51 protein-coding genes (2 of these 51 cut by a window edge) are annotated in these 57,056 nt (G+C 64.5%); 37 read left to right on the forward strand and 14 right to left on the reverse strand.

From position 1 onward, the window contains the following. The 3 genes from LJX93_RS04930 to gap all read right to left on the reverse strand — a co-directional run. On the reverse strand, window positions 1–614 hold the 5' portion of the coding sequence (locus tag LJX93_RS04930) for a FecR family protein (RefSeq protein ID WP_033701038.1). Its footprint begins 349 nt before the window's first position; 614 of the gene's 963 nt are visible here — the first part of the coding sequence; the start codon lies at window positions 612–614; its stop codon lies off the left edge, out of view. A 91-nt stretch (window positions 615–705) separates the two neighbouring features. Next, complete coding sequence (locus LJX93_RS04935) at window positions 706–1,218, reverse strand: RNA polymerase sigma factor (protein WP_033701037.1); 513 nt, start codon at window positions 1,216–1,218, stop codon at window positions 706–708. A gap of 501 nt (window positions 1,219–1,719) precedes the next feature. Continuing rightward, window positions 1,720–2,721, reverse strand: coding sequence for a type I glyceraldehyde-3-phosphate dehydrogenase (gene gap, locus LJX93_RS04940; RefSeq protein ID WP_227696797.1), 1,002 nt, complete (start codon window positions 2,719–2,721; stop codon window positions 1,720–1,722). A gap of 263 nt (window positions 2,722–2,984) precedes the next feature. Here gap and edd point away from each other — a divergent pair, with 263 nt between their 5' ends. The 11 genes from edd (at window position 2,985) to LJX93_RS04995 (ending at window position 16,046) form a co-directional block, all read left to right on the forward strand. Beyond that, window positions 2,985–4,811, forward strand: a complete 1,827-nt coding sequence (gene edd / locus LJX93_RS04945) for a phosphogluconate dehydratase (protein ID WP_033701034.1) — start codon at window positions 2,985–2,987, stop codon at window positions 4,809–4,811. After that, window positions 4,808–5,767 (forward strand): glucokinase, encoded by a 960-nt coding sequence (locus LJX93_RS04950; RefSeq protein WP_033701032.1) that lies wholly within the window; start codon window positions 4,808–4,810, stop codon window positions 5,765–5,767. The genes edd and LJX93_RS04950 overlap by 4 nt, the downstream gene beginning before the upstream one ends. Window positions 5,768–5,831: 64 nt before the next feature. Further along, on the forward strand, window positions 5,832–6,557 hold the full coding sequence (gltR, locus tag LJX93_RS04955; protein WP_033701031.1) for a two-component system response regulator GltR: 726 nt from the start codon (window positions 5,832–5,834) through the stop codon (window positions 6,555–6,557). Beyond that, the gene (locus LJX93_RS04960) at window positions 6,538–7,992 is read left to right on the forward strand and encodes an ATP-binding protein (RefSeq protein ID WP_033701030.1); all 1,455 of its coding nucleotides are present in this window, start codon (window positions 6,538–6,540) and stop codon (window positions 7,990–7,992) included. The genes gltR and LJX93_RS04960 overlap by 20 nt, the downstream gene beginning before the upstream one ends. A gap of 103 nt (window positions 7,993–8,095) precedes the next feature. Continuing rightward, window positions 8,096–9,322 carry an AGE family epimerase/isomerase gene (locus LJX93_RS04965; protein ID WP_047581459.1) on the forward strand — a complete coding sequence of 409 codons (1,227 nt, stop codon included), beginning with the start codon at window positions 8,096–8,098 and terminating at the stop codon, window positions 9,320–9,322. Window positions 9,323–9,426: 104 nt separating this feature from the next. Further along, window positions 9,427–10,713 carry an ABC transporter substrate-binding protein gene (locus tag LJX93_RS04970; RefSeq protein ID WP_227696798.1) on the forward strand — a complete coding sequence of 429 codons (1,287 nt, stop codon included), beginning with the start codon at window positions 9,427–9,429 and terminating at the stop codon, window positions 10,711–10,713. A 71-nt stretch (window positions 10,714–10,784) separates the two neighbouring features. Further along, entirely contained in the window at window positions 10,785–11,693 is a 909-nt protein-coding gene (locus tag LJX93_RS04975; protein WP_033701027.1) for a carbohydrate ABC transporter permease, read from the forward strand. Then, window positions 11,686–12,531 (forward strand): carbohydrate ABC transporter permease, encoded by an 846-nt coding sequence (locus LJX93_RS04980; RefSeq protein WP_033701025.1) that lies wholly within the window; start codon window positions 11,686–11,688, stop codon window positions 12,529–12,531. Before LJX93_RS04975 ends, LJX93_RS04980 begins: the two co-directional genes overlap by 8 nt. Before the next feature lie 3 nt (window positions 12,532–12,534). Continuing rightward, window positions 12,535–13,689, forward strand: a complete 1,155-nt coding sequence (locus LJX93_RS04985) for an ABC transporter ATP-binding protein (RefSeq protein WP_033701023.1) — start codon at window positions 12,535–12,537, stop codon at window positions 13,687–13,689. Window positions 13,690–13,781: 92 nt separating this feature from the next. After that, window positions 13,782–15,074: a carbohydrate porin gene (locus tag LJX93_RS04990; protein ID WP_227697292.1), complete on the forward strand. Its 1,293-nt coding sequence runs from the start codon at window positions 13,782–13,784 to the stop codon at window positions 15,072–15,074. Between the two features lie 117 nt (window positions 15,075–15,191). Further along, on the forward strand, window positions 15,192–16,046 hold the full coding sequence (locus LJX93_RS04995) for a D-hexose-6-phosphate mutarotase (protein WP_047581462.1): 855 nt from the start codon (window positions 15,192–15,194) through the stop codon (window positions 16,044–16,046). On the opposite strand, the gene hexR is transcribed toward LJX93_RS04995, so the two are convergent. Continuing rightward, complete coding sequence (hexR, locus tag LJX93_RS05000; protein ID WP_172960401.1) at window positions 16,039–16,902, reverse strand: DNA-binding transcriptional regulator HexR; 864 nt, start codon at window positions 16,900–16,902, stop codon at window positions 16,039–16,041. The two genes, LJX93_RS04995 and hexR, sit on opposite strands and share 8 nt — an antisense overlap. Before the next feature lie 211 nt (window positions 16,903–17,113). Between hexR and zwf the strand changes: the two genes are divergently transcribed. Genes zwf through LJX93_RS05015 form a run of 3 tightly spaced genes read left to right on the forward strand, consistent with a single transcriptional unit; the run spans window position 17,114 to window position 19,975 of the window. Then, on the forward strand, window positions 17,114–18,583 hold the full coding sequence (zwf, locus tag LJX93_RS05005; protein ID WP_033701019.1) for a glucose-6-phosphate dehydrogenase: 1,470 nt from the start codon (window positions 17,114–17,116) through the stop codon (window positions 18,581–18,583). Next, complete coding sequence (gene pgl / locus LJX93_RS05010) at window positions 18,570–19,283, forward strand: 6-phosphogluconolactonase (RefSeq protein ID WP_227696799.1); 714 nt, start codon at window positions 18,570–18,572, stop codon at window positions 19,281–19,283. The genes zwf and pgl overlap by 14 nt, the downstream gene beginning before the upstream one ends. A 17-nt stretch (window positions 19,284–19,300) precedes the next feature. Next, window positions 19,301–19,975 (forward strand): bifunctional 4-hydroxy-2-oxoglutarate aldolase/2-dehydro-3-deoxy-phosphogluconate aldolase, encoded by a 675-nt coding sequence (locus LJX93_RS05015; protein WP_033701015.1) that lies wholly within the window; start codon window positions 19,301–19,303, stop codon window positions 19,973–19,975. 252 nt (window positions 19,976–20,227) lie between these two features. Here the strand turns inward: LJX93_RS05015 and leuA are convergent, their stop codons facing one another. The 4 genes from leuA to LJX93_RS05035 all read right to left on the reverse strand — a co-directional run bounded on the left by leuA (window position 20,228) and on the right by LJX93_RS05035 (window position 25,547). Beyond that, window positions 20,228–21,901, reverse strand: coding sequence for a 2-isopropylmalate synthase (gene leuA, locus LJX93_RS05020; protein ID WP_033701014.1), 1,674 nt, complete (start codon window positions 21,899–21,901; stop codon window positions 20,228–20,230). Between the two features lie 366 nt (window positions 21,902–22,267). Then, window positions 22,268–23,095: a M23 family metallopeptidase gene (locus LJX93_RS05025; RefSeq protein WP_033701012.1), complete on the reverse strand. Its 828-nt coding sequence runs from the start codon at window positions 23,093–23,095 to the stop codon at window positions 22,268–22,270. A gap of 3 nt (window positions 23,096–23,098) precedes the next feature. After that, complete coding sequence (xseA, locus tag LJX93_RS05030) at window positions 23,099–24,478, reverse strand: exodeoxyribonuclease VII large subunit (protein ID WP_033701011.1); 1,380 nt, start codon at window positions 24,476–24,478, stop codon at window positions 23,099–23,101. 187 nt (window positions 24,479–24,665) lie between these two features. Further along, entirely contained in the window at window positions 24,666–25,547 is an 882-nt protein-coding gene (locus LJX93_RS05035) for a LysR family transcriptional regulator (protein ID WP_227696800.1), read from the reverse strand. A gap of 97 nt (window positions 25,548–25,644) precedes the next feature. Between LJX93_RS05035 and LJX93_RS05040 the strand changes: the two genes are divergently transcribed. From LJX93_RS05040 to tadA, 8 genes are all read left to right on the forward strand, one after another. Next, window positions 25,645–26,400: a sulfite exporter TauE/SafE family protein gene (locus LJX93_RS05040; protein WP_186654247.1), complete on the forward strand. Its 756-nt coding sequence runs from the start codon at window positions 25,645–25,647 to the stop codon at window positions 26,398–26,400. 46 nt (window positions 26,401–26,446) lie between these two features. After that, window positions 26,447–27,004 carry a hypothetical protein gene (locus LJX93_RS05045; RefSeq protein ID WP_033701006.1) on the forward strand — a complete coding sequence of 186 codons (558 nt, stop codon included), beginning with the start codon at window positions 26,447–26,449 and terminating at the stop codon, window positions 27,002–27,004. Between the two features lie 86 nt (window positions 27,005–27,090). After that, complete coding sequence (gene guaB, locus LJX93_RS05050; protein WP_027595680.1) at window positions 27,091–28,560, forward strand: IMP dehydrogenase; 1,470 nt, start codon at window positions 27,091–27,093, stop codon at window positions 28,558–28,560. 119 nt (window positions 28,561–28,679) lie between these two features. Beyond that, window positions 28,680–30,257: a glutamine-hydrolyzing GMP synthase gene (gene guaA / locus LJX93_RS05055; RefSeq protein ID WP_027595681.1), complete on the forward strand. Its 1,578-nt coding sequence runs from the start codon at window positions 28,680–28,682 to the stop codon at window positions 30,255–30,257. 138 nt (window positions 30,258–30,395) lie between these two features. Then, complete coding sequence (locus LJX93_RS05060) at window positions 30,396–30,983, forward strand: TetR/AcrR family transcriptional regulator (protein WP_033701004.1); 588 nt, start codon at window positions 30,396–30,398, stop codon at window positions 30,981–30,983. A gap of 85 nt (window positions 30,984–31,068) precedes the next feature. Beyond that, window positions 31,069–32,130 carry an NAD(P)/FAD-dependent oxidoreductase gene (locus LJX93_RS05065; RefSeq protein WP_156310620.1) on the forward strand — a complete coding sequence of 354 codons (1,062 nt, stop codon included), beginning with the start codon at window positions 31,069–31,071 and terminating at the stop codon, window positions 32,128–32,130. 117 nt (window positions 32,131–32,247) lie between these two features. Beyond that, window positions 32,248–33,630, forward strand: coding sequence for a multicopper oxidase family protein (locus LJX93_RS05070; protein WP_033701003.1), 1,383 nt, complete (start codon window positions 32,248–32,250; stop codon window positions 33,628–33,630). Beyond that, entirely contained in the window at window positions 33,630–34,109 is a 480-nt protein-coding gene (gene tadA, locus LJX93_RS05075; protein WP_033701001.1) for a tRNA adenosine(34) deaminase TadA, read from the forward strand. Before LJX93_RS05070 ends, tadA begins: the two co-directional genes overlap by 1 nt. 139 nt (window positions 34,110–34,248) lie before the next feature. Here tadA and mltF read toward each other — a convergent pair whose 3' ends face one another. Further along, window positions 34,249–35,706 (reverse strand): membrane-bound lytic murein transglycosylase MltF, encoded by a 1,458-nt coding sequence (gene mltF / locus LJX93_RS05080; protein WP_227696801.1) that lies wholly within the window; start codon window positions 35,704–35,706, stop codon window positions 34,249–34,251. A 255-nt stretch (window positions 35,707–35,961) separates the two neighbouring features. Between mltF and purL the strand changes: the two genes are divergently transcribed. Both purL and LJX93_RS05090 read left to right on the forward strand, forming a co-directional pair. After that, complete coding sequence (gene purL, locus LJX93_RS05085; RefSeq protein WP_033700999.1) at window positions 35,962–39,861, forward strand: phosphoribosylformylglycinamidine synthase; 3,900 nt, start codon at window positions 35,962–35,964, stop codon at window positions 39,859–39,861. A gap of 3 nt (window positions 39,862–39,864) precedes the next feature. Continuing rightward, complete coding sequence (locus LJX93_RS05090; protein ID WP_033700996.1) at window positions 39,865–40,176, forward strand: NGG1p interacting factor 3 protein, NIF3; 312 nt, start codon at window positions 39,865–39,867, stop codon at window positions 40,174–40,176. A gap of 74 nt (window positions 40,177–40,250) precedes the next feature. Here LJX93_RS05090 and LJX93_RS05095 read toward each other — a convergent pair whose 3' ends face one another. The 4 genes from LJX93_RS05095 to tatA all read right to left on the reverse strand — a co-directional run bounded on the left by LJX93_RS05095 (window position 40,251) and on the right by tatA (window position 43,671). Next, entirely contained in the window at window positions 40,251–42,308 is a 2,058-nt protein-coding gene (locus LJX93_RS05095) for an HET-C-related protein (protein WP_227696803.1), read from the reverse strand. A 99-nt stretch (window positions 42,309–42,407) separates the two neighbouring features. Then, window positions 42,408–43,151 carry a twin-arginine translocase subunit TatC gene (tatC, locus tag LJX93_RS05100; RefSeq protein WP_227696805.1) on the reverse strand — a complete coding sequence of 248 codons (744 nt, stop codon included), beginning with the start codon at window positions 43,149–43,151 and terminating at the stop codon, window positions 42,408–42,410. Beyond that, on the reverse strand, window positions 43,148–43,438 hold the full coding sequence (gene tatB / locus LJX93_RS05105) for a Sec-independent protein translocase protein TatB (RefSeq protein WP_033700994.1): 291 nt from the start codon (window positions 43,436–43,438) through the stop codon (window positions 43,148–43,150). Before tatB ends, tatC begins: the two co-directional genes overlap by 4 nt. Continuing rightward, window positions 43,438–43,671 carry a twin-arginine translocase TatA/TatE family subunit gene (tatA, locus tag LJX93_RS05110; RefSeq protein ID WP_033700993.1) on the reverse strand — a complete coding sequence of 78 codons (234 nt, stop codon included), beginning with the start codon at window positions 43,669–43,671 and terminating at the stop codon, window positions 43,438–43,440. The genes tatB and tatA overlap by 1 nt, the downstream gene beginning before the upstream one ends. Window positions 43,672–43,818: 147 nt before the next feature. Between tatA and gspK the strand changes: the two genes are divergently transcribed. Beyond that, window positions 43,819–44,784 (forward strand): type II secretion system minor pseudopilin GspK, encoded by a 966-nt coding sequence (gene gspK, locus LJX93_RS05115; RefSeq protein ID WP_227696806.1) that lies wholly within the window; start codon window positions 43,819–43,821, stop codon window positions 44,782–44,784. A 78-nt stretch (window positions 44,785–44,862) separates the two neighbouring features. Here gspK and LJX93_RS05120 read toward each other — a convergent pair whose 3' ends face one another. Then, window positions 44,863–46,938 carry a PhoX family protein gene (locus LJX93_RS05120; protein WP_033700991.1) on the reverse strand — a complete coding sequence of 692 codons (2,076 nt, stop codon included), beginning with the start codon at window positions 46,936–46,938 and terminating at the stop codon, window positions 44,863–44,865. A gap of 224 nt (window positions 46,939–47,162) precedes the next feature. Between LJX93_RS05120 and LJX93_RS05125 the strand changes: the two genes are divergently transcribed. The 12 genes in view from LJX93_RS05125 to LJX93_RS05180 are tightly spaced (at most 21 nt apart) and all read left to right on the forward strand, a layout consistent with a single transcriptional unit that may run on beyond the window. After that, the gene (locus LJX93_RS05125) at window positions 47,163–48,803 is read left to right on the forward strand and encodes a lipoprotein UxpA (protein WP_033700990.1); all 1,641 of its coding nucleotides are present in this window, start codon (window positions 47,163–47,165) and stop codon (window positions 48,801–48,803) included. Then, window positions 48,800–49,225 carry a pilus assembly protein PilZ gene (locus tag LJX93_RS05130; protein ID WP_227696807.1) on the forward strand — a complete coding sequence of 142 codons (426 nt, stop codon included), beginning with the start codon at window positions 48,800–48,802 and terminating at the stop codon, window positions 49,223–49,225. The genes LJX93_RS05125 and LJX93_RS05130 overlap by 4 nt, the downstream gene beginning before the upstream one ends. Window positions 49,226–49,246: 21 nt before the next feature. After that, window positions 49,247–51,004: a type II secretion system secretin GspD gene (gspD, locus tag LJX93_RS05135; RefSeq protein ID WP_033700988.1), complete on the forward strand. Its 1,758-nt coding sequence runs from the start codon at window positions 49,247–49,249 to the stop codon at window positions 51,002–51,004. Continuing rightward, window positions 51,004–52,452 carry a GspE/PulE family protein gene (locus tag LJX93_RS05140; protein WP_033700986.1) on the forward strand — a complete coding sequence of 483 codons (1,449 nt, stop codon included), beginning with the start codon at window positions 51,004–51,006 and terminating at the stop codon, window positions 52,450–52,452. The genes gspD and LJX93_RS05140 overlap by 1 nt, the downstream gene beginning before the upstream one ends. 3 nt (window positions 52,453–52,455) lie before the next feature. After that, window positions 52,456–53,658, forward strand: coding sequence for a type II secretion system inner membrane protein GspF (gene gspF, locus LJX93_RS05145; protein WP_227696808.1), 1,203 nt, complete (start codon window positions 52,456–52,458; stop codon window positions 53,656–53,658). A 17-nt stretch (window positions 53,659–53,675) separates the two neighbouring features. Next, window positions 53,676–54,110, forward strand: coding sequence for a type II secretion system major pseudopilin GspG (gspG, locus tag LJX93_RS05150; protein ID WP_033700983.1), 435 nt, complete (start codon window positions 53,676–53,678; stop codon window positions 54,108–54,110). Window positions 54,111–54,112: 2 nt separating this feature from the next. Continuing rightward, the gene (gene gspH / locus LJX93_RS05155; protein WP_033700982.1) at window positions 54,113–54,550 is read left to right on the forward strand and encodes a type II secretion system minor pseudopilin GspH; all 438 of its coding nucleotides are present in this window, start codon (window positions 54,113–54,115) and stop codon (window positions 54,548–54,550) included. Next, entirely contained in the window at window positions 54,547–54,915 is a 369-nt protein-coding gene (locus LJX93_RS05160) for a type II secretion system protein GspI (protein WP_033700981.1), read from the forward strand. The genes gspH and LJX93_RS05160 overlap by 4 nt, the downstream gene beginning before the upstream one ends. After that, complete coding sequence (locus LJX93_RS05165; RefSeq protein WP_033700980.1) at window positions 54,912–55,502, forward strand: type II secretion system protein; 591 nt, start codon at window positions 54,912–54,914, stop codon at window positions 55,500–55,502. Before LJX93_RS05160 ends, LJX93_RS05165 begins: the two co-directional genes overlap by 4 nt. Continuing rightward, on the forward strand, window positions 55,499–56,584 hold the full coding sequence (locus tag LJX93_RS05170) for a GspL/Epsl periplasmic domain-containing protein (protein WP_227696809.1): 1,086 nt from the start codon (window positions 55,499–55,501) through the stop codon (window positions 56,582–56,584). Before LJX93_RS05165 ends, LJX93_RS05170 begins: the two co-directional genes overlap by 4 nt. Beyond that, window positions 56,581–56,967 (forward strand): type II secretion system protein GspM, encoded by a 387-nt coding sequence (gspM, locus tag LJX93_RS05175; protein ID WP_095064071.1) that lies wholly within the window; start codon window positions 56,581–56,583, stop codon window positions 56,965–56,967. The genes LJX93_RS05170 and gspM overlap by 4 nt, the downstream gene beginning before the upstream one ends. Continuing rightward, a protein-coding gene (locus tag LJX93_RS05180) for a type II secretion system protein N (RefSeq protein WP_227696810.1) crosses the window boundary here: on the forward strand, window positions 56,964–57,056 show its 5' portion. It continues 567 nt past the right edge of the window; 93 of the gene's 660 nt are visible here — the first part of the coding sequence; it begins with the start codon at window positions 56,964–56,966; its stop codon lies off the right edge, out of view. Before gspM ends, LJX93_RS05180 begins: the two co-directional genes overlap by 4 nt.

Here is a 57,056-nt window from a genome sequence, read left to right on the forward strand (position 1 = left end):
CGCTGCACCCGCACCTGGGCTTCGCCGTCGAGGTAACGCACGGCGAAGTCGGTGTCACGCACCTGGGCCCGTAGCGGGCCGGCCTGGACTTCGAGCGGCCCTTGCGCGCCCTCGGGCACCTGGAAGTAGGCCTCGCCCTGCAGCAGGCGCGCGACCTGGCGCCCTTCTCGCAGGTCACTGGCGAACGCCGAGTTGGTGTTGAGCAACACTTTGGCGCCGTCGTCCAGTTGCAGGCGCTGCCGTTCGCCCACCACGGTCAGGTGATCGGCCTGCAGGCGCATGGGCAGGTTGCCGAGGGTGAACAGGCCGATCAACAACACCGCGGCGGTGGCCAAGGGCTTCCAGTGGCTGCGCAGGCGCCCGCGCAGGGATCGACGTTGGCCCTGATGCAGCTGCGCGGCCGCCTGGTGCAATGGCGTGCCATTCCACAGCGCTTCTGCTTCAACATAGGCTTCGGCGTTTTCCGGTGCGGCGCTGAGCCAGGCTTCGAAGGCCTGGGCGTCGTGCGCATCGGCGCATTGCAGGCGTACCAGCCAGTCCAGTGCCTCGTCCATGGCACGGGCACGGGCGTTGGGCCCGGCAGGTGTCGGGCGAGGGACAGGGCGGTCGGTCACGGTGAATCCTTGCAAGGGTTGTTCACGAATCATCAAGGCTAAGGTCGGGTGTGGCAAGTGCTTTGCGTTGCCCGGCTGGCCGACGGTCGCATCACTTGAGGCGGTCGGCGACGCCCATGCAGATGGCCATGATCAGTTTCAACTCCTTCTGCACCGTGCTGGCCGAGACGTTCAGTTGCTCGGCAATTTCCAGGTAGGTGGCGCCATGTAGGCGGCTGAGGATGAAGATGCGCTGCTGGCGCTCGCTCAGTTGATTGAGGCTGACGCTCAGGTGCTTGAGCAACTGCTCGGCGTGGGCGGCGTCCTCGCTGCTGCTGGCGGGCGCAGCGACACTGTGCAGCACCTCGTCGGGCACGTCGTCGACCAGCATGCGGGACTGCACCCGGCGTGCGCGCAAATGGTCGAGGGCCAGGTTGCGCGCGGTCTGGAACACGAACGGTTCGATATGTTCGATGGGCCGTTCGCTCAGCGCACGGGAAACCCGCAGGTAGGTTTCCTGCAGCAGGTCCTCGGCCGTGCTGGGGTTGCCCACCATGCGTTGCAGGGTACGCAGCAGGCTGAGGCGCTGGACGAGGAAAACGGAGTTGAACCGGGACTGACTCACAGGGGGACCTGGCCGACGAAAGGTTAATGATAATGCTTATCATCCGTGCCGTTGGTCAAGTGTGGAAATGTTAGAAAAAGGTAAAGATTGTGAGTGGAGTGTGTATGGCGGTGGACATCCTGTGCTTTTGAGATCGAGCGCCGCCCGCGCGGCGCTTCGCGGGGCAAGCCCGCTCCCACATTTGTTTCGGGCCAGTCATGCCTGTGTAATCGGCGCGCGTCCCCCTTGGTGCACGACGCGATATCGAAGGGGACAAACAAGGGACCGCGCGCGAATGGATCAGGATTGATTGGCCCGAAACAGTTTCGGGCCAGTCATGCCTGTGTAATCGGCGCGCGTCCCCCTTGGTGCACGACGCGATATCGAAGGGGACAAACAAGGGACCGCGCGCGAATGGATCAGGATTGATTGGCCCGAAACAAATGTGGGAGCGGGCTTGCCCCGCGAAGCGCCGCGCGGGCGGCGCTCGATCTCACAGGCGCTGCAAATCCCGTGGCATGCTCAACGGGCCTGGCACAACGCCAGGCAGTTATCCAGCATGCGGTTGCTGAACCCCCATTCGTTGTCATACCAGGCCAGCACCTTCAGCATGCGCCCGTTGGCCCGGGTATGGTTGGCATCGAAGATCGCCGACAGCGGGTTGTGGTTGAAATCGCACGAAACCAATGGCAAGGCGTTGTAGCCCAATACCTTGGAGTGCCGGCTGGCCTCCTGGAACAGCTGGTTGACCTCGTCGGCGCTGGCGTCACGCTTGAGGTTGACGGTGAGGTCCACCAGCGACACGTTGATCACCGGCACCCTTACCGCCATGCCGGTCAGCTTGCCGGCCAGTTCCGGCAGCACCAGGCCCACGGCTTCGGCGGCGCCGGTCTTGCTCGGGATCATCGACTGGGTGGCCGAGCGCGCACGGTAGGGGTCGCTGTGGTAGACGTCGGTCAGCACCTGGTCGTTGGTGTAGGCATGGATGGTGGTCATCAGGCCTTGTTCGATGCCGAACTCGCGGTGCAGTACCTGGGCGATCGGCGCCAGGCAGTTGGTGGTACAGGAGGCATTGGAAATGATCTGGTGCGACGCGCGCAGCACGTCATGGTTGACCCCGTACACCACGGTGGCGTCAGCCCCCTTGGCCGGTGCCGAGACGATCACCTTGCCAGCCCCTGCAGCCAGGTGCGCGGCAGCCTTGGCCCGGTCGGTGAACAGCCCGGTGCATTCGAATACCACGTCGATCGCTTCGGCCTTCCAGGGCAGCTCGGCCGGGTTGCGGATGGCACTGACCGCGATACGGTCACCATTGACCGTGAGGCTTTCATGATCGGCTTCTACGCTGGCGTCGAAGGCGCCGTGCACGCTGTCGTACTTGAGCAGGTGGGCGTTCATGGCGCTGTCACCCAGGTCGTTGATGGCGACGACCTGCAGGTCCTGGCGGTAGCCTTGGGTATACAGTGCGCGAAGGACATTGCGCCCTATGCGGCCGAATCCATTGATGGCGATGCGAAGGGTCATGGCGTTACCTCTGGCGGTCCGAGTGAGGCCTGTGGCACAAAGGGGCTTCACTGAAACGGTTTTGTTGTTGGAATTACAAGATTATTCACTATCAGATAGAAAACAAGCCTTTTTAGTGGCAGTATTTTGTTTAAACATACAACGAGTGGTCGGGCAGGCCTCTCAGCGATGCCTCAAAGGCCCTGTTCTAGAGCCTAGGTCGCAATCGTTTGGAGGGGAAATGCCCGGTAAGCCGCCCATACAGTTAGCCTGGAGTCCAGTACATGCACCCGCGCATCCTTGAGGTCACCCAACGGCTGGTCGAACGCAGCCGTGCCACCCGTGAACGCTACCTGCAGCTGATTCGCGGCGCGGCCAGTGACGGACCCATGCGTGCCAGCCTGCAGTGCGCCAACTTCGCCCACGGCGTGGCCGGTTGCGGCGCCCAGGACAAGCAGAGCCTGCGGCTGATGAATGCGGCCAACGTCGCCATCGTCTCGGCCTACAACGACATGCTCTCGGCGCACCAGCCGTACCAGCACTTCCCAGAGCAGATCAAACAGGCCCTGCGTGAAGTCGGCTCGGTCGGCCAGTTCGCCGGCGGCGTGCCGGCCATGTGCGATGGCGTGACCCAGGGCGAGCCGGGCATGGAGCTGGCCATCGCCAGCCGTGAAGTGATCGCCATGTCCACCGCCGTGGCCCTGTCGCACAACATGTTCGACGCCGCGCTGATGCTCGGCATCTGCGACAAGATCGTCCCCGGCCTGATGATGGGCGCGCTGCGTTTCGGGCACTTGCCGACCATTTTCGTGCCAGGTGGCCCGATGCTCTCGGGCATCTCCAACAAGCAGAAGGCCGACGTGCGCCAGCGCTATGCCGAGGGCAAGGCCAGCCGCGAGGAGCTGCTGGAGTCGGAGATGAACTCCTACCACAGCCCCGGCACCTGCACCTTCTACGGCACCGCCAACACCAACCAGCTGGTGATGGAAGTGATGGGGTTGCACCTGCCAGGCGCCTCGTTCGTGAACCCCTATACGCCGTTGCGCGATGCGCTCACTGCCGAGGCCGCGCAGCAGGTCACGCGCCTGACCAAGGCCAGCGGCAGCTTCATGCCACTGGGCGAGGTCGTCGACGAGAAGTCGCTGGTCAACTCGATCGTCGCCCTGCATGCCACCGGCGGCTCGACCAACCACACCCTGCACATGCCGGCGATCGCCCAGGCGGCGGGCATTCAGCTCACCTGGCAGGACATGGCCGACCTGTCCGAGGTGGTGCCGACGCTGTCCCATGTCTACCCCAATGGCAAAGCCGACATCAACCACTTCCAGGCCGCTGGCGGCATGGCCTTCCTGATCCGCGAGCTGCTCGATGCCGGGTTGCTGCACGAAGACGTCAACACTGTCGCGGGCCACGGCTTGCGCCGCTACACCCAGGAGCCGTTCCTCGACAACGGCAAGCTGGTCTGGCGCGAAGGCCCGCTGCACAGCCTGGACGAGACCATCCTGCGCCCGGTGGCGCGGCCATTCTCGGCCGAAGGCGGCCTGCGGGTGATGGAAGGCAACCTTGGGCGTGGGGTGATGAAGGTTTCCGCAGTCGCCCGCGAGCATCAGGTGGTTGAAGCCCCGGCGCGGGTATTCCACGACCAGCAGTCGCTGGCCGACGCCTTCAAGGCCGGCGAGCTGGAGCGCGATTTCGTAGCCGTGGTGCGCTTCCAGGGGCCGCGTTGCAATGGCATGCCGGAGCTGCACAAGCTGACGCCGTTCCTCGGTGTGCTGCAAGACCGCGGCTACAAGGTTGCGCTGGTCACCGATGGGCGCATGTCGGGCGCGTCGGGCAAGATCCCGGCTGCCATCCACGTTTGCCCCGAAGCCTTTGACGGTGGGCCGCTGGCACGGGTACGCGATGGTGATATCGTGCGGGTCGATGGTGTCGAAGGCACGCTGCAGCTCAGGGTTTCGGCCCAGGAACTGGCCAGCCGCGACCTGCCGCCAGCACCTCAGGGCAACGACCTGGGCTGCGGGCGCGAGCTGTTCGGCTTCATGCGCATGGCGTTCAGCTCGGCCGAGCAAGGCGCCAGCGCCTTTACCTCGGCCCTGGAGAACCTCAAATGAAGGACCTGCTGGTTGGCGACATCGGTGGCACCAATGCCCGCTTTGCGTTGTGGCGTGACAACCAGCTGTACCAGGTGCAGGTTTTCGCCACCGCTGACTACACAAGCCCCGAGCAGGCGATTGAAGCCTACCTGCACGATCAGGGCATTGTCCGTGGCGGCCTTTCGGCGGTGTGCCTGGCCGTCGCCGGGCCGGTCGATGGCGATGAGTTTCGCTTCACCAACAACCATTGGCGGCTCAGCCGGCGTGCGTTCTGCAAGACGCTGCAGGTCGAGCAGCTGTTGCTGATCAACGATTTCACGGCCATGGCCTTGGGCATGACGCGCCTGCAAGCGGGCGAATTCCGCGAAGTCTGCCCTGGCCAGGCGGACCCGCTGCGGCCTGCTTTGGTGATCGGGCCGGGTACCGGCCTTGGTGTCGGCAGCCTGCTGCGCCTGGGTGAACAGCATTGGCAGGCATTGCCGGGTGAGGGTGGGCATGTCGACCTGCCGGTGGGCAATGCCCGTGAGGCGGCGATCCACCAGCAGATTCATGGCCAGATTGGCCATGTCAGTGCCGAGACGGTGCTCAGTGGCGGTGGCCTGGTGCGCTTGTATCAAGCCATCTGCGCGCTGGACGGCGACATACCGCGACACAAGACTCCAGCCGATATTACCGATGCCGCCCTGGGTGGCGAACCGCGGGCGTTGGCGGTGGTCGAGCAGTTCTGCCGCTTCCTGGGGCGGGTGGTGGGCAACAATGTTCTGACCCTGGGCGCCCGGGGTGGGGTTTACATTGTCGGCGGTGTGATCCCGCGGTTTGCCGAGCTGTTTTTGCGTAGCGGGTTTGCCGCGAGCTTTGCCGACAAGGGCTGCATGAGCGGGTATTTTGCCGGGGTGCCAGTGTGGCTGGTGACGGCGGAGTTTTCCGGGTTGCTGGGGGCGGGGGTGGCTTTGCAGCAGGTGCTGGATCAATAGAGCGAAGCAGCCCAATATCGAAACAGCAGGCGAAAGACCTGTGACAACAAGAGGGCGGGACACCTTGAGCACTGCCGGTAAATCCATCCTGATGGTCGACGACGATCAGGAAATCCGTGAGCTGTTGCAAACCTACCTGAGCCGTTCCGGCTTCCAGGTTCACGCCGAGGCCGACGGGCAGGGCTTTCGTCAGGCCCTGGAAAGCACCGCCTGCGACCTGGTCATCCTCGATGTGATGCTGCCCGATGAAGACGGCTTCAGCCTGTGCCGCTGGGTGCGCCAGCACCCGCGCCAGGCGCGGGTGCCCATCATCATGCTCACCGCCAGCTCCGACGAAGCCGACCGGGTCATCGGCCTGGAACTGGGCGCCGACGACTACCTGGGTAAACCCTTCAGCCCGCGTGAGCTGCAGGCACGGATCAAGGCCTTGTTGCGCCGTGCCGAGTTCGGCCAGGCGGCGCCGAACAGTGCCGTGCTGGCCTTCGACGACTGGCGCCTGGACACGGTCAGCCACCGCCTGTTCCACCGCGATGGCGAAGAGGTGATCTTGTCTGGCGCCGACTTCGCTTTGCTCAAGCTTTTTCTCGATCACCCCCAGCAGATCCTCGACCGTGACACCATCGGCAATGCCACCCGTGGCCGTGAGCCGATGCCGCTGGACCGTATCGTCGACATGGCGGTCAGCCGCCTACGCCAGCGCTTGCGCGACACCGACAAGCCGCCGCGGCTGATCCGCACTGTGCGTGGCAGTGGTTACCTGCTGGCTGCCCATGTCTGCTGTGCTTGCTGAGCGGCGTTGGCGCCTGCTGCCACGCTCGCTGCTGGGGCGCATGCTGCTGCTGACCTTGCTGGTGGTACTGCTGGCGCAGGGCTTGTCCAGCGTCATCTGGGTCGCCCAGCTACGTGCCAGCCAGTTGCAAGGCTTGCGCGCCAGTGCCGGCAGCCTGGCCCATTCGATGAGTGCCAGCGTCAGTTATTTCCGTTCTTTGCCAGTGGCCTATCGGCCGATGGTGCTGGACCAGTTGCGCAGCATGGGCGGTACGCGTTTTTTCGTGTCGCTCAACGACAAGCCGCTGGACATGCCGGTATTGCCCATAACACCGCGCAAGCAGGCGGTCATCGATGTGTTCCAGCAGGTGCTGCACGAGCGGCTGGGCGCGCAGATGGAGATTTCCGTGGAGTTCGTCGCCCCCGATGACCTGCGCATCTTCAACAGCGGCCTTAAGCTCGATGAGCTACCGCGCTCCTGGGCCCATTATTCGCTGACCCTGGAGCCACTCAACCCCCCGGTGCTGGTCACGCAGATTCGCCTCGGCGAAGGCGAGTGGCTGTACATCGCCTCGCTGCTGCCCGAGCCGTATACCAGCCTCGAAGCCGAACGCCTGCCGCGTCAGCAAATCGGCTTCATCGTTATGACGACGGCCTTGCTGCTGCTGTTCATCGGCCTGCTGGTGCACTGGCAAAGCTGGCCGCTCAAGCGCTTGGCGCGCGCCGCGCGGGACCTGTCGCTGGGTGCCGATGTGGCGCCAGTGCCCGAGGGCGGTGGTAGCGAGGTGGTCGAGGTGGGGCGGGCGTTCAACAGCATGCGTGAGCGCATCAGCCGCTACCTGACCGAGCGCAGCCAGTTGTTCAGCGCCATTTCCCACGACCTGCGCACGCCGATCACCCGCCTGCGGCTGCGTGTCGAACTGCTGGAAGATGAGCGCCTGCAAACCAAGTTCAGCCAAGACCTGGATGAACTGGAGTTGTTGGTCAAAGGCGCCTTGCAGTGCGTAAAAGACACCGACATTCACGAGAACATCGAGCCGGTCGACCTCAACCAGATACTGGAGATTCTCGCCGAGCCCTACCTGGGCGATGGCCGCATCACCGTCGAAGGCCAGGCGCTGGCGCCGTACCCGGGCAAGCCGCTGGCCTTGCGCCGCTGCATCGGCAACCTGATCGACAATGCCATCAAGTATGGCGAGCGGGCACGCCTGCGCATCATCGACAGCAACGAGGGCTTTGTCCTGCAGGTGGATGACCAGGGGCCGGGGGTGCCGCAGCAACAGCAGGAGCAGGTGTTCGTGCCGCACTTCAGGCTGGCCGGGCAGCAGCAGGGGTACGGGTTGGGGTTGGGGATTGCGCGCAACATCGCCCATAGCCATGGCGGGGAGGTCAGCCTGCTGAACTTGCGCGAGGGCGGGTTGCGCGTGACCCTTCATCTACCCCGCAGCCTGGACTGATGGCCATGTCACTGACCGGTGACACAACGGCAGGCCTTCGTGACATTCCAGCCAGGACGGCTGGCTAGACTCTGCACACCTCTGGCATGGAAGACGTGGCTGCATGGACTCTATCGATTCGCTGGAACATACCGCCTGGCTCACCCACGAAGGGTGGCGGCTGCTGGCGTTCGCGATGGCCTCGCAAGTGCCTGAAGGCTTCGCCAATCTCGACGCCCGTGGCCAGTTGCCGCCTTCGGCCCTTGCCGAAACCCTGACAACTGCGCGCATGACCCACAGCTTCGCCCTGGCGCACCTCCAGGGTGTACCAGGCTGCCTGGCATTGGTGGAGCATGGCGTACAGGCCTTGCGCGGGCCGCTGCATGACGCCACGCACGGCGGTTGGTTCGATCGCCCGCAAGGGCAGGGTGGCAACGGCAAGGCGGCCTACCTGCATGCCTTCGTCGCGCTGGCCGCAAGCTCGGCAGTGGTAGCCGGTGCCAGCGGTGCGCAGGGTGTGCTGGAGGAGGCGATCCGGGTCATCGAGGAACGCTTCTGGAGCGAGGAAGAGGGGGCGTTGTGCGAGTCCTTTGCCAGCGACTGGCAGCAGCCGGAAGCCTACCGTGGTGCCAACAGCAACATGCACGCCACCGAGGCCTTTCTCGCCCTGGCGGATGTGACCGGCGATGCGCTCTGGCTGCAGCGCGCCCTGCGCATCGTCGAGCGCATCATTCAAGGCCATGCGGCTGCCAGCGACTACCGCGTGGTCGAACATTTCGATGCGCACTGGCAACCGCTGCCTGAATACAATCAGGCCAACCCCACCGATCACTTCCGGCCTTATGGCACGACGCCTGGCCACGCGTTCGAATGGTCACGCCTGCTTCTGCACCTGGAGGCCGCACGGCACTTGGCCGGGTTGTCTACGCCGGCGTGGCTGCTGGCCAGTGCGCGAGCGCTGTTCGCCAACGCCTGCCGGCATGCCTGGAACGTCGATGGCGCCGAGGGCATCGTCTACACCCTGGGCTGGGACAACCAGCCCAGGGTGCGCGAGCGCCTGCACTGGGTGCATGCCGAAGCGTGCGCCAGTGCGGCAGCCTTGCTGCGGCGCACCGGTGAGCAGCAGTACGCGGATTGGTATGGCTGTTTCTGGGCATTCATCGACAGCCGCTTCATCGACCGCGTCGGTGGAAGCTGGCACCACGAACTCGACCCTGGCAACCAACCTGCAGCGGCTATCTGGGCAGGCAAGCCAGACCTCTATCACGCCTATCAGGCTGTGCTGTTGCCCACCTTGCCGTTGGCGCCGAGCCTGGCGAGCGCACTGGCGCGCAATGTAACCAAACGATGACATTCACGCATCGCTTCGTTACCTGGCGCAGCGACCGCTCTGATTAGACTCCATGCAATGCAAGCGATCGACTTGCCCGGCATAACAACAAGAAAGGTATTCCGATGAATTCGACTCTCCGCCTCGCTGCCGCGATCTCCCTCGCCTCGTTGTTCCCGCTCAGTGCCCTCGCCGCCGGCGCCAAAGGCAGTGTCGAAGTGGTGCACTGGTGGACCTCGGGGGGTGAAAAAGCGGCTGTCGATGTGCTCAAGGCCCAGGTCGAGAAGGATGGCTTCACCTGGAAGGATGGTGCAGTCGCCGGCGGTGGCGGCGCCACCGCCATGACCGTGCTCAAGAGCCGCGCCGTGGCCGGCAACCCGCCCGGCGTTGCCCAGATCAAGGGCCCCGACATTCAGGAGTGGGCCGCCACCGGCCTGCTCGACACGGATGTGCTCAAGGATGTCGCCAAAGAAGAGAAGTGGGACTCGCTGCTCGACAAGAAAGTCGCCGACACCGTGAAGTACGACGGTGACTACGTGGCCGTACCGGTGAACATCCACCGCATCAACTGGCTATGGATCAACCCCGACGTCTTCAAGAAAGCCGGCATCGACAAGGCGCCGACCACCCTCGACGAATTCTACGCCGCCGCCGACAAGCTCAAGGCCGCCGGCTTCATTGCGCTCGCCCATGGTGGCCAGCCCTGGCAGGACAGCACGGTGTTCGAAAGCGTGGTGCTGTCGGTAATGGGCGCGGACGGCTACAAGAAAGCCCTGGTCGACCTCGACGAAGCGACGCTGACCGGGCCGCAAATGGTCAAGTCGCTGACCGAGCTGAAGAAGGTCGCCACCTACATGGACCCTGACGGCAAGGGCCAGGACTGGAACCTGGAAGCGGCCAAGGTCATCAATGGCAAGGCCGGCATGCAGATCATGGGCGACTGGGCCAAGAGCGAGTGGACCCTGGCGCACAAGACCGCCGGCAAGGATTACCAGTGCGTCGCGTTCCCCGGTACCGACAATGCGTTCCTGTACAACATCGATTCGCTGGTGGTGTTCAAGCAGAAGGACGCAGGCACGGCTGCCGGTCAGCAGGACATCGCCCGCAACGTGTTGGGCGAGGACTTCCAGAAGGTCTTCAGTACCAACAAAGGGTCGATCCCGGTGCGTAACGACATGCTTGCCGATATGGGCAAGTATGGCTTCGACGCCTGCGCGCAGACGTCTGCCAAGGACTTCCTGGCCGACGCCAAAAGCGGTGGCCTGCAACCAAGCATGGCGCACAACATGGCCACCACGCTGGCGGTGCAGGGCGCCTTCTTCGATGTGGTGACCAACTACATCAACGACCCCAAGGCCGACCCGGCCGATGCGGCGAAGAAGCTGGCGGCGGCGATCAAGTCGGCCCGGTAACCGATCCCAAAGGTGTAAACCAGGCCCGCCCCCATGGGGGGCGGAGCTCTCAATCGTTTGGGAAGCAGATCATGACCACAACTACCGCCCAACTGCGGGCCTCACCCCTGGACGCTCTGCAGCGCTGGCTACCCAAGCTGGTGCTGGCGCCGAGCATGTTCATCGTCCTGGTGGGCTTCTATGGCTACATCCTGTGGACCTTCGTGCTGTCCTTCACCACCTCGACCTTTCTGCCAACCTACAAATGGGCGGGCCTGGCGCAATACGCCCGGTTGTTCGACAACGACCGCTGGTGGGTGGCCAGCAAGAACCTGTTGGTGTTCGGGGGGCTGTTCATTGGCATCAGCCTGGCCATCGGTGTACTGCTGGCGGTGTTGCTCGACCAGCGCATCCGCCGCGAGGGCTTCATCCGCACGATCTATCTCTACCCCATGGCGCTGTCGATGATTGTCACCGGCACCGCCTGGAAGTGGCTGCTCAACCCCGGCATGGGCCTGGACAAACTGCTGCGCGACTGGGGCTGGGAAGGTTTTCGCCTGGACTGGCTGATCGACCCCGACCGGGTGGTGTACTGCCTGGTGATCGCCGCCGTGTGGCAAGCCTCGGGCTTCATCATGGCAATGTTCCTCGCCGGCCTGCGCGGCGTCGACCAGTCGATCATCCGCGCCGCACAGATGGACGGCGCCAGCCTGCCGCGCATCTACTGGACCGTGGTATTGCCAAGCCTGCGACCGGTGTTCTTCAGCGCCGTGATGATCCTCTCGCACATCGCCATCAAGAGCTTCGACCTGGTGGCCGCGATGACCGCCGGTGGCCCAGGGTACTCGTCCGACCTGCCGGCGATGTTCATGTACTCGTTCACCTTCAGCCGCGGCCAGATGGGCATGGGCTCGGCCAGCGCCATCCTCATGCTCGGGGCGATCCTGGCGATCCTCGTGCCTTACCTGTATTCGGAGCTGCGGAGCAAACGCCATGCATAGCCCTGCCGAAAAACCGGCGTTGAGCATCAGCCGCATCGCCATCCACGCTGTACTGCTGATTGCCGTGCTGCTGTACCTGGTGCCGCTGGTAGTCATGCTGCTGACCAGCTTCAAGACCCCCGAAGACATCAGCAGCGGCAACCTGTTGAGCTGGCCGACCGTGGTCAGTGGCGTCGGCTGGGTCAAGGCGTGGGGCACGGTCAACGGGTACTTCTGGAACTCGATCATGATCACCGTGCCCGCCGTGCTGATCTCCACGGCCATCGGTGCGCTCAACGGCTATGTGCTGTCGATGTGGCGCTTCCGGGGCTCGCAACTGTTCTTCGGCCTGCTGCTGTTTGGCTGCTTCCTGCCGTTCCAGACGGTGCTGCTGCCGGCCTCGTTCACCCTTGGCAAACTGGGCCTGGCCAGCACCACCAGCGGCCTGGTGCTAGTGCATGTGGTCTACGGCCTGGCCTTTACCACGCTGTTCTTTCGCAACTTCTACGTGAGCATCCCCGATGCGCTGGTCAAGGCTGCGCGCCTGGACGGTGCCGGGTTCTTCACCATCTTCCGCTGCATCATCCTGCCGATGTCGACACCGATCATCATGGTCTGCCTGATCTGGCAATTCACCCAGATCTGGAACGACTTCCTGTTCGGTGTGGTGTTCGCCAGTGGTGACTCGCAACCGATCACCGTGGCCCTGAACAACCTGGTCAACACCAGCACCGGGGCCAAGGAATACAACGTCGATATGGCGGCGGCAATGATCGCCGGCCTGCCAACCCTGCTGGTCTACGTGGTGGCAGGCAAGTATTTCGTCCGCGGCCTCACGGCCGGCGCCGTCAAGGGGTAAGTCATGGCAACGCTTGAACTTCGCAATGTGAACAAGACCTACGGCAGCGGCTTGCCGGACACCCTCAAGGACATCCAGCTGTCGATCAAGGACGGCGAGTTCCTGATCCTGGTCGGCCCCTCGGGCTGTGGCAAGTCGACCTTGATGAACTGCATCGCCGGCCTTGAGCAGATCACCGGCGGCGCCATCCTGATCGACGAGCAGGACGTCAGCGGCATGAGCCCCAAGGACCGTGACATCGCCATGGTGTTCCAGTCCTACGCGCTGTACCCGACCATGAGCGTGCGTGAGAACATCGAGTTCGGCCTGAAGATCCGCAAGATGCCCCAGGCCGCCATCGACGAGGAGGTGGCGCGGGTGGCCAAGCTGCTGCAGATCGAGCACCTGCTTTCACGCAAGCCTGCCCAGCTCTCCGGCGGCCAGCAGCAGCGCGTGGCCATGGGCCGGGCGCTGGCGCGGCGGCCGAAGATCTACTTGTTCGACGAACCGTTGTCCAACCTCGACGCCAAGCTGCGGGTCGAGATGCGCACCGAAATGAAACTGATGCACCAGCGCCTGAAGACCACCACGGTGTACGTCACCCATGACCAGATCGAGGCCATGACCCTGGGCGACAAAGTGGCGGTGATGAAGGACGGCATCATCCAGCAGTTCGGTACCCCGCAGCAGATCTACAACGACCCGGCCAACCAATTCGTCGCCAGTTTCATCGGTTCGCCACCGATGAACTTCATTCCGGTGCGCCTGGCTCGGCAGGACGGGCGCCTATTGGCCCTGCTCGACAGCGGCCAGGCGCGTTGCGAGCTGCCGTTGGGCGTGGCCGGCGCTGAACTGGACGGGCGCGAGATCATCCTCGGCATCCGCCCCGAGCAGATTGCCCTGGGCACGGGGGAGGGCAATGGCCTGCCCGGCATCCGCGCCGACGTGCAGGTTACCGAGCCCACCGGGCCGGACCTGCTGGTGTTCGTCACCCTCAACCAGACCAAGGTCTGCTGCCGCCTGGCGCCGGATGTGGCGTGCAAGGTCGGCGACAGCCTGAACCTGCAGTTCGACCCGGCACGGGTACTGCTGTTTGACGCCGCCAGCGGTGAACGCCTGAGCCTGGACACCGCCAACGCTTCAGTGAAGGACAACGTGACTCACTTCAAGAGCCGTTGAATCGTCTACACCATCAATAAGAAAAAAGAGGACGCAAAGGGATGGAACAGCGCAATCGCATCAGGACCTTGGGCTCACTGGCCTTGCTTGCCATGGTTGGCAGCAGCGGGGCGCAGGCCGCCGAGGCCTTCTCCAGCGAGTCGAAATGGATGACCGGCGACTGGGGCGGTACTCGCACCGAGCTGCTGGACAAAGGCTATGACTTCACCCTCGACTACGTGGGCGAGGTGGCGGGCAACCTCAACGGCGGCTACAACGACGACAAGACCGCACGCTACAGCGACCAGTTTGCCCTGGGTGCGCACCTGGACCTGGAAAAGATCTTTGGCTGGCATGACACCGAGTTCAAGCTGGCGATCACCGAGCGCAGCGGCCGCAACCTGTCCAACGACCGCATCAGCGACCCGCGTGCCGGCCAGTTCAGTTCGGTACAGGAAGTGTGGGGCCGCGGCCAGACCTGGCGGCTGACCCAGATGTGGATCAAGCAGAAGTACTTTGACGGTGCCCTGGATGTGAAATTCGGCCGCTTCGGCGAGGGCGAAGACTTCAACAGCTTCCCCTGCGACTTCCAGAACCTGGCCTTCTGCGGCTCGCAGGTGGGCAACTGGGTGGGCGGCATCTGGTACAACTGGCCGGTCAGCCAATGGGCGCTGCGGGTCAAGTACAACATCACGCCTGAGTTCTTCGTGCAGGTCGGCGCGTTCGAGCAGAACCCCTCGAACCTGGAAACCGGCAACGGCTTCAAGCTCAGCGGCAGCGGCACCAAGGGCGCGATCCTGCCGGTGGAGGCGGTCTGGTCACCCCAGGTCAACGGCCTGCCGGGCGAGTACCGCCTCGGCTACTACTACAGCACGGCGGATGCCGAAGACATCTACGAAGACGTCAATGGCAACCCGCAAGGCATCAGCGGCGCGGGCTTCAAGTCGCACTCCAGCAAACATGGCTGGTGGGTGGTTGCGCAGCAGCAGGTCACCGCCCAGGGCGGTGATGCCAGCCGTGGTCTCAGCCTGTTTGCCAACTTCACCGTGCACGACAAGGCCACCAACGTGGTCGACAACTACCAGCAGGTCGGGCTGGTGTACAAAGGCGCCTTCGATGCCCGGCCCAAGGACGATATCGGGTTTGGGATCGCCCGCATTCACGTCAACGACGATGTGAAGAAGCGTGCTGAGCAGCTCAATGCCCAGAGCGGCATCAATGATTACGACAACCCGGGCTTCGTGCCGCTACAGCGCACCGAGTACAACGCCGAGCTGTATTACGGCTTCCACGTCACCAACTGGCTGACCGTGCGCCCCAACCTGCAATACATCAAGAGCCCGGGCGGGGTGGATGAGGTCGACAACGCGCTGGTCGCTGGTTTGAAGATTCAGTCGTCATTCTGAGCACATTTGTTGTAAATTTACGCCAATCCAATTTCGGCTCCCGGCATCCACTGGCTTGCAGTGGTTGTCGGGGATAGGCCGAGACAGCGCTATCTCAAACAACAAGAGCTTGGAACCATGCCCGAACATCCGCTACATCGCTTCTTTTCCGCACAGCGGCCAAGGCCGACATTCGAGTGGGAGCGTTACCAGCAGCGCGATGTCCTGATCATCGACCACCCCCTCTGCCAGGCTGTGTTCAGCCGGCAGGGCGCGCAGCTGCTGCACTTTCAACCCGCTGGCGAAAAGCCCTGGTTGTGGTGCGCCGAGCAGTGGCCGCAGGTGGGGGCGATTCGGGGGGGGGTGCCGGTGTGCTGGCCGTGGTACGGCCGCCACCCCAGCGAGGACCTGTGGCCGGCCCATGGCTGGGCACGGCTGCTGGACTGGAAGCTGGTGGACAGCCGCGAGGACGAGGAGGGCGTGACATTGAAGTGGCGCCTGGACCTCTGCGACTGGCAGGTCGACCTGCATGCACGGCTTGGCAGCCGCATGGAACTGCGCCTGAGTACCGAGCACCAGGACAGCGAACCGTGCCAGTTGAGCCATGCGCTGCTGGCTTACTGGCGTATCAGTGACGTGTCCGAGATAGCGCTGTCTGGGCTTGAGGATATCGAAGGCTACGACCGCCTGAGCCGGCAGGCCTGCCGCGAGGAAGGTGCGCTAAAACTCAAGGGTGGTTGCCAGAAGGTCTACCCAGGCACCCCGCGGGTGCAACTACAGGACCCGGCCTGGCAGCGCGAACTGTGCATCGACACCGGTGACAGCGATGACACCGTGGTCTGGCACCCGGGCAACCGCCCGCTGATGGGCGTGACGGGTCGCGAATGCCAGGGCTTCGTCTGTGTCGAAGCCGCCAGTGGCAGTGGCGAGGGCCTGAGCCTGGCCCCGGGGCAACGCGCGCACTTGCGTTTGCAAGCGCATCGGCTCAGTTGAGTTCGTCGTCCTCGATCGGGTAACGGCTGGCGTTGAGGCTTTCCTTGATCTTGCGCAGGTGCGGCTGGAAGTCCACGCCGCGGCGCAGGGTCATGCCGGTGGCCAGCACGTCGAGCACGGTCAGCTGGATGATTCGCGAGGTCATCGGCATGTAGATGTCGGTGTCTTCCGGCAGTGGAATGTGCAGGCTCAGGCTGCAGGCCTGGGCCAGCGGCGAGCCGGCAGCGGTCAGGCCCAGTACCGAGGCGCCGTTTTCACGGGCCACGCGCGCCACCTCGACCAGTTCGCGGGTGCGCCCGGTGTAGGAGATGATCACGAACAGGTCGCCGGTGTGGGCCACCGAGGCCAGCATGCGTTGCATCAGCACGTCGGCGTGGGCCGACACCGCCAGGTTGAAGCGGAAGAACTTGTGCTGGGCATCCAGGGCCACCGGCGCCGAGGCGCCAAGGCCGAAGAAGTGGATCTGCCGGGCCTGGATCATCATGTCCACGGCGCGGCTGACCTGCTGCGGGTCGAGTTGCTGGCAGGCGCTGTCGAGCGAGGCGATGGCGCTGCCGAAAATCTTCTGGGTGTAGGCGGCAGGGTCGTCGTCGGCCTCGACGGCGCGGCTCACATAGGCAGCGCCACTGGCCAGGCTCTGCGCCAGCTGCAGCTTGAGCTCGGGGTAGCCGCTGACGCCGAACGACCGGCAGAAGCGGTTGACGGTCGGTTCGCTGACCTTGGCCGCCTGGGCCAGTGCAGCAATGCTGAAACGGGTGGCTTGTTGCGGATTGAGCAGGATGACTTCGGCGACTTTGCGTTCGGCCTTGTTCAGCTCGTCGAGGCGTCCCTGGATCTGTTCCAGGAGGTTTCGCACGCGGTCCATGGGTGTGTCCTTGGGTCGGGAAGACAGCCGGCTGACGGAGCAGCGGGCCTTTTGCACGGTCGTCTATCGTACTGTCGGTGCGTGTGCCGCACCACTTGTCTGTAGTATTCGTCGGTAATGTTGTTAGTTTTACTACATTACCCCTTGAAAACCGTATGTGAAAGCGGTATTCCTAGACCAACTTTAGGAAAGAACCAACATCATGGCTGCGATCAGTGTCGAACCTTGCACCTTTGCCCTGTTTGGCGCCCTGGGCGACCTGGCATTGCGCAAGCTGTTTCCAGCGCTCTATCAGCTCGACCGTGCCAACCTGCTGCACCCGGACACCCGCCTGCTGGCGCTGGCACGCGAGAGCGGCAGTGCGCAGGAGCACCTGCACACCATCGAAGCGCACCTGCGTCGGCACGTTGCCGATGCCGACATCGAACCAGCCGCGCTGGGGCGCTTCCTGGGCCGGCTGAGCTACCAGCATCTGGACTTCCTCCAGCCTGAGGGCTACCAGGCGCTGGCCGAGCAGTTGCCAGGCGAGTTGCCCTTGATTGCCTACTTCGCCACGGCGGCGGCAGTCTACGGCGCCATCTGCGAAAACCTCGACAGGGCCGGCCTGGCAGCGCGCACCCGTGTGGTGCTGGAAAAGCCGATCGGGCATGACCTGGAGTCGTCGCGCCGGGTCAACGATGCCGTGGCGCGGTTCTTCCCCGAGAGCCGGGTCTATCGCATCGACCACTACCTGGGCAAGGAGACGGTGCAGAACCTGATCGCGCTGCGCTTTGCCAACAGCCTGTTCGAAACCCAGTGGAACCAGAATTCCATCTCCCATGTGGAGATCACCGTGGCCGAAAAAGTCGGCATCGAAGGCCGCTGGGGCTATTTCGACAAGGCCGGCCAGCTGCGCGACATGATCCAGAACCACTTGCTGCAGCTGCTGTGCCTGATTGCCATGGACCCGCCCAGCGAGCTTTCGGCCGACAGTATTCGTGACGAGAAGGTAAAGGTACTCAAGGCCCTGGCGCCGATCACTGGCGATGGCTTGAGCACCCGTGTGGTGCGCGGCCAGTACATCGCCGGTTACAGCGACGGCAAGCCGGTGCCCGGCTACCTGGAAGAAGACAACGCCAACGCCCAGAGCGACACCGAGACCTTCGTTGCCCTGCGTGCCGATATCCGCAACTGGCGCTGGTCGGGCGTGCCGTTCTACCTGCGTACCGGCAAGCGCATGCCGCAGAAGCTGTCGCAGATCGTCATCCACTTCAAGGAAACGCCGCACTACATCTTCGCCCCGGAACAACGTTTGCAGGTCGGTAACAAGCTGATCATCCGTCTGCAACCGGACGAAGGCATTTCTTTACGGGTGATGACCAAGGAGCAAGGCCTGGACAAGGGCATGCAACTGCGCAGTGGCCCGCTGCAGCTGAATTTTTCCGACGCCTGGCGCAGCGCGCGGATTCCGGATGCCTACGAACGCCTGTTGCTCGAGGTGATGCGCGGCAACCAGAACCTGTTCGTGCGCAAGGATGAAATCGAATATGCCTGGAAATGGTGCGACCAGTTGATCGCTGGCTGGCAAAGCGCAGGTGATGCGCCCAAGCCGTACGCGGCGGGGTCCTGGGGGCCGATGAGCTCGATCGCACTGATCACACGAGACGGGAGGGCGTGGTATGGCGATATCTGAACTGCAATTGCCGGCGGCGGTGAAGGCGCATGAACTGGCTGATGGCAAGACCCTGGCGGCAACGCTGGCCCGCGATGTGGCCGAGCGGTTGCGGGCGGCGATTGCCGCCAAAGGCCAGGCTTGCGTGGTGTTGTCCGGCGGGCGCAGCCCGGTGCCGTTTCTCGAGCGCTTGGCCGCCGAGGCGCTGGACTGGTCGAAAGTGACCGTGAGCCTGGCGGATGAGCGCTGGGTGCCGGTGGAGCATGCCGACAGCAACGCCGGCCTGCTGGCCCGTCACCTGCTCAAGGGCGCGGCGGCCAAGGCCCGCTTCATTGGCCTGTACCAGCAGGCCGAGAACCTGGAACTCGCGGCGGCCAACGCCGATCAGGCACTGGCAGACCTGCCGGCCATCGACGTGCTGGTGCTGGGCATGGGCGACGATGGCCATACCGCCTCGCTGTTCCCCACCAGCCCCAACCTGGACGACGGCCTGGCCGCCAGCAGCCCGCACCGCTGCCTGCCGATGCTGGCGCCCAGTGTGCCGCACCAGCGCTTGTCGATGACCCGCACGTTGCTGGCCAGCGCTGGCTTCATCGCGCTGGCCGTGCAAGGCCCGAACAAACTCGCTACCCTGCGCGCCGCGCTGGCGGGCAATGACCTTACCGAAATGCCGATACGCGCCTTTCTCCACGACCCCCTGGACATCTACTGGTGCCCATGAGCCAAGGATCCACAGTCATGACCACCCTTGAACGCCCACAGACTCTGCTCTCGATGGCCGACAAAGCCGCCCGGATCGACGCGATCTGCGACAAGGCGCGCATCCTGCCGGTGATCACCATCGCCCGTGAGCAAGACATCCTGCCGCTGGCCGACGCGCTGGCCGCAGGTGGCATTCGTACCCTTGAGGTGACCCTGCGCTCCCAGCACGGCCTGAAGGCCATCCAGGTGCTGCGCGAACAGCGGCCAGAGCTGTGCATTGGTGCGGGTACGGTACTTGACCGCAGCATGTTCGCGGCGGTCGAAGCGGCTGGTGCGCAGTTCGTGGTCACCCCAGGCATCACCCAGGACATTCTCCAGGCGGGTGTCGACAGCGACATCCCGCTGCTGCCGGGTATCAGTACGCCGTCCGAAATCATGATGGGCTACGCCCTGGGTTACCGTCGGTTCAAATTGTTCCCGGCGGAAATAAGCGGTGGCGTGGCAGCGATCAAGGCGTTTGGCGGCCCGTTCGGCGACATCCGCTTCTGCCCGACTGGCGGGGTGAACCCGGCCAATGTGCGCAACTACATGGCGTTGCCCAATGTGATGTGTGTGGGGGGTACCTGGATGCTCGACAGCAGCTGGATCAAGAATGGCGACTGGGCGCGGATCGAAGCGTGCAGTGCCGAGGCGATTGCGCTGCTGGACTGAAACTGAATTTGTTGTGTGCTTTACGGCTTATGGGGCGCTTGGTCGGCGCCCCTTTTTTTTTGCCTGCAGGTTTGGTGTTGCCGGTGCTGGTCTCTTCGCGGGGCAAGCCCGCTCCCACAGATAATTCACAGCCCAACAGGTAATTCCCAGTGCCACAGGTTCTGTGGGAGCGGGCTTGCCCCGCGAAAGGGCCAGTTCGGGCAATAAAAAGCCCGCATCAAGGATGCGGGCTCTTGGCCATCAAACCGCAGCTTACGCCGCCTTGGCCTCTTGCTGGCTCAGCGAGCGGTTCAGCGCACTGAACAATGCCTTGAAGCTGGCGGTGGTGATGTTCTCGTCGATGCCCACACCATGCACCGGGCGGCCGCCGGCCACGCGCAGTTCGATGTAGGCCGCCGCCTTGGCGTTGGTGCCGGCGCCGATGGCATGCTCGTTGTAATCCATGATCTCCACGGCAATCGGCAAGCCGGCCACCAGGGCTTCCAGGGCGCCATTGCCCTTGCCGCGCCAGTGCAGGGTGGTTTCGCCTTCACCAGCGACTTCCACTTCCACGGCGCTGTGGCCGTTTTCTTCCTGCAGGCGGTGGCTGACCAGTGCATACGGGGCGTTGGCCTGGAGGTACTCTTTCTGCAGCAGGCTGTAGATCTGCTTGGCAGTCATTTCCAGGCCCAGGCGGTCGGTTTCACCCTGGACCACCTGGCTGAACTCGATCTGCATGCGGCGTGGCAGGCTGATGCCGTATTCCTGTTCGAGCAGGTAGGTGATGCCGCCTTTGCCCGACTGGCTGTTGACGCGGATCACCGCCTCGTAGCTGCGGCCGATGTCGGCCGGGTCGATCGGCAGGTACGGCACTTCCCACAGCTCGCCTTCCTGTTGCTTGGCGAAGCCTTTGCGGATGGCGTCCTGGTGCGAGCCGGAGAACGCAGTGTGAACCAAGTCGCCGACATACGGATGACGCGGGTGCACCGGCAATTGGTTGCACTCTTCAACTACCTTGCGCACGCCGTCGATGTCGGAGAAGTCCAGTTGTGGGTCGATGCCTTGGGTATAGAGGTTCAGTGCCAAGGTCACCAGGTCGACGTTGCCGGTACGCTCGCCGTTGCCGAACAGGCAGCCTTCGGCGCGGTCGGCGCCGGCCATCAGGCCCAACTCGGTGGCGGCGATGCCGGTGCCACGGTCGTTGTGGCAGTGCAGGCTGATGATCACGCTGTCACGGCGGCTGATGTTGCGGCAGAACCACTCGATCTGGTCGGCGTAGATGTTCGGCGTGGCGACTTCCACGGTGGCTGGCAGGTTGAGGATGAGCTTGTGCTCAGGCGTTGGGTTCCACACTTCAATGACCGCGTCGCAGACTTCCTTGGCGAACTCCAGCTCGGTGGCGCTGAAGGTCTCGGGCGAGTACTGGAAAGTCCACTGGGTGTCCGGCTGCTGGGCAGCGTACTTGACGAACAGTTTGGCCGCGTTCACTGCGATGTCCTTCACGCCTTGCTTGTCTTGGTTGAAGACGATGCGGCGGAACGACGGGCTGGTCGCGTTGTACAGGTGGACGATGGCCTTCTTGGCCCCACGCAGCGATTCGAAGGTACGGGCGATCAGGTCTTCACGGGCCTGGGTCAGCACCTGGATGGTGGTGTCGTCCGGGATGTGGCCATCTTCGATCAGGGTACGCACGAAGTCGAAGTCGGTCTGCGAAGCGGACGGGAACGAGGCTTCGATCTCCTTCACGCCAACCTGCACCAAGGTCTTCCAGAAACGCAGCTTCTTCTCCGCATCCATCGGCTCGATCAGCGACTGGTTGCCATCACGCAGGTCGGAGCTGCACCAGATCGGCGCTGCGGTGATGGTTTTCGATGGCCAGGTGCGATCAGGCAGGTCGATGGTCGGGAAGGCGCGGTATTTCTTCGAAGGGTCTTTGAGCATGGTCATGGAAGCAATCCTTTTGTATGCGGCCGAGATCGGGCCTGCCGAGCAATAACGAGATGAAGAGGCGAGGCGACGCGATTCAACCTGGTAGTCGTGCGCTGACCAGGCAGAGGCTGCGATGTTGTCGGAGCAGAATGAGGGTGCTGGAGGTTTTCATGCTTCAACCCTAAGCCAGCGGGGTGAGGGATGGCAAGTGTTCGCGAAAAATTGAGAGGAATGCTTAAAAAAAGCTGGATGGCGAGATTTTGTAGCGCTTATTGCGGAGAGGCTTTCGGGTTTTTGCGCTGTAGGTTTTGATGGCGCAAGACACGGGAAGTGGGGTGTCAGTGCCGGCTTCTCGCGGGTAACCCCGCGAAGAAGCCCGCCCTATCAGGGCTGGAATGCACCAATGAAGATGGCCGGGTCCACCCGCGCATCATTCAGGCTGACATTCCAGTGCATGTGCGGCCCGGTAGCCCGCCCGGTCGAGCCAACCCGGCCAACCACCTCACCGCGGCGCAGCGCCTGCCCCACGGCCACATCGATTTTCGACATGTGGCAGAACATGCTGATGAAGCCCTGGCCATGGTCGACGAACACGGTACGGCCGTTGAAGAAATAATCACCCACCAAGATCACTTTGCCATTGGCCGGGGTCTTGATGGGCGTACCGGCGGGCACGGCGAAGTCCAGGCCGGCATGCGGGTTGCGCTCTTCGCCATTGAAGAAGCGGCGCACGCCGAACTTGCTCGACAGCGGGCCGTTGACCGGCTTGTCGAGAATCAGGTTGCTCGGCAGGGCCGGGCTGAAGCTGCGGTAGGCCTTGATCTGTTCGGCCAGTTCGCCCTCGATGCGCTTAAGGTCCGCCGGGTTCGGGTTGACCTGCCGCGTGTTCTTCAGGGTGATGCGCTGCTCGGGGTACTTCTTGCTCCCGACCGTGAAGGGCAGGCTGCGGCCGCCCTGGCTCAGCACGGCGGTGCCGGGCTTCTGGGTCAGCGGAATGCCGACGATCGCCAGCCAGTTGTCCTGTTCCTTGACCACCAGCACCGGCTTGCCGTCAAAGCGTGCATTCGGCGCCGTGCTGGCAGGCCCCAGGTCGACCACTGCCACGCCGCCGGGCACCGGCTTGTTCAAGGTACGGGTGATGTAGCTGGCCTGAGCGCCGCAGGCCAGCAACAGCAGGGAAAGGGCGAGCAGGGGCGCGAACAGGCGGGGCATGGGTCAGTCCAGTAGTGAGAGGGTAACGGGCGTCAGGTGGTTGTCTTCGACCCGCACCTGCAGTTCGCCTTCATTCAGGCGAGCGGTCAGGCGCTGGCCGTTGTGGGTCTGCTCGGCGCTGCGGATGGCCTGGCCGCGCTCATCGAGCAGGATGCTGTAGCCGCGGGCGAGGGTGGCCAGCGGGCTGACCACTTGCAGCGTCTGCAGTTGGGCCTGGAAGCGCTGGCGACGGTCCTTGAGCACCTCGCGCATGGCCCGGGGCAGGCGTTCGGCAAGGCTGTCCAGGCGCTGGTTCAGCAGCTTCAGGGTGCGCCCCGGGTGCTGCGCTGCCAGGCGGGTATCAAGGCGCCCCAGGCGCTCGCGGCGCTGGTTGAGGTTGCCGAGGAAAGCGCGACGCAGGCGCATGTCCAGATCGTCCAGGCGCTGGGCCTGCTGGCGCAGGCGCTCGCCTGGGTGGCGCAGGCGCCGGGCCAGCGACTCCACGCGCAGGCGGTCGTGGCTCAGGCGGTTCTGCATGCGCAGCAGCAGGCGCCGTTGCAGGCTGTCGAGGCGGTGCTGCAAGCCACTGTTGTCGGGGGCCAGCAGTTCGGCGGCGGCGGACGGGGTGGGCGCGCGGACGTCGGCGACGAAATCGCAGATCGACACGTCGGTCTCATGGCCGACGGCACTGACGATAGGCGTGACACAGGCGGCCACGGCGCGGGCCACGGCTTCTTCGTTGAAGCTCCACAGGTCTTCCAGCGAGCCGCCGCCGCGTGCCAGGATCAGCGCATCGAAACCAAGGCTGTCGGCCAGTTGCACGGCGCGCACGATCTGCGCGATGGATTCGCGGCCCTGCACGGCGGTGGGTATCAGGTTCAGCTCGACTTGCGGGGCGCGGCGGCCGAATACGCTGATGATGTCGCGGATCACCGCGCCCGTGGGCGAGGTGATGATGCCGATGCGTTGCGGATGCGCCGGCAGCGGTTTCTTGCGTTCGGCGCTGAACAGGCCCTCGGCGCCGAGTTTCTCTTTCAGTGCTTCGAACGCCAGGCGCAGCGCACCGTCACCGGCCGCTTCGACGGTGTCGAGGATCAGTTGGTAATCGCCACGCCCTTCGAACAGCGAGACTTTGCCGCGCACCCGCACCGCCAGGCCGTCACGCAGGGCCTGGCGGACCCGCGTGGCGTTCTGGCGGAACAGCGCGCAGCGCACCTGGGCGCCGCTGTCCTTGAGGGTGAAGTACATGTGGCCGGAGGCCGGGCGGGCGAGGTTGGAAATCTCGCCTTCCACCCAGACGCTGCGGAACACGTCTTCCAGCAGCACCCGGGCGCGGCCGTTGAGCTGGCTGACGGTGAGGACCTCGCGGTCCAGGCCGAGTCGTTCGAAGGGGTCTCTGATCATGGCGGGCATCATAAAGGACATCGGGGGCGGTTGTCTGTGTTGGGGCTGGGGGGTGAGAGGATTGGGGGACGTGGGGCTGCCAGGTGCAGGGCGATGGATTTTCGGCGCCCATGAGATCGAGCGCCGCCCGCGCGGCGCTCGATCTCATGGGCGCAGAATAACCACCGTCATGCACTACGGGCCCCCATCAAACCCCCAACATCGCCGCCAGAAACTGCCGCACCATCACCCCCGCATCGCGCCTGCAGGCCAATGCCACGGTACTCTCACAAGGCTCCCCCAACCCCACGAACCTGACCGATGCCGGCGCAATATCACGCATGCATTCAGGCAATAGCGCCACCCCGAACCCCGCCTGAATCAGCTGTAATTGCGTGGTCTTGCGTGAAACCACCTGGGCCGCCTGCGGGAAGAACCCAGCCTCCATGCACAACGACGCCGACAGGTAGCTCAAACCGCCACGATCACGGTGCGGGATGGAAATGAACCGCTCCCCACGCAACTGCTCCAGTCGCACGACCGCCTCTTCAGCCAAGGAGTGCCCCGCCGCAACGGCCAGCAACAACGGCTCGCTGAACAGCTCATGCAGCACCACCCCCTCATGCTGGCGCAGCACCGGCAGCCGCAGCAGGCCGATATCCAACCGCCCAGCGGCAATATCCTCCAGCTGCGCCTCCGACGACTGCTGCGCGATTTCCAGCGAGATCCCTGGGTGGCCCTGCAAGTAACAGCCCAGGCGAGCCAGCAGCGGCCCGGTCAGCGGCACGGTACTGGAATGGTTCAGGCGCAAGCTGCCTTGCAAGCCATCCCCCACGTCACGGGTGATGCGCTCAGCGTGCGCCAGGTCGGCCAGCAAGCGGCGGGCACGCTGCAAAAAGGCGTCCCCAGCAAGCGTCAGCCGTGGCCGCCGGGCGGTACGTTCGAACAACGGCGTTCCCAGGTGCTGCTCCAGCGCCTTGATCTGCCGGCTCAGCGCCGATTGGGCGATATACAGCCGCTCGGCGGCAACGCTGAAGCTACCGCTTTCAGCGATCTCCACGAAGTAACGCAACTGGCGGATCGACGTCATGTCATGCCTTTTCAAGATAGGTAATGGCGAAAAGGCATATTAGTCGGCATGGCTCATGGCTGGCTAACCTTTGCATGACCTTCCAGGAACACACGCCATGCTCACCCAATTGCCATTCTCCGGCCTCGATTGGCTGCCCATCCTGCTCGGTGTCGGCCTGGCCTACATCGTCTTCGGCATTGCCGGTTTCGGCACCGCGCTGGTGGCCGGCCCGGTGCTGATCCACTTCATGCCGCTGTCGCGCATCATTCCGCTGTTGGTGCTGCTGGACTTCGTGGCGGCCTTTGGCAACCTGCTGCCGTCGCGCCGGGATGTGGTGCGTGGCGAACTGCTGCGTCTACTGCCCTTCATGGCGATAGGCTGCACCCTGGGCGTGGTGTTTCTGCTGCGGCTCAAGGCTGACGTGTTGCTGTTGCTGATGGGGTTGTTCGTCAGCGCCTATGCGGTCTATGGCTTGGCGGTGAGGGTGCGCCCGGCGAACCTATCAGGCTTCTGGGCGGTGCCCATGGGCACGGTGGGGGGCTTGTTCGGTGCGTTGTTTGGCAGTGGCGGGTTTCTCTATGCCCTCTATCTGAGCGCGCGCCTGGAGGCGAAAGAGCAGGTCCGCGCTACCCAGAGCGCGTTGATCAGTTGCAGCACCGTGGTGCGCCTGTCGCTGTTTCTGATCGCCGGGGTTTACGCCGACAGCAGCCTGCTGTTGCTCGCTGCCTGCCTGTTGCCGGTGATGTTCGTCGGCCTGTGGGCCGGGCGCCGGCTGACCCTGAAGCTGTCCCGCGAGGCTTTTGTGCGCCTGGTCACCTGGCTGGTGCTGGCCAGCGGCCTGGCCATGATCGGTCGCTACCTGAGCCTGTGAGCGGTAGAATTGCTGCATTACCGCAGTTCGCAGGCTTGCCTCTTTAATGAACACCCAGAGCATCATCGTCCCCAAGCTTTCCACCGTCCCGGCTCACGAGGCCCGCGCCCGGGCGATCGTGCGCTGGCTGGTGCGCGAGAAAGTCATCGAGGAACAACTCACCACCTGCGGTCGCACCGGCAACCGCATGGGCCATGCCCTGGCCGACGGTGCGCGCAAGGTGGCCCTGCACCCGGACAAACTGCCGTTCGGCGAACAAGCCAACGGCCTGGAGATCATGCTCAAGCGCTGCATCTATACCCCGACCAACGGTTTTCTCGAAGAAGCCGGCTGCCCGGAGTGCCGGCGCGAGGTCGGCGAGCCGCTGTTCGAGAGCCTGGAAGAGTGGATGCCAGGGGTCAGTGACAACTTCACCTGCCCGCTGTGCGGCTTCGAAGACGACATCAACGGCTTTCTTTACCTGCAGCCATGTGCCTTTTCCAACCTGGGGTTCATCTTCAACAACTGGGGCGAGGCCGGGTTCACCCAGGCCTTTCTCGACAGCTTCGCCGACTGGCTGGACCAGCCAGTGGCCGTGGTGCAGGTAAAACTGCCACAAGGCTGACCGAAGGCCCTTATTTTGCATTGAGCGGCGCGCCGTGGATGAGTATAATGGCGCGCTTCCATTTTTCCCGCCCGGGAGCCCCCGCGATGCTGCGTATCAGCCAAGAAGCCCTGACCTTCGACGATATCCTCCTTGTACCTGGCTATTCCGAGGTACTGCCCAATGAAGTCAGTCTCAAGACCCGTTTGACTCGTGGCATCGAGCTGAACATTCCGCTGGTTTCCGCTGCCATGGATACCGTGACCGAAGCGCGTCTGGCCATTGCCATGGCTCAGGAAGGCGGCATCGGCATCATCCACAAGAACATGACCATCGAACAGCAGGCCGGCGAAGTCCGCAAGGTCAAGAAGTTCGAGGCTGGCGTGGTCAAGGACCCGATCACCATCGAAGCAGACGCCACCGTGCGCGACCTGTTCGACCTGACCCGCCTGAACAACATTTCGGGTGTTCCGGTGCTGGAAAACGGCGACCTGGTCGGCATCGTCACTTCCCGTGACGTGCGTTTCGAAACCCGTCTGGATGCCAAGGTCCGCGATGTGATGACGCCGAAAGAGCGTCTGGTCACCGTGCGCGAAGGCGCCAACAAGAACGAAGTCCGCGAGCTGCTGCACAAGCACCGCCTTGAAAAAGTCCTGATCGTCGACGACAAGTTCAGCCTCAAGGGCATGATGACCGTCAAGGACATCGAAAAAGCCAAGGCCTACCCGCTGGCCAGCAAGGACGACCAAGGTCGCCTGCGCGTCGGCGCCGCGGTCGGTACCGGCAAGGACACCGGCGAGCGCGTAGCCGCCCTGGTTGCCGCCGGCGTTGACGTGGTGGTGGTCGACACCGCCCACGGTCACTCCAAAGGCGTGATCGACCGCGTGCGTTGGGTCAAGGAAACCTACCCGCAGGTTCAGGTGATCGGCGGCAACATCGCCACCGGTGCCGCGGCCAAAGCCCTGGCTGAAGCTGGCGCTGACGCCGTCAAGGTCGGCATCGGCCCAGGTTCGATCTGCACCACCCGCATCGTCGCCGGTGTCGGCGTACCGCAGATCAGCGCCATCGCCAACGTCGCTGCCGCACTGGAAGGCACTGGCGTGCCGCTGATCGCCGACGGTGGCATCCGCTTCTCCGGTGACCTGTCCAAGGCCATCGTTGCCGGTGCTTCCTGCGTGATGATGGGTTCGATGTTCGCCGGTACCGAAGAGGCCCCGGGTGAAGTCGAACTGTTCCAGGGCCGTTCCTACAAGGCTTACCGCGGCATGGGCTCGCTGGGTGCGATGGCACAGGCGCAGGGCTCTTCCGACCGTTACTTCCAGGACTCCTCGGCCGGTGCCGAGAAGCTGGTACCGGAAGGTATCGAAGGCCGAGTGCCGTACAAGGGCGCCCTGGCTGCGATCATCCACCAGCTGATGGGCGGCCTGCGTTCGTCCATGGGCTATACCGGCAGCGCGACCATCGAAGAGATGCGTACCAAGCCGGAGTTCGTGCGCATCACCGGTGCCGGCATGGCCGAGTCCCACGTGCATGACGTGCAGATCACCAAAGAAGCCCCTAACTACCGGGTCGGCTGAGGCCTCCAGCGGTAAGTAGCAAGCTTCAAGCGGTAGTTGCGTTGCAGCAGCTACCGCGTTTTCCCCGATCAACTTGCAGCTCGCAGCTAGACGCTTGCAGTTGCACCAGAGATTGAGTCATGGCCCTCGACATTCACGCTCACCGCATCCTGATCCTCGATTTCGGTTCCCAGTACACCCAGCTGATCGCCCGCCGTGTGCGCGAAATCGGCGTGTACTGCGAACTGCATCCGTTCGACATGGACGATGAAGCGATCCGCGAATTCAACCCGCGCGGCATCATCCTCGCCGGCGGCCCCGAATCGGTACACGAAGCCAACAGCCCGCGCGCGCCGCAGGCCGTTTTCGACCTGAACGTACCGCTGCTGGGCATCTGCTACGGCATGCAGACCATGGCCGAGCAACTGGGCGGCAAGGTTACCGGGTCGGACCTGCGCGAATTCGGTTACGCCCGCGTTGACGTGGTCGGCAAGAGCCGTCTGCTGGACGGCATCGAAGACCACGTGGACGCTGACGGCGTACTGGGCCTGGACGTCTGGATGAGTCACGGTGACAAGGTCACCCAGATGCCAGGCGACTTCCACGTGCTGGCCAGCACCCCGAGCTGCCCGATCGCCGGCATGTTCGACGACGCGCGCGGCTACTACGGCGTGCAGTTCCACCCGGAAGTGACCCACACCAAGCAAGGTGGTCGCATCCTCTCGCGCTTCGTCCAGGACATCTGCGGTTGCGAAGCCCTGTGGACCCCGTCCAACATCGTCGAAGACGCCATCGCCCAAGTGCGTGAGCAAGTCGGTTCGGCCAACGTCCTGCTGGGCCTGTCTGGCGGCGTCGACTCGTCCGTGGTTGCCGCGCTGCTGCACCGCGCCATCGGCGACCAGCTGACCTGCGTGTTCGTCGACAACGGCCTGCTGCGCCTGCACGAAGGTGACCAGGTGATGGCCATGTTCAAGGAGAACATGGGCGTCAAGGTGATCCGTGCCGACGCCGAGGCGCAGTTCCTGGGCAACCTGGAAGGCGAAGCGGACCCGGAGAAGAAGCGCAAGATCATCGGCCGCACCTTCATCGACATCTTCGATGCCGAAGCCAGCAAACTGGACAACATCCAGTTCCTGGCCCAGGGCACCATCTACCCGGACGTGATCGAGTCGGCTGGCGCCAAAAGCGGCAAGGCCCACGTGATCAAGTCGCACCACAACGTCGGTGGCCTGCCTGAGGAAATGAACCTCAAGCTGGTCGAGCCGCTGCGCGAACTGTTCAAGGACGAAGTGCGCAAGATCGGCCTGGAGCTGGGCCTGCCGTACGACATGGTCTACCGCCACCCGTTCCCGGGCCCGGGCCTGGGCGTGCGCATCCTGGGTGAAGTGAAGAAGGAATACGCCGACATCCTGCGTCGCGCCGACCACATCTTCATCGAAGAACTGCGCAAGGCCGACTGGTACCACAAGACCAGCCAGGCCTTCGTGGTGTTCCAGCCGGTCAAGTCGGTGGGTGTCGTGGGTGACGGCCGTCGCTACGCCTGGGTCGTGGCCCTGCGTGCCGTCGAAACCGTGGACTTCATGACCGCGCGTTGGGCACACCTGCCGTACGAGCTGCTGGAAACCGTCAGCGGCCGTATCATCAACGAAATCGAAGGCATTTCGCGCGTCACTTACGACGTCTCGAGCAAGCCGCCTGCCACCATCGAGTGGGAGTGATCGGGCGTCCGGCTGTGGCCGGAACCCGTTAGCCAAAAAGCCCGCATTGCTGCGGGCTTTTTCGTTATTGACGGGCAGGTTGTCAGCGCCTGGCGCGTTGGCGAAAATACATGCAGTTTGTATGTAAAGGAGAGAGTGATGGTCCGTCGCACGCGCGCCGAAATGGAAGAAACCCGCGCCACGTTGTTGTCCACTGCGCGCCAGGTGTTCAGCGAGCATGGCTATGCGGGTACCTCGATGGATGAGCTGACCGCCAGGGCGGGCCTGACGCGGGGGGCGCTCTATCACCACTTCGGCGACAAGAAGGGCCTGTTGGCGGCAGTGGTGGAGCAGATCGATGGTGAGGTCGACGCGCGACTGAACAGCATCTCCGAGAATGCCGGCGATGCCTGGGAGGGCTTGCGACAGCGTTGCCGTGCCTACCTCGAAATGGCACTGGAACCCGATATCCAGCGCATTGTGCTGCGTGATGCCCGGGCAGTGCTGGGGGGCGCCTCGCAGGAATCGCATCTGCACTGCCTGGCAACGATGCAACGGCTGGTTCAGAACCTGATCGAGCAAGGCGTGCTGGCTCCGGCCGAGCCGCGGGCGCTGGCCTCACTGATTTATGGCGGCCTGGCAGAAGCCGCGTGCTGGATTGCCCAAAGCGAGGAGGGCGACGCACGCCTGACGCAAAGCCTTGCCGCACTTGAGCTGTTGCTGCGCGGGTTGCTGGCCAGGCCCTGAGCGGCTCTGGGTACGATTGTTCACAGACGCTCAGGCTGTAATTGCGCACACTGCGCTTCTTCGGCTTTGCGCAAGGACAATCGCAATGGCAGGCAACATTCCTCATGTAGTGGTGGTGGGCGGCGGTATCCTCGGCGCGTCCGTCGCCTGGCACCTGGCGCGGCGTGGTGCTGCGGTCACTGTGCTCGAGCGCGAGCGGGGCGTTGCGCGGGGTGTCACCGGGCACTCCTATGGTTGGGTGGGCACGGGCAGCCGCCTGCCGTCTGCAGACCCGGCATGCTTTGCCCTGGAACAGCGTGCGCTGGCACAGTTCCCACGCCTGACGCAGGCACTCGGCCCACTGCCGGTGGCGGCGCAAGGTGGCTTGATATGGCTCGACAGCGAGGAGCAGACCCTTGCCATGCTCGCCGAGCAGCAGGCGGCCGGGGTTTCGATGGCCGCAGTGGGGCGTGAGCGCATCCGCCAGCTCGAGCCTGGCCTGGTGCAGCCACCCGGCATGGCTATCTGGGCTCCGGACGATTTCGCGGTCGAACCTGATGTGCTGGCCCAGCGCTTGTTGGCGGCAGCGCAGGCTGAAGGCGCTCGGGTACTTGAGGCGCGCGAGGTACTGGCGCTGCAAGTGCAGGGTGCGCGCATTACCGGTGTACGTACCGGTCTGGGCATCGTGCATGCGGATGTCGTCGTGCTGGCCAATGCCATGGGGGCTCAGCGCTTGGCCCGTCAACTGGGGCAGGAACTGCCTATCCATGAAGCCCCCGCGGTGTTGCTGCGCTTCGGTGCCGCGCAGGTGCCGCTGCGCCATCTGCTCTATGGGCAGGGGCTGGAAGTGCGGCCAGGGCTGGGCGGCGGTTTGCTGTCGGCAGACGATTTCCCTGGTGAAGAGGGTATGGCCGAACTGGGTCGCGAAAGCCTGCAGGCGGTTGCCAGCCTGTTCCAGCCGGAGTGCGAACTGTCGCTGCAATCGATACGGGCGGTGTACCGGCCCAAAACCGACAGCGGCCTGCCACTGCGTACGTTCCTTGACGGGTGCGAAGGGCTGTACGTCATGGTCGCTCACCCGGGCGTGATACTGGCGCCAGCACTGGGCTACGAGGCTTGTGAAGACATTCTCAAGGGGCAGGTCCATGGCGATGCATATGCCTGCTGAACACCCGCTGCGACAAGACTTCACTTAATATTTCGCAAATGCAGGTGTATCGTATTCGCCCTTCATTGCCAGCCCTGCTGGCAGCTGGCTTGCGCAATAAACGAGGTACCCGCACCGATGTCCTTCACCCGTCGACAAATGCTCAAGGGCCTCACCGGCCTGGTTGTGGTAGGCCTGGGCGCCGGAGGCGCGGCGCGGTACTGGCTGGGCAAGGTCGAGGACGAGAATGCCGGGCACGACTACGAACTGATCGCCGCGCCCCTGGAAGTGGAGCTGGTGCCGGGCTTCAAGACCGAGGCCTGGGCCTTTGGCCCGTCGGCGCCGGGCACCGAATTGCGGGTACGCCAGGGTACCTGGCTGCGGGTGCGTTTCATCAACCACCTGCCGGTCGAAACCACCATCCACTGGCACGGCATCCGCCTGCCGCTGGAAATGGACGGCGTGCCCTATGTGTCGCAACTGCCGGTCAAGCCTGGCGAGTACTTCGACTACAAGTTCCGCGTGCCGGATGCCGGCAGCTACTGGTACCACCCGCACGTCAGCAGCTCCGAAGAGCTTGGCCGCGGGCTGGTCGGGCCGCTGATCGTCGAGGAGCGCGAGCCTACCGGGTTTCTGCACGAGCGCACCCTGAGCCTGAAAAACTGGCACGTGGACGAGCAAGGCGCCTGGCTGCCGTTCAGCATCCCCCGCGAGGCCGCGCGCAACGGCACTGCCGGGCGGCTGATCACCATCAACGGCCAGCCCGACTCGGTGACCGAGTTGCCCGCCGGCCAAGTGGTGCGCTTGCGCCTGCTCAACCTGGACAACACCTGGACCTACCGCCTGAACCTCAAGGGCAACTGCGAGGCCAGGATCTACGCGCTCGACGGCAACCCGGTCACCCCGCGGCCACTGGACGACGATTACTGGCTGGGGCCAGGCATGCGTATCTGCCTGGCGATTCGCATTCCTGAGGCGGGTGAGGAAATCTCCCTGCGCGACGGTTTCGTGCGCCTGGGCACCTTGCGTTCGGTGGCCAGCAACGACGCCCCCAGCGACTGGCCGCCAGCCTTGCCGCCGAACCCGGTGGCCGAGCCGGACCTGGAGAATGCCGAAAAGCTCAACTTCAATTTCGAATGGGTCGGCAAGGTCTCGGTCAACACCGAGAACGGCAGGCCGCCGAGCCTGTGGCAGATCAACGGCCAGGCCTGGGACATCACCGACAAGACCTGCGCCGACCGGCCCATCGCGACGCTGCAGAAGGGCAAGAGCTACATCTTCGAGCTGAAGAACATGACCCAGTACCAGCACCCGATCCACCTGCACGGCATGAGCTTCAAGGTGATCGCTTCCAACCGCCGTGAGATCGTCGAACCGTGGTTCACCGATACCTACCTGCTGGGCAAGAACGAGCGCGCCCAGGTCGCGCTGGTGGCGGATAACCCAGGCACCTGGATGTTCCACTGCCACGTCATCGACCACATGGAAACCGGCCTGATGGCCGCGATCACGGTGGTCTGATGCGCCCGCAAATCATCGATCGCAGCCGCGATCAGGAATTCATGCGCCTGGCCCTGACACTGGCCGCCGAAGGGGCGGCGATGGGTGAGGTGCCGGTGGGGGCGGTGCTGGTGCAGCATGGCCAGGTGATCGGGCAGGGCTTCAACCGGCCGATCGTCGACAGTGACCCCAGCGCCCATGCCGAAATGGTCGCCATTCGGGCTGCCGCCAAGTCAGCGAGCAATTATCGGCTGCCGGGCAGCACGCTTTATGTGACCTTGGAGCCCTGCAGCATGTGCGCGGGGTTGATCGTGCATTCGCGGGTAGCGCGTGTGGTGTACGGGGCGCTGGAGCCCAAGGCGGGGATCGTGCAGAGCCAGGGGCAGTTCTTTGGCCAGGGCTTCCTCAATCATCGGGTGATGGTAGAGGGTGGGGTGCTGGCCGAGGAGTGCGGGGCGATCTTGAGCGAGTTTTTCAAGGCTCGGCGGGCCTTGCGCTAGTCAGTGCGGGCCTCTTCGCGGGGCAAGCCCGCTCCCACAGATTCCCACATTTCTCAAGGACTGTGGGGTGCCTGTGGGAGCGGGCTTGCCCCGCTAAGAGGCCGGTGCAGGAGATCGACAGTGGCCAGGCCGGCAACGGTCACATCGGCGGCGACTGCTCTGCCGGCTTGTCCTTGTTGACCCCGGGCACATGCAAGTTGCCTTCGGCCATCTGGCCCTCGAGCTGCGGCTGGGTCACCCAGGTGAGGATGTCGTAGTAGCGGCGGATGTTGGCCACGAAGTGCACCGGCTCGCCGCCACGGGCATAACCGTACTTGGTCTTGCTGTACCACTGCTTCTGCGCCAGACGCGGCAGCATCTTCTTCACATCCAGCCACTTGTTCGGGTTGAGCTTCTCACGCTTGGCCAGGGTGCGGGCGTCTTCCAGGTGGCCGCTGCCGACGTTGTAGGCGGCCAGCGCGAACCAGGTGCGGTCGGGTTCCTGAATGCTGTCGTCGAGCTGCTGCTTGATCAGCATGAAGTACTTGGCACCGCCCTGGATGCTCTGCTTCGGGTCCAGGCGGTTGGATACGCCCATGGCCTGCGCCGTGCGCTGGGTGAGCATCATCAGGCCGCGCACGCCGGTCTTGGACGTGACTTCCGGCTGCCACATGGATTCCTGGTAGCCGATGGCCGCCAGCAGGCGCCAGTCGACCTGCTCGACCTTGGCGTAGCTCTTGAAGTGCTTCTCGTACTTGGGCAGGCGCTGCTGCAGGTGCTGGGCGAAGGTGTAGGCGCCGACATAGCCGAGTACATCGACATGGCCGTAGTAGCGGTCTTTGAGGCGCTGCAGGGTGCCGTTCTTCTGGGCCTTGTCGAGGAACTGGTTGACCTCGTTGAGCAGGCTGTTGTCTTCACCGGCCGCCACGGCCCAGCGCTGATCGCGGGTATCGCCCAGGTCGAAGGCGACCCGTACGTTGGGGAAATACACCTGGTTCATCGCCAGTTCGTTGGAGTCGACCAAGGTCAGGTCGATCTGGCCTTCATCGACCATGCGCAGCAGGTCGACCACCTCGACGGCGTCGGATTCTTCGTATTCCAGGCCTGGGTACTGTTTTTTCAGCTCGGCCAGCTGGTCGGCATGGCTGCTGCCTTTGAGCACCATGATCTTCTTGCCGACCAGGCCCTTGGCCTCTGTGGGGCGGGAGCGGCCGTTGCGATAGATGACCTGTGGAGTGACTTCCAGGTAGGGATGAGAGAATTTTGCCTGGGCCTTGCGCCGCTCGCTGCTGACCAGGCCGGCGGCGGCCAGCACCGGGCCGGAGGGCTTGCCCAGTTCGTCGAACACTTGATCAAGGTTGTCGGCGGTCTCGATCTGCAGCTTTACGCCGAGATCGTCGGCGAAATGCTTGACCAGCTCGTATTCGAAGCCGGTTTCGCCGTTGCGGTCCTGGAAATAGGTGGCCGGGCTGTTGCGGGTGATGACGCGCAGCACGCCATCCTCCTTCACGCGCTCTAGGGTGCTGGGTTTTTCAACACAGGCACCGAGCATCAGAAAGAGTCCGGTTGCGAGAAGCCATTTGGCGCAACGCTGGCGCAGAGCAGTATGGGCGAACATAGCTTGCAGTATACGCAAAGGACGAGGGCCGCCATATCTCGACAACGGTTAGCTTGTCTGGTAGCGCGTTGTGTGCTTCGGCGGGCTTGGCTGAGGATTGTGGCGCCAAACCCTCAGCAAACACGTGATTTTTTTTGACCCCGAAGTCCGGTTCCGCCGCCCGGCAGCATTGCCCTCTGGCGGGTGCCGAAAGCCGCGGAATTAGGCTAGAATGCACGGCCTCTAAGCACACCCCTTCCTGAGGCTGTCCCGACGATGTTGATCCTGCGCGGCGCTCCTGCCCTTTCTGCCTTTCGCCACGGTAAATTACTCGAGCAACTGAGCCAGAAAGTCCCCGCTGTTACTGGTTTGTATGCCGAATTCGCCCACTTCGCCGATGTCGATGGCGAGCTGACCGCCGACCAGCAGCAGGTGCTGGGCCGTCTGCTCAAGTACGGCCCGAGCGTGCCGGTACAGGAGCCGACCGGCCGCCTGTTCCTGGTCGTGCCGCGCCTGGGCACCATTTCGCCCTGGGCCAGCAAGGCCAGCGACATCGCCCACAACTGCGGCCTGCAGTCGATCCAGCGCCTCGAGCGCGGCATCGCCTACTACGTAGCCGGCAACCTGAGCGAGGCCGACGCACAGGCCGTCGCCGCCGAGCTGCACGACCGCATGACCCAGCGCGTGCTGGCCCAGCTGGAGCAGGCTTCCGACCTGTTCAGCCACGCCCAGCCCAAGCCGATGACCTCGGTCGATATCCTCGCCGGTGGCCGCGATGCGCTGGCCAAGGCCAACGTCGACTTGGGCCTGGCCCTGGCCGAAGACGAGATCGACTACCTGGTCAACGCCTTCCAGGGGCTCAAGCGCAACCCGAACGACATCGAACTGATGATGTTCGCCCAGGCCAACTCCGAGCACTGCCGCCACAAGATCTTCAACGCCAGTTGGGACATCGACGGCCAGGCGCAGGAAAAAAGCCTGTTTGGCATGATCAAGAACACCTACCAGATGCACAGCGAAGGCGTGCTGTCTGCGTACAAGGACAACGCCTCGGTGATCGTCGGCAACGTTGCCGGCCGTTTCTTCCCGAACCCTGAAACCCGCCAGTACGGCGCGGTGCAGGAGCCAGTGCACATCCTGATGAAGGTCGAGACGCACAACCACCCGACCGCCATCGCGCCGTTCTCCGGTGCCTCCACCGGCTCCGGCGGCGAAATCCGCGACGAAGGCGCCACCGGCCGTGGCGCCAAGCCCAAGGCTGGCCTGACCGGCTTCACCGTGTCCAACCTGCGCATCCCGGGCTTCGAGCAGCCATGGGAGCAGGCATACGGCAAGCCTGAGCGCATCGTCGACGCCCTCGACATCATGGTCGAAGGCCCACTGGGTGGCGCTGCGTTCAACAACGAATTCGGTCGCCCGGCCCTGACCGGTTACTTCCGTACCTTCGAGCAGGCGATCAACACCCCCCACGGCGAAGAAGTGCGCGGCTACCACAAGCCGATCATGCTCGCCGGCGGCATGGGCAACATCCGTGAAGAGCACGTGCAGAAGGCCGAGATCACCGTCGGCGCCAAGCTGATCGTGCTCGGCGGCCCGGCCATGCTGATCGGTCTGGGTGGCGGTGCAGCTTCGTCGGTCGCCACCGGCGCCAGCTCCGCCGACCTGGACTTCGCCTCGGTACAGCGCGAAAACCCGGAAATGGAGCGCCGTTGCCAAGAGGTCATCGACCGCTGCTGGCAGCTGGGTGACAAGAACCCGATCGCCTTCATCCACGACGTCGGCGCGGGGGGTATTTCCAACGCCTTCCCTGAGCTGGTCAACGACGGTGGCCGTGGTGGCCGCTTCGAACTGCGCAACGTGCCCAACGACGAGCCGGGCATGGCCCCGCACGAAATCTGGAGCAACGAATCGCAGGAGCGTTACGTGCTGGCCGTCAGCGCCGTCGACTTCGACCGCTTCCAGGCCATCTGTGAGCGCGAGCGTTGCCCGTTCGCCGTGGTCGGCGAGGCGACTGAAGAGCCGCACCTGACCGTGACCGACAGCCACTTCGCCAACACCCCGGTAGACATGCCGCTGGACGTGTTGCTGGGCAAGCCGCCGCGCATGCACCGCTCGGTCACCCGCGAAGCCGAGCTTGGCGATGAGTTCGACCCAAGCACCCTGTCGCTGGCCGATTCCGTCGAGCGCGTGCTGCACCACCCTGCGGTGGCCAGCAAGAGCTTCCTGATCACCATCGGCGACCGCACCATCACTGGCCTGGTGGCCCGTGACCAGATGGTCGGCCCATGGCAGGTGCCGGTGGCCGACTGCGCCGTTACCGCGACCAGCTTCGACGTCTACACCGGTGAAGCCATGGCCATGGGTGAGCGCACCCCGCTTGCCCTGCTCGACGCCCCGGCGTCCGGCCGCATGGCCATCGGCGAAACCCTGACCAACCTGGCGGCCTCGCAGATCGAAAAACTGTCCGACATCAAACTGTCGGCCAACTGGATGTCCGCCGCCGGCCACCCCGGTGAAGATGCCCGTCTGTACGACACGGTCAAGGCCGTGGGCATGGAGCTGTGCCCAGAGCTGGGTATCACCATCCCGGTCGGCAAAGACTCGATGTCGATGAAGACCAAGTGGAGCGAAGACGGTGTCGAGAAGAGCGTGACCTCGCCGATGTCGCTGATCATCACTGGCTTCGCCCCGGTCACCGACATCCGTAAAACCCTGACCCCGCAACTGCGCATGGACAAGGGCGAAACCGACCTGGTCCTGATCGACCTGGGCCGCGGCCAGAACCGCATGGGCGCCTCGATCCTGGCGCAGACCCACGGCAAGTTGGCCAGTGCCGCACCGGACGTCGACGATGCCGAAGACCTCAAGGCCTTCTTCGCCGTGATCCAGGGCCTCAACGCCGATGGCCACCTGTTGGCCTACCACGACCGTTCCGACGGTGGCCTGATGACCACCGTGCTGGAAATGGCCTTCGCCGGCCATTGCGGCCTCGACCTGGAGCTGGACACGCTGACCAGCAAGCCGGAAAAAGCCGCCGCCATCCTCTTCAACGAAGAGCTGGGTGCGGTAATCCAGGTTCGCCAGGATGCCACGCCAGACGTACTGGCTCAGTTCAGCGCCGCTGGCCTGGGTGAAGACTGCGTTGCGGTGATCGGCCAGCCGATCAACAACAGCGAAGTCGTCGTGCGTCTGAACGGCGAGGCGCTGTTCAAGGGTGACCGTCGCCTGCTGCAACGCCAGTGGGCCGAGACCAGCTACCAGGTTCAGCGCCTGCGTGACAACGCCGAATGCGCCGACCAGGAATTCGACGCGCTGCTCGAAGAAGACAACCCGGGCCTGTCGGTCAAGCTGGGCTTTGACGTCAACGATGACATCGCTGCGCCGTACATCAAGAAGGGCGTGCGCCCGCAAGTGGCGATCCTGCGTGAGCAGGGCGTCAACGGCCAGGTCGAGATGGCTGCCGCTTTCGACCGCGCCGGCTTCGCCGCCATCGACGTGCACATGAGCGACATCCTGGCTGGCCGTGTCGACTTCGAAGCCTTCAAGGGCTTGGTTGCCTGCGGTGGTTTCTCGTACGGCGACGTGCTGGGTGCCGGTGAAGGCTGGGCCAAGTCGGCGCTGTTCAACGCCCGTGCCCGCGATGCCTTCCAGGCCTTCTTCGAGCGTACCGACAGCTTCGCCCTGGGCGTGTGCAACGGTTGCCAGATGATGTCCAACCTGCACGAGCTGATCCCTGGCACCGAGTTCTGGCCGCACTTCGTGCGTAACCGCTCGGAGCAGTTCGAAGCCCGTGTGGCCATGGTCGAGGTGCAGAAGTCCAACTCGATCTTCTTGCAGGGCATGGCCGGTTCGCGCATGCCGATCGCCATCGCCCACGGCGAAGGCCATGCCGAGTTCGCCAACGAAGCGGCGCTGCTGGAAGCCGACGTGTCCGGTTGCGTGGCCCTGCGCTACGTCGACAACCACGGCAAGGTCACCGAAACCTACCCGGCTAACCCGAACGGTTCGCCGCGTGGCATCACCGGCCTGACCAGCCGCGACGGCCGCGTGACCATCATGATGCCGCACCCGGAGCGTATGTTCCGCGCCGTGCAGAACTCCTGGCGCCCGGATGAGTGGCAGGAAGATGCCGCGCTGATGCGTATGTTCCGCAACGCGCGGGTGTGGGTGAACTAAGGCGTGTACAAGCTCGCCTTCTTCGTCCCGGCCAGCCATGTCGAGGTGGTCAAGGCCGCTGTGTTTGCCGCTGGCGGCGGCCGCATCGGTGACTATGACCACTGCGCCTGGCAAACCCTGGGCCAAGGCCAGTTTCGCCCGTTGGATGGCAGCCAGCCATTTCTCGGGCAAGCCGGGCAGGTCGAGGTGGTGGAGGAGTGGAAGGTGGAGCTGGTGGTGGCCGACGACCTGATTACCCAGGTCGTCGCCGCGCTCAAGCAAAGTCACCCTTATCAGACGCCTGCCTACGAAGTCTGGCCATTGGCTGCCTTCTGAGCAGTCACGTGGCAGGATGTGCTGCAATGAAAAGGCCCGGCAGGCAACTGCCGGGCCTTTTCATTGGGATTGCGTTAGAGGGGGAACGCAATCCTGAGCGTTTCGTAGTAATGCTGCAGGGCATAGTTGTCGTTGTTACCGAGCTTTTTCAAGCGATCGAGTGACGCTTGCATTTCTTGCTGGCGACGCTGTATCAGGCGGGTAGGGTTACAGGCTTCTTCGATTTTTTCGGGGTTGGCGGCGGCCCAGTTTCTGGCCATTGTCTCGTACCAGGTATTGTCACCCGGGTGGCTGAAGTAGCTGCTGGCCAGATAGGCGGGTTGGCGCTGGGCATTACCCTCCCATGCCTCTTTCATCGCTCTTGCTACCCGCTCGACGGCATCTTGCGCCAGCAACGCTGCCAGCTCGTGAAGGGGGTGGGTAGCGTGGTCCTTGGCCAGCTGCGAGTGCGAAACGATGGCCTCACTGTCGGTATTCGGGTCGCTGTTGAAGGCGGTCTGCAGGGGGCCGATGCTGTCGCCTGCCCATGTCGCCAGCTTCTGCATGAGCCAGTTCTTTGCAAAGTTGACCGAATTCAGTGGCAGGTCCCGGGCCCACCTGACACCTTGTACTAGGCGCAACAGCGGGTTGCGCGCGGCGATGTCACGTTGGCGCAGGGTCAATTCATAGGCCTCTTTCATCTCGGGATAATCGCTACCCTCAAGCAAGATCGACAACGCTTGTTCATTGTCGCTGCGCTCCCCCGCCTCGATCGGCCTGAAGGCAAGGGAATTGGTCGGGAAGAGGATTCTGGCCAACGGCTCGGCCACACTGCCGATGACGTCCAAGCCGCTGAACCGGCCGGTTACCACCGGGCACGGGTGTTTTGCCCCGATAAGGTCGGTGGACCACGCGGCAACATCGGCATGGCCAATCTTGCGCAAGCACAGTTCGACGTAGTTGGAGTGGGCGAACAAGTCTTCGAGCACATGCAGTGCTTCACCGAGGTTGCGCATACCGGTGGCTGTCTTCCCTTCGGCTTTTGCAGCGTCGAGCTTTTTGCTCATATAGCGCAGTGAAGTCTTGAAATACATCATTACCGAATACTTGGGGTGCGGCACATTGAGCGGATTATCGCGCCGCACCAGTGCTTCGAACTCGGGGTCAATGGTGCGAGGGTCGATCGCCGCTTCGTCGAGGTTAATGGGGTTGTCGATGTGCTCCGAGGGCCGGTACACCCCAAGCAAGGCAGGCGTGACGGTATAGGCCTTGCGGCCTTGCGGGGTGTTCTGCAAGGCGTGGAATTTTTTCAACGCGAGAAAATCCACCAGCTTGGTCAGTGTCTGTCGGGTGAACATGGCCGGGAATTTCGCTTCTGCACCCGGCGCGCGGACGATCTTGGGGTCGATCAGTTGTGAATGATCACGCAGCCAGTTGCCAAAGTAGATTGCCTGGCACTGCTCAGCAGTAAAGCCCACGCGGGTCAGGGCCACCTTTTCGATGGTCTCGTGCGCATGCGTTGCGTCGCCATGGTCTTCTATTTCGGCAGCGAAGCGCTTGTGTCGGGTGCCCCTTTCCGGTTCGTCGGGTGCTGCTTCAAGGGCCGGCAAGGTCAACTGGATCGGGCCGTCGTAGGCGGCGCTGGTGTAATGGGCAAAACTCACGCCGTCGCCGGGGATCTGGTCGAAGTACGTCAGCATGGCGGCGTAGTGAGTCGCCAACCCTTCGGGCGCCTCCAGCAGCACGGCAGCGGTGTCAGCTTGAGTGTTATCGGCCAGGTCATTGCGCAACAGATTATCGATGTGCAAGGCGAATGCTTCGATCAGCGCGATCAGCAGGGTGGGTGTTGTTTCCGGTTGCGCGAGGGCTTTTTCGATCGCCCCCGTGTCCACATCGATCACCCGGCGCTGGTAGTCGTAGACCGCCACCGACTCGCACTGGTCGACCATGTTAAACGCTGGGTTGGTCACAGTGTCGTCGGCCAGCGCAGCCCTCAATGCTTCCAGGCGTGCAACGGGGATGTTCGCGTCGAATACCGGTAACAGTACCTGGGAGAACAGCAACTCATTCGAAGCGCGGGCAAATCTTTTCAATTGCTCCAGCGCGTAAGTGCTCTGGAAGCTCGACGTGAAGTGGGTGTCGTTTGTGCTCATGGCCATTCTCGTTGTTGTCGGAAATGGCCATGGTGCATCGCTGTTATTCAGGCGAGCAGCGGGAAGTGACTCCGGGGCCGCGGGGCATCAGCGCCTCGCTCAGGGGTGGGCAGCGGGCTTGTGCAATGCCCCGCACGCCAACAACCCCACCTCGAACAGCACCCACATCGGCACCGCCAGCAGGGTCTGCGAAAACACGTCCGGCGGCGTCAGAATCATCCCCACCACAAAACAGCCGACAATCACGTAGGGCCTGCTGCGCCTGAGCGTTGCCACATCCGCCAGCCCCACCCAGACCACGATGAAGGTTGCCACCGGGATCTCGAAGGCCAGCCCGAACGCCAGGAACAGCGCCATGATGAAGTCCAGGTACTGGCTGATGTCGGTCATCATCGCCACGCCATCGGGCGTCACGCTGGCGAAAAAGCCGAACATCATCGGGAACACCAGAAAGAACGCAAACGCCATGCCGGCATAGAACAGCAAAATGCTCGACACCAGCAGCGGCAGGGCAATGCGCCGTTCGCGGCGGTACAGGCCCGGCGCCAGAAACCCCCACGCCTGGTGCAGCAACAGCGGCATGGCGACGAACAGCGCGCACATTGCGGTTAGCTTGAAAGGGGTCAGAAAGGGTGAGGTGACACTGGTCGCGATCATGCTGGCGCCCTCCGGCAGGAAGCGACGCAGCGGTTCGGAGATCAGCGTGTAGAGGGGCTGGGCGAAGGGGAACAGCGCGGCGAACACCAGCGCGACCACTGCCAGGCAGCGCACCAGGCGCTTGCGCAGCTCGCGCAGGTGTTCGGTCAGCGGCATCGCTGCCGCAGGGTCCACGGCGAGGCTCATGAGGCATTCTCCCTGGGCACAGGGACGGTTGCCGGGTCATTGGCCGGTTGTGCGGCAAGGCTGATGCCCTGGCGCATTTCCTGTTCAAGGCGCTGCAGGGGCTCGCTGTCGAAGTTGGGCAACTCGATCTCCCGTTCCATCTGTGCCCGCAGGCCCTGCATGGCCCTGCGTGCCTGGCCCAGGCCGCGCCCGAGCGTACGTGCCGCAACCGGCAGCCGCTCGGGCCCGAGCACCAGCAGTGCGACGATGCCAACCAGCAGCAACTCGCTGAAGCCTACCTCGAACATCAGGCCTGACGGTCCGTTTGCGACTGCGCCGTAGCCTGGCCGGCCAGCGGTGCCTGCTGCTGCACCTGAGCCGGGCCGGATGGGTTGGCTTCGTTGTCACCGCCCATGGACTTGCGAAACCCTTGTATGGCCTCGCCAACATCGCTGCCCAAGCCCTTGAGGCGCTTGGTACCAAACAGCAGGAATACGATCATCAGTACGATCACCAGTTGCCAGATGCCAATGCCACCCATTGCGACCACTCCTGTAAGGCCATGAAAAGGAAGGGTAATCCTGCCTCGCGTAGATGACGCGAACATGACGGAAAGCGCCATTGCCATCTACCTGCAACAACTGGCGTGTTGACTGGCGCTTTTACGGGCCATGAGAGGCGCACGCGGATGGGCGGCAGACGACAGCAGGGCGCGGCCCTGCTGATGGTAATGGTGGTGTTGGCGATGCTCGCGGCAGGTATGGCCTGGCTGGTGGAGGATGGCCGGCGCCAGGTCGATGAAGTGCGCCTGTTGCACCAGCGGGTGCAGGTGCGGGCGATGGAACAGGCCGGCCTGGCCTATGCCGAGCAGGCGCTGCGCGACCCGGCCTGGCGGCTTAGCCCGTTGTTCTGGCAGGCGTTGCGTGGGCAGCCGCTGAACTACGACTTTGGCGCAGGCCAGGCGCAATTACGGGTACGCGACCAGCACGCCTGCTTCAACGTCAACGCTTTGCTCGGTGCCGACGGTGAACGTGCCGAGCGCCAGTTGCGCCGCCTGCTGGGCGATGACATGGCGGCCGAGCGCCTGGTCGACGGCCTGGCCGACTGGCTCGACAGTGACAGCGATGCGCGTTTGCAGGGGGCCGAGAGTGCCCAGTACCTGCGCCAGCAACCCCCACGCCTGGCGGCCAATCAAGCGATGCTCGACACCAGCGAGCTGAACCTGCTGCTGGAGCCGGACGCCACGCGCCAGCGCCGCTACCCGATGCTGTGCGCCCTGCCGCAGACCACGGGCTGGCGCTTGAACGCCAATGCCCTGGGGTTGGAGCATCTGCCGTTGCTCGATGCCCTGTATGAGGGGCGGTATCCGCGTTCGCTGCTCAGCCGCATCGTCAGTGGCCGGCCGGCGTCAGGCTATGTGGATGCGGCGGCGCTGCGCCAGGCGTTGGGGGCGGTGGATGACGAGACGTTCGAACGGTTGAGCGAAGGGTTGCTGCTCAACAGTGGGCACTTTGTGTTGCAGCTGTCGTTCGAGGAAGAGGGGCGGGTGATGCGCAGCGCGTTTCAGGTCGAGGCGCTGGGGGTGGTGCAGTGGCATGCGCGGGTGCCGGCGCAGCAGGTGCGGGTGAAGAGTCGTGAGCCGACACTCTGGTAAACCTCGCCGGCCTCTTCGCGGGCTTGCCCCGCGAAGAGGCCGGTACAGCCAGCGCGAGGCTGACTGCCCGGCGCCTGGTCAGGCGGTGCCGATCTCCCCGCCATCATCACGCTGAATCACCACGGTCGAAGCCCGCGGCCTTACCGTAGCCCCCGCCGGGGTAGCATCGGTAGCCTTGTCGGTATACGGCCAGTTCTCCGGATGCTGGATGTTCACGAACATCGATTTGTTGTCCGGGCTGAAGGCAATCCCCGTCACCTCGCAGCCGTTCGGCCCAACGAAGAAACGCCGCAGGTCCACCTGGTTCTGCGCGTTGACTGGCACCTGTTTGCCCGTGGCATCCACCAGGTCCGTCGGGATCACCGCCAGCAACTGGTCGTTAGTGTAATCGGTCAGGGTGCTCTCACCGTTGTCGGTCTCGAACCACAACACGCCCCGGCTATCGAAACTCATGCCATCGGGGCTGGCGAACTGGTTCAGCTCGGTCAGCCCGGAGCGGTTGATGTCGGCGGTGCCGGCAGCGTTGGCGCCAAACACGAAAATGTCCCAGGTGAAGCTCAGCTGATCGTCGCTGTCGTGCCAGCGGATGATGTGGCCGTGACGGTTCGGGCCACGCGGGTTGGCGGCGTCGACTTTTTCCGGGGTGCGCGCGCTGTTGTTGGTCAGGGTCAGGTAGACATCGCCATTGAGCGGGTTGACTGTGGTCCATTCCGGGCGGTCCATCGGGGTCGCGCCCACGGCATCGCCCGCACCGCGAGTGTTGAGGATGATACCCGGCAGGTCACCGTACAGCGCGCCAAGGGTGCTGCCGCCGGTGGTGGCAGTGGCCACGTCGAGCAGCAGCCACACGCCTGTGCCGTCGGCATTGAAGCGGGCCACGTAGAGCTTGCCCTGGTCCATGTACTTGGCCCCGGTGGCCAGGCGGTCGGCTGGGCTTGCGTCGGCGGCGTCCCACACGGCGGTGGAGACGAACTTGTACAGGTACTCGTTGTTCGAGTCGTCGCCCATGTACCACACCAGCGGCTTGCCGGCCACCGGCAGGCCCGGGCAGCAGCCTTCGTGACGGAAGCGCCCCAGCGCCGTCCGCTTAGTCGCCAGGGTGGCGCTGTTGTACGGGTCGATTTCGACGATGTAGCCGTAGGTGCTGGCTTCGTTGCGGTAGTCGTCGGTGGCGCTGGCGCCTTTGACGGTGACGTCGAAACGGGTGAATTCGTCGGCCACTTCGGTGCTGTCACCGGCAGCGCTTTCCCATTTGTACTGGCCGCTGGAGGTGCCCACGCCGATGCGGCGCTGGTCTTCGGGGCGGGTGCCCTTGTTGACGAAGATGCCCGGCCAGTTCTCTTCACAGGTCAGGTAGGTGCCCCATGGGGTGTAGCCGTTGCCGCAGTTGTTGTTGGTGCCGCGGCAGTGGGTGCCGGCGCTGGAGTACTTGGTCTTGACGTGGTCGGTGCCGCGCAGCGGGCCAGTGATTTCCATGCGCGAGGCGGTGGTGAAGCGGCGGTTCAGCGGGTCGTTGTCGACCACCTGCCAGCGCCCGCTGACCTTCTGCAGGCGCACCACGCCAGCGCCGTGGGCGTTGATCTCTTTGCGGATCTCTTCGGCCGGGCGCTTGCCGTTGGCATCTAGGGTGGGGCCAGCCGGGTGCAAGGCGGCAGCATCGATGTACTCGAAGTTGATCGCCAGCAGGCCGTCTTCGGAACTGCCATTGATCGGGAAGAAGTGCATGCCGTCGTGGTGCATGCCCATGGCATTGGCCTGGTCGGCCGAGGTGTTGCTGCCATCGGACTTCCACGGGCTGGCATTGCTGTTCAGCGGAGTGCCCCAGGGCGCCAGCACGTAGGCGCTGTAGCCTGCGGCGACGACACAGGCATCGGTGCGCGAACCTGGGATGGACTGGAAGCCCAGTGCCAATTTCGGGACTTCCGGTTCGGTAACAGGTGGCTCCGTCACCGGTGGCTCGGTGACAGGATCATCGTGATCGGAACCACCACCGTCGAAGCAGCCTGTCAGGCCGGTACCGGCGATCATGGCGATGGCGGCGCCCAGGCTGCCACGCATGATGCTGCGGCGGCTGAGGTAGGCGTCCATGACGTTGGCCATCGGCATATTGCCGCTGTGGTTCCGGTCCAGGTTGTCGCCGGTATCTCGACTCATCAGGGTGTCCTTATGTTTGGCTGAGTTGAAGGAAACCGCGACTTTAGAGCGCAAGTGTGATGATTCCTTGGCAGAAATGTTAACGACTGCTTAAAACTGTCGGTTCTTAGATATGTGTCCGACAGATCAATTTGGAATTGCTGTCGGATTTCTGCCATCAAACTGTCATGCGAACGCCGCAACATCCGGGCCCAACGTGAACGTGGATAAGGATGGCGGGTTCGATGGCAAGCAGTGTTAACAGGCGCGAAGTGATCAGTTGGATGGGTGTCGGTGCCTTGGCACCGTTGCTCGGCGCCTGTTCCGCCTTGCCGGGGCCGCGCGGTGGCAATGCCCGCCTGGACTTGCTCTATGTCGCCGACACCCTCGATGCCCGCCAACCCGGCCGGGCTGTGGTCCCGGCGACGCGCCTGGGGCCGGTCAGCCACCTCGGGCGTGCGCCGTGGATGACCGGTGCCAGCGCCAGCATCGCGTTTCCGCAGCTGGCGCCACTGCTCGATGCCGGCCGGGCCGACGAGGCGAACCTGGGTGGCTATGCCGTACTCGGCGCATTGCTGGAGCAACTGCGTGGCGAGGCCGGTGCAGGCAACAGCCTGACCCTGGAGAACGGCCAAGGCTGGAATGGCAGCGGCCTGGCCTACCTGACCCAGGGTGAAAGTGGCGTGCAAGGCAGCCAACTGCTGGGCAGCGAAGCGCGGGTCAGCAGTGACGAGCGCGTGCTCTGGCCACAACGCAGCGCAGCACTCTACCGCCAGGCGTCTGCCACTACGCTTGGCGCCGGGCTCGCTGACGAACAACGCCAGGCCCTTGGGCTCGAACCCCTGCAGCTGTTCGAACGGGGCGGCGCGCGCATTGCCGTGGTCGGTGTCACCGACCCTTACGCGCAAGACCAGAAAGCCTCCCTCAAACAGTGGTATCAGGCCTTGCTGCCGGTTTTCCAACAGGCCCGGCGCGAGGCCGACCTGGTGGTGGCCCTGGCCGATGTCGGTACCGGGCCGGGGCTGTGGCTGGCTGAACGGCTGCCGGCCATCGACCTGTTGCTGTGCGCGCGTGGCCAGGACCTGTGGCCAACACCGGTGCAGGCCACCCAGGCCAGCGGTCGCCGCGTGCCGGTGCTGTTCGCCGGCTGCCGGGGCAGCGGTGCGTTTCGCTTGCGCTGCCAGCAGGTGGCGGGGCAATGGCAGTTCGAGGGGCGCTTCTTCCCGACGTTCGAACAGACGCTTTCACCGGCAGCGCAGGTGCGTGCCGGGCAATTGCAGGCGCAGTTGAACCAACAGCGCGCCGGCCACGCGGCGTGGCTCGATCAACCGCTGGCCCGCGCGCCCCAGGCGCTGTGGCGGCGCGACACCCGTGGCGGCAGCTGGGACCGCCTGCTGCATCAGGCTTTGGCCGATGACGGCAGCCTGCCGGTGTTGCTGCCGGGCCTGCGTTACGACTGCCCGTTGGCGGCAGGTACAGCGATTACCCGTGAGCACCTGATCAGCCTGACCGGCGGTTACCCGGCCCCGGTGGTCGAGGCTCCGGCCCGGCAGGTCGAGCAAGTGCTGGAAAATGCCGCGGAACAGCTGTTTGGCGACCCGTTGCTGCTGGACAACAGCCAGGACCTGCCGCGCTGGCAGGGCCAGGCCTGGCAAGTCAGCTACAGCCCCCAGGGCAAACGCATCAGCGGCCTGCAGCCGAGCGAGGGGTTGTGCCGCACGTTTGGCCTGCAGTTCGCGTCGCAGGCCGGCGAGCCGCTCTGGCAGCGGGTAGAGGCCTGGCTGGCACGGCAGGCGCCTGACTGGCAACTGACAGCGCTGCAATGGCCCGAAGTGCGCTATGTGCAGGGCCACCCAGGCTGGCACCCCCGGCAGATGGCTTCGTGAGCTTCGCTTCGCGGCTGATCACTGGTGGCTGCCTGACCCTGGCCGGCTGGCTCGCTGCACAGTGCGTGTTGCAACTGGGCCGCCAGCCACAACCGGCCAGCCGCTCGCCGGCCACCGAGACGCAACTGCCGGGGTTGATGGTCGGCCACTGGCAGGCACCCGTCGACGACGGCGCGATCGTCATCACCCGTTTGCCCTTGCACTACCTCGGTGGCCTCAAGGCCCAGCCGTTGTCGGCCAGCGTGGTGGTGCTGCGCTACGAACAACAGGTGCGCACCCTGGCCCGCGGCCAGCGCCTGGCACCGGGGATCGTGCTGCAGGACATCGACAGCGATGGCCTGATTTTCAATAACCAAGGGCGGCGTGAACGCCTGCCCTGGCCGCCACGCCCCGCCGTGGCCGGCCTCAAGCGGCAAGGATGAACGATGCCTGTTAAATACTGCATGGCGGCTGCACTGAGCCTGGCCTTGTCCGTGGGCCTGCCGGTTGCGAGCGCCGAGGAGCCGGTGTTCGATGACGACGGCACGCCGATGTACGAGGTGAACTTCGTCGACACCGAGCTGGGTGAATTCATCGACAGCGTGTCGCGCATCACCGGTACCACGTTCATCGTCGACCCGCGGGTCAAGGGCAAGGTCACCGTGCGCACCGTCGACCTGCACGACGCCGATGCCATCTATGACATCTTCCTCGCCCAACTGCGCGCCCAGGGCTACGCCACCGTCGACCTGCCCAATGGCAGCGTGAAGATCGTCCCCGACCAGGCGGCGCGCCTGGAGCCGGTGCCGGTGGAGCCTGCCGGGCAGCAGGGCGAAGGCAGCGACAGCGTGGCTACCCGGGTATTCAATGTGCGCAACGCCGCTACCGAGCAGGTGCTTGGCATACTCAAGCCATTGATCGACCCACGGGTTGGGGTGATCACCCCGTACCCGGCGGCGCACCAGTTGGTCGTCACCGACTGGCGCAGCAACCTCGAACGCATCGCCAGCCTGCTGCGTCAGCTCGACCGCCCCAGCGAGACGGCGGGCAGCAGCAGTACCCAAGTCATCTACCTGCGGCACGCCACGGCCAGTGAAGTGGTCAAGGTGCTGCGCGGGCTCAGCCAGGAAGGCATGGCGCCGGCAGAAGGCGTGGCCGAGGGCGAAGCCAAGGACCGGCCGGTGATGGCCGCCCCCGGTGGCTCGGGCATTCGCCTGGAATACGAAGAGGGCACCAACGCTGTAGTCATGGTCGGCCCCGACAGCGAGCTGGCCGCCTACCGTGCCATCGTCGAGCAGCTGGATATCCGCCGTGCCCAGGTGGTGGTCGAGGCGATCATCGCCGAGGTGTCCGACAGCAGTGCCCAGGAGCTGGGTGTGCAGTGGCTGTTCGCCGACGAGAAGTTCGGTGCCGGTATCGTCAACTTCGGCAGCAACGGGGTGAACATCGCCAACATCGCCGGTGCTGCCGCCGGCGAAGACACCGAGGCACTGGGCAAGCTGTTGTCTGCCACCGCCGGGGCCACTGCCGGCATCGGCCACTTCGGCGGCGGTTTCAACTTCGCCATGCTGGTCAATGCGCTCAAGGGCAAGAGCGGCTTCAACTTGCTGTCCACGCCAACCTTGCTGACCCTGGACAACGCCGAGGCGTCGATCCTGGTTGGCCAGGAAGTGCCCTTCGTCACCGGCTCGGTGACGCAGAACAACGCCAACCCCTACCAGACCATCGAGCGCAAGGAGGTCGGGGTCAAGCTGCGGATCAAACCGCAGATCAACATCGACAACAGCGTGCGCCTGGACATCGTCCAGGAGGTCTCGTCGATTGCCGACTCCAGCGCTGCCAGTGATGTGATCACCAACAAGCGTGAGATCAAGACCAAGGTCATGGTCGAAGACAACGGCCTGGTGATTCTGGGCGGCCTGATCAGCGACGAGCTGAGTACCAGCAACCAGCGCGTACCGCTGCTGGGTGACATCCCCTACCTGGGCCGCCTGTTCCGCTCCGACGCCAGCAAGAACACCAAACAGAACCTGATGGTCTTCATTCGCCCGCGCATCCTGCGCGATGGGCCGAGCCTGGCCGGGCTCAGCGAAGGCAAGTACCGCACCCTGCAGCAGACCACCCCGCTGCAGCTGCCGGACCTTGCCGGTGCTGAAGGCGCCACGCCGCTGCTGCAGGTGTTCCCCGCCAGCCGGGCGCGCCTGGACGGCGGTAACTGGTGATGCTGCCCTATCGGCTGGCACGCCAGGCAGGCCTGGCCATGACCCCCGCGCAAGGCGGCTGGCAATTGTGGCTGCGCCGCGACGCCGACAGCGAGGTGTTGCAGGAGCTGCTGCGGGTGCATGGCCAGCCCAGTGCGCTGGCCTACCTGGAGCCCGCAGCATTCGACGAACAACTGGCACAGCTGTATCAGGGCGGCGATGCGGCCACCGCAGCGCTGATCGAAGGTATCGGCGACCAGGTCGACCTGGACAGCCTGATGAGCGAGATGCCGCGTATCGAGGACTTGCTCGAAAGCGATGACGAGGCGCCGGTGATCCGCCTGATAAACGGGCTGTTCGGCCAGGCCTTGCGCCTGCGTGCCTCGGATATCCATATCGAGACCTTCGAACAGAGCCTGGTGGTGCGCCTGCGGGTCGACGGCCACCTGCGCGAGGTGCTGCGCCCGCCGCGGGCGCTGTCGGCGATGCTGGTGTCACGCATCAAGGTCATGGCGCGGCTGGACATCGCCGAGAAACGCCAACCCCAGGATGGCCGCATCACCTTGCGGGCGGCAGGGCGCGAGGTCGATGTGCGGGTCTCGACGCTGCCGGGCATTCACGGTGAACGGGTGGTGATGCGTGTGCTCGACAAGCAGGCCAGCCTGCTGGCGCTGGACAACCTGGGCATGCCGGCCGCCGTGCTGCACGGCCTGCGCAGTTGCCTGGCGCGGCCCAATGGCATCGTGCTGTCCACCGGCCCCACCGGTTCGGGCAAGACCACCACGCTGTACGCCAGCCTCAACAGCCTCAACGATGGCAGCCGCAACATCCTCACCGTCGAAGACCCGGTGGAGTACGCCATCGCCGGCATCGGCCAGACGGCCATCAACCCACGCGCCGGGCTGACCTTTGCCAGTGGCCTGCGCGCCATCCTGCGCCAGGACCCGGATGTGATCATGCTCGGCGAAATCCGTGACCAGGAAACCGCGCAGATTGCCGTGCAAGCCAGCCTCACCGGCCACCTGGTGCTCTCGACCCTGCACACCAACAGTGCGGTGGGGGCGGTGACCCGCCTGCGTGACATGGGCATCGAACCCTTTCTGATCGCGTCGTGCCTGCGCGGTGTGCTGGCGCAGCGCCTGGTGCGGCGGCTGTGCCAGTGTGCGGTGGCGCAGCCGCTGCAAACCGCCGAACGTGACTTGTGGCCCGAGCTATGTGCGCTGGGCAGCAGTTACCACGCCGTCGGTTGCGAGCAGTGCCAGGGCAGTGGCTATGTCGGGCGCCTGGGCCTGTACGAGTTCATCGAGCTGGACGCCGGCCTGATCGCGCTGCTGTACGACGGCGCCAGTGAGCAAGCCATGCAGGATTACCTGGCCGACCGTCGGCGCAGCCTGGTAGCCATGGCCAGCGATTGCCTGGCGCGTGGCGAGACCAGCCTGGCCGAAGTGCTGCGCGTGGTGCAGGGCTGAGCCATGCCGACCTATCGTTATCAAGCCGTCGACCTGGCCGGCAAGACCCACAAGGCCAGCCTGCAGGCCGACAGCGAGCGCCATGCGCGCCAGCTGTTGCGTGACCAGGGCCTGTTCGCCCGCCAGTTGCAGCGCCACGAGGCAGGCGAGCGCCAACCCCGCCACCAGCGCCTGAGCCGTGCGCAACTGTGCGAACTGACCCGCCAGCTGGCGACCTTGACGGGCGCGGGCATCCCCTTGGTCGACGCCCTGGCCACCCTCGAGCGGCAATTGCGCCAGCCTGCCTTGCACAGCGTGCTGGTGGCCTTGCGCGGTTCGCTCGCTGAAGGCCTGGGGCTGGCGCGCAGCCTGGCCCGCCAGGGGGCGCCGTTCAGCGGCCTGTACTGTGCGCTGGTCGAGGCCGGTGAGCGCTCCGGGCGCCTGGCCCAGGTGCTCACGCGCCTGGCCGATCACCTGGAGCAGGTGCAACGCCAGCAGCACAAGGCGCGTACTGCATTGATCTACCCCTGTGTGCTGATGGGGGTGTCGCTTGCCGTGGTGATCGGCCTGATGACCTTCGTCGTGCCCAAGCTCACCGAGCAGTTTGCCCACGCGGGGCAGAGCCTGCCGTTGATAACCGCCTTGCTGATCGGCTTGAGCCAGGGGCTGGTGCACGCCGGGCCCTGGTTGTTGGGCCTGGCGATGCTGCTGACGCTGCTCGGTGGCTGGCTGCTGCGCAAGCCGCACTGGTGCCTGCGCCGTGATGAGTTGCTGTTGCGCCTGCCGCGTGTGGGCGGCCTGTTGCAGGTGCTGGAAAGCGCGCGGCTGGCACGTAGCCTGGCGATTCTCAGCAGCAGCGGCGTGGCCCTGCTCGAAGCCCTGCAGGTGGCCACCGAGACAGTTTCCAACCGGCGCATCCGCCTGGCCATGGAGCAGGTGCGCCAGCAGGTGCAGGGCGGCACCAGCCTGCACCGCGCGCTGGATGCCTGCCAACAGTTTCCGCCGTTGCTGGTGAACATGGTCGGCAGCGGCGAGGCCAGCGGCACCCTGGCCGACATGCTGGAACGGGTGGCAGACGACCAGGAGCGCGGTTTCGCCCGCCAGGTGGACACCGCCATGGCGCTTTTCGAACCGCTGATGATTCTGGTGATGGGCGCCGTGGTGCTGTTCATCGTGCTGGCGGTGCTGCTGCCGATCATGCAACTCAACCAGGGCCTGCAATTGTGAACACAAGGAGTACTTCCATGCAGCATCGTCGTAACCGTCAGCGTGGCTTCACCCTCATGGAGATCATGGTGGTGATCTTCATCATCGGCCTGTTGATCGCCGTGGTCGCACCCAGTGTGCTGGGCAACCAGGACAAGGCCATGCGGCAGAAGGTCATGGCAGACCTGGCCACACTCGAACAGGCGCTGGACATGTACCGGCTGGATAACCTGCGTTTTCCCAGTAACGAGCAAGGCTTGGCTGCGCTGGTGAAAAAGCCCGAGCAGGCGCCGCTGCCGCGTGCCTGGCGCAGCGATGGCTATGTGCGCCGCCTGCCGCAGGACCCATGGGGGACGCCGTACCAGTACCGCATGCCTGGCGAGCATGGGCGCGTTGATGTCTATTCGCTGGGTGCCGATGGTGTGCCTGGCGGCGAAGGGCAGGATGCCGACCTGGGTAACTGGGCGCTGTAAGGGTGCGCCGTGAACAAGGCTTCAGCCTGATCGAATTGCTGGTGGTGCTGGCCATCGCCGGGTTGATGACCAGCCTGGCCGTGGCCTGGCTCGACAGCGGCAAGACGAATGTCGACCAAGCCCTGCAACGCCTGGCGGCCGAAACCCGGACCCAGGCGGCCCTGGCCCGCCATGCCGGGCAGTTGCGCGGGTTGCGCTGGACTGGCCAGCGGCCGGAGTTTGTCCGCCGCGAGGGCGACGCCTGGGTGGTCGAGACCGTCGCGCTCGGCGACTGGCCCAAGGGCCTGCGCCCGGACTGGCCCGCCAGCGCGCAGCCGCATCTTCTGTTCACGCCGCAAGGCTGGGCTCAGCCGGGCTCGGTGCGCTGGCACTGGGCCAAAGGCAGCCAGCAATGGGCCTGGCGCCGCGATGGCAAGCTACAGCTGGCGCCACTGCCATGAAGCACCAGCAGCGCGGTTTCACTCTGCTGGAAGTGACCGTGGCCCTGGCGATTGCCGCCGTGCTGGCGGTGATCACCAGCCAGGTCCTGCGCCAGCGCCTGGCGGTGCAGGACAACCTGCAGCAGCACCGCCTTGGCCTGCTGTGCGCGCGCGAGCTGCAAGCCCGTTTCGTCGTCGAACAGTACTGGCCGACCAGCAACCAGGTGGGCGGCCAACTGAGCCAGGGCGGCCAGCTGTGCCATTGGCAGATGCAATTGCGCCGCACCGGCGTGCGTGACCTGCGCCGGGGCGAACTGCAGGTGTTCGGCGACCGCGACCAGCGGCTGCCGCTTGGCCAATTCAGTGTTTTTCTGGAGCGCCCATGAAGCGGCATCAGGCAGGCCTTACCCTGATCGAACTGATGGTCGCGCTGGCCCTGACCGCGCTGCTCGGCATCATGCTGGCGGCATTGGTCAACGGCTGGCTGAAGGTGCGTGAGCGGTTGCAGGTGAGCAGCCAGCAAACCTCGGTGCTGGATTTTTGCCTGGCGCTGGAGCGGCGCCTCGACAGCCCGGTGCTGCGCCGGGTGTACGAACAGCGTCTGCCCTTGGCCAGCCGCTGGTTCGATTGGCAACCCGCGAACGGCCAACTGCTGTGGGTGGCTGCCACCGGCCTGCCTGAAGTTGAAGGCGGGTCGCGCCTACAGCGCCAGCGCTTGCGCTTCGAGGCGCGCGAGCAGCGTGTGTTGCTGGAGAGTTCGGCCGACCTGTATGCCGCGACTGCTGCGCGCTGGGTGTTGCGCGAGCAACTTGAAGGGGTGAGCAAGGTGAACGTTTTGTATCACCAGGGCGGCCGCTGGCAACCCTGGCCTTCCGATCAACCGGCGCACCCCGGCCGTGGTGTGCGCCTGGAGCTGCAGCGTGATGGAGCACCGTATGTCTGCACTTTCGTTATTCCCTGGGGGCGTTCATGAAGGTTGATTGGCGTCGACGTTCGCCGGCCCGGCCTTGGCTGTTGTTGCGCCCAGGCAGCCCTTGGGACTGGCTGTTGGTCGAGGGCGGTATCGCGCAGCGCCAGGGGCAGGGCGAGCCCCCGGCGAACCTGCAGGCGCGGGTGGCGTTGATCGTGCCTGCCGAGCACTGCAGCCACTTCCAGTTGCCCGCACCGCCGGGGCTCAGGCGTGAAGAATGGCCATTGTTGCTTGAAGACCGCTTGCTGCAGAGCGCGGATGAGGTGGTGTGTGGATGTTTGGGCCGTGAAGCCGGGCAGGTGCGGCTACTGACCGTGGCACGTCAGCATCTGGAGGGCTGGCGCGGGCAGTGTGTGAAATGGGGGGGGTCGGTCGAGTGTTGCTGGGCCGAATTTCAATTGCTGCCTGTTCCTGAGGCGGGTGTGGCCTGGTGTTGGCAGAAGCCGGGCGGGTTCAGCTTGATGAAGGGGCTGAGCGAAGGCGCGGGCGAACGCTGGTTGGCCTGGCCTGATGTGCTGGGCGATGTGCGGGTCGAACCCTGGCCGCTACTGCGCAGGGTGCCGCTCGAGGGGCGCTGGCCCGACGAGTTGGCGCCGCTCGACAGCCTGCCTGGCCTGTTCGAGCAGCGACGACCTCGCACCTTTGTTGGCCCCTCGCGAGCGCAGCGTCAGCTGCTTGCCGCCTGCCTGCTGCTGGCCTGCACCTGGGGCGGCCTGTGGTTGGCCCAGCAATGGCGCCAGGTGCAGCTCTGGCAAGCCCAGGTGCTTGCCGTGACCGGCGAGCAGGCAGGGCCGCGGCAGGCGGCGCAGGCGCTCAAGCGCCTGCGCGAAGCCGAACTGCAACAGCAATTGCGTGTGCGTCAGTTGGCAGACTTGCAGGGGCGCTTGCAGGCCTGGTTGCAAGCGCATCCCGGCTGGCGCCTGCAAGCAGTGCGCTTCGACGGCCAGCGCTGGCATGTGCGCGTGGAGGGGGAGGGGGCCGCACCGCCCTGGGGCGAGATGGCCAGTGCTGTTGGGGCACAGGTGCAAGTGAACGGGGATGCATCGTCGACCCGTGTGGTTTTCGACCTGGAGGTGGCGACATGAACCGGGACTGGGTACAGCGCCATCGCCTGGCACTGGCCGGGGGGCTGATTGCGCTGCTGTCGAGCGTGCTGGTTGTACGCGAAGGATTGGCGCAATGGCACGCGCTTGGCCAATGGCGGGGGTTGGCGCAGACGGCGGCAGGTTTGCAGGGGGGCGCGCCGCTGAGCTTGGAGCGTCTGCACCAGTCGGCGCAAGCGCGGCGCATCGAGTTGCAGGAGGTGGTCGCACAGGGTGAGACCTGGCACATGCAGGGGCAGGTGGCCGATGAGCAGGCCCTGCTGGGCTGGGTCGTTTCGCTGCAGAGCGAGGGCGCGCAACCGTTGCAGTGGGGGTTGGAGCAAGCCCCCAACGGCCTGCGTTTTGACCTGGTGCTGCGGCCATGAGCCGGGGCGGCGTGGCGTGGCTGCTGTGGGTGTTTGTCCTGACCTTGCTGGTAGAGCTGCCGGCCAGTTGGCTGGTGCGTGGGTTCGGC

This window comes from Pseudomonas sp. HN2-3, from assembly GCF_020691745.1.
Classification (GTDB): Bacteria; Pseudomonadota; Gammaproteobacteria; order Pseudomonadales; family Pseudomonadaceae; genus Aquipseudomonas; species Aquipseudomonas capeferrum.

Bases quoted from the DNA above. Each gene is read 5' to 3' on its own strand.
- gap (WP_227696797.1), bottom strand. From the start codon at position 2,721: ATGACCCTTCGCATCGCCATCAATGGATTCGGCCGCATAGGGCGCAAT.
- edd (WP_033701034.1), top strand. From the start codon at position 2,985: ATGCACCCGCGCATCCTTGAGGTCACCCAACGGCTGGTCGAACGCAGC.
- LJX93_RS04950 (WP_033701032.1), top strand. From the start codon at position 4,808: ATGAAGGACCTGCTGGTTGGCGACATCGGTGGCACCAATGCCCGCTTT.
- LJX93_RS04960 (WP_033701030.1), top strand. From the start codon at position 6,538: ATGTCTGCTGTGCTTGCTGAGCGGCGTTGGCGCCTGCTGCCACGCTCG.
- LJX93_RS04965 (WP_047581459.1), top strand. From the start codon at position 8,096: ATGGACTCTATCGATTCGCTGGAACATACCGCCTGGCTCACCCACGAA.
- LJX93_RS04970 (WP_227696798.1), top strand. From the start codon at position 9,427: ATGAATTCGACTCTCCGCCTCGCTGCCGCGATCTCCCTCGCCTCGTTG.
- LJX93_RS04975 (WP_033701027.1), top strand. From the start codon at position 10,785: ATGACCACAACTACCGCCCAACTGCGGGCCTCACCCCTGGACGCTCTG.
- LJX93_RS04980 (WP_033701025.1), top strand. From the start codon at position 11,686: ATGCATAGCCCTGCCGAAAAACCGGCGTTGAGCATCAGCCGCATCGCC.
- LJX93_RS04985 (WP_033701023.1), top strand. From the start codon at position 12,535: ATGGCAACGCTTGAACTTCGCAATGTGAACAAGACCTACGGCAGCGGC.
- LJX93_RS04990 (WP_227697292.1), top strand. From the start codon at position 13,782: ATGGTTGGCAGCAGCGGGGCGCAGGCCGCCGAGGCCTTCTCCAGCGAG.
- LJX93_RS04995 (WP_047581462.1), top strand. From the start codon at position 15,192: ATGCCCGAACATCCGCTACATCGCTTCTTTTCCGCACAGCGGCCAAGG.
- zwf (WP_033701019.1), top strand. From the start codon at position 17,114: ATGGCTGCGATCAGTGTCGAACCTTGCACCTTTGCCCTGTTTGGCGCC.
- pgl (WP_227696799.1), top strand. From the start codon at position 18,570: ATGGCGATATCTGAACTGCAATTGCCGGCGGCGGTGAAGGCGCATGAA.
- LJX93_RS05015 (WP_033701015.1), top strand. From the start codon at position 19,301: ATGACCACCCTTGAACGCCCACAGACTCTGCTCTCGATGGCCGACAAA.
- leuA (WP_033701014.1), bottom strand. From the start codon at position 21,901: ATGACCATGCTCAAAGACCCTTCGAAGAAATACCGCGCCTTCCCGACC.
- LJX93_RS05025 (WP_033701012.1), bottom strand. From the start codon at position 23,095: ATGCCCCGCCTGTTCGCGCCCCTGCTCGCCCTTTCCCTGCTGTTGCTG.
- xseA (WP_033701011.1), bottom strand. From the start codon at position 24,478: ATGATCAGAGACCCCTTCGAACGACTCGGCCTGGACCGCGAGGTCCTC.
- LJX93_RS05035 (WP_227696800.1), bottom strand. From the start codon at position 25,547: ATGACGTCGATCCGCCAGTTGCGTTACTTCGTGGAGATCGCTGAAAGC.
- LJX93_RS05040 (WP_186654247.1), top strand. From the start codon at position 25,645: ATGCTCACCCAATTGCCATTCTCCGGCCTCGATTGGCTGCCCATCCTG.
- LJX93_RS05045 (WP_033701006.1), top strand. From the start codon at position 26,447: ATGAACACCCAGAGCATCATCGTCCCCAAGCTTTCCACCGTCCCGGCT.
- guaB (WP_027595680.1), top strand. From the start codon at position 27,091: ATGCTGCGTATCAGCCAAGAAGCCCTGACCTTCGACGATATCCTCCTT.
- guaA (WP_027595681.1), top strand. From the start codon at position 28,680: ATGGCCCTCGACATTCACGCTCACCGCATCCTGATCCTCGATTTCGGT.
- LJX93_RS05060 (WP_033701004.1), top strand. From the start codon at position 30,396: ATGGTCCGTCGCACGCGCGCCGAAATGGAAGAAACCCGCGCCACGTTG.
- LJX93_RS05065 (WP_156310620.1), top strand. From the start codon at position 31,069: ATGGCAGGCAACATTCCTCATGTAGTGGTGGTGGGCGGCGGTATCCTC.
- LJX93_RS05070 (WP_033701003.1), top strand. From the start codon at position 32,248: ATGTCCTTCACCCGTCGACAAATGCTCAAGGGCCTCACCGGCCTGGTT.
- tadA (WP_033701001.1), top strand. From the start codon at position 33,630: ATGCGCCCGCAAATCATCGATCGCAGCCGCGATCAGGAATTCATGCGC.
- mltF (WP_227696801.1), bottom strand. From the start codon at position 35,706: ATGTTCGCCCATACTGCTCTGCGCCAGCGTTGCGCCAAATGGCTTCTC.
- purL (WP_033700999.1), top strand. From the start codon at position 35,962: ATGTTGATCCTGCGCGGCGCTCCTGCCCTTTCTGCCTTTCGCCACGGT.
- LJX93_RS05095 (WP_227696803.1), bottom strand. From the start codon at position 42,308: ATGAGCACAAACGACACCCACTTCACGTCGAGCTTCCAGAGCACTTAC.
- tatC (WP_227696805.1), bottom strand. From the start codon at position 43,151: ATGAGCCTCGCCGTGGACCCTGCGGCAGCGATGCCGCTGACCGAACAC.
- tatB (WP_033700994.1), bottom strand. From the start codon at position 43,438: ATGTTCGAGGTAGGCTTCAGCGAGTTGCTGCTGGTTGGCATCGTCGCA.
- tatA (WP_033700993.1), bottom strand. From the start codon at position 43,671: ATGGGTGGCATTGGCATCTGGCAACTGGTGATCGTACTGATGATCGTA.
- gspK (WP_227696806.1), top strand. From the start codon at position 43,819: ATGGGCGGCAGACGACAGCAGGGCGCGGCCCTGCTGATGGTAATGGTG.
- LJX93_RS05120 (WP_033700991.1), bottom strand. From the start codon at position 46,938: ATGAGTCGAGATACCGGCGACAACCTGGACCGGAACCACAGCGGCAAT.
- LJX93_RS05125 (WP_033700990.1), top strand. From the start codon at position 47,163: ATGGCAAGCAGTGTTAACAGGCGCGAAGTGATCAGTTGGATGGGTGTC.
- gspD (WP_033700988.1), top strand. From the start codon at position 49,247: ATGGCGGCTGCACTGAGCCTGGCCTTGTCCGTGGGCCTGCCGGTTGCG.
- LJX93_RS05140 (WP_033700986.1), top strand. From the start codon at position 51,004: ATGCTGCCCTATCGGCTGGCACGCCAGGCAGGCCTGGCCATGACCCCC.
- gspF (WP_227696808.1), top strand. From the start codon at position 52,456: ATGCCGACCTATCGTTATCAAGCCGTCGACCTGGCCGGCAAGACCCAC.
- gspG (WP_033700983.1), top strand. From the start codon at position 53,676: ATGCAGCATCGTCGTAACCGTCAGCGTGGCTTCACCCTCATGGAGATC.
- LJX93_RS05160 (WP_033700981.1), top strand. From the start codon at position 54,547: ATGAAGCACCAGCAGCGCGGTTTCACTCTGCTGGAAGTGACCGTGGCC.
- LJX93_RS05165 (WP_033700980.1), top strand. From the start codon at position 54,912: ATGAAGCGGCATCAGGCAGGCCTTACCCTGATCGAACTGATGGTCGCG.
- LJX93_RS05170 (WP_227696809.1), top strand. From the start codon at position 55,499: ATGAAGGTTGATTGGCGTCGACGTTCGCCGGCCCGGCCTTGGCTGTTG.
- gspM (WP_095064071.1), top strand. From the start codon at position 56,581: ATGAACCGGGACTGGGTACAGCGCCATCGCCTGGCACTGGCCGGGGGG.